The following is a 55037-nucleotide window of genomic DNA, read 5'->3' as shown; positions in this document are numbered from 1 at the left end:
GGCAACCGATCTCCACCGTCTTCCATGTCGCCGGCGAGCGCTGGGTGAATATGGATGCGACGGTCAGCACCGGGCAGCATTGGGTGGCGCTGTTTACCGATGTCACCGAGCTCAAGAGTCGTGAGAGCGAATTGCGTGAGCTGCTGTCGCGCGCCGAAGCCGCCGACCGCGCCAAATCCGAATTCCTCGCCAATATGAGCCATGAGATCCGCACGCCGATGAACGGCGTGCTCGGCATGGCGGAGCTGCTGGCCAAGACCAATCTCGATACGCGCCAGAAAACCTTCATCGATATCATCGTCAAGTCGGGCAATGCGCTGCTGACGATCATCAACGACATTCTCGATTTCTCGAAGATCGATGCCGGACAGATGACGCTGCGCAAGGCGGCTTTCGATCTCACCGAAGCGGTAGAGGATGTGGCGACGCTTCTCTCCTCGCATGCCGCCGAAAAGAACATCGAACTGCTGGTGCGGGCCGCACCCGATCTGCCCGCCGCCGTGATCGGCGATGCCGGCCGCTTCCGCCAGATCGTCACCAATCTCGTCGGCAATGCCGTCAAGTTCACCGAGCGCGGCCATGTCTTCGTCGATGTCGGCTTCGAAGCGGCAGCCGGTGGCGAGATCATGGCGAGCATCCGCATCGAGGATACCGGTATCGGCATCCCGGCCGAAAAGCTCGAAACGGTCTTCGACAAGTTCTCGCAGGTCGACGCCTCCTCGACCCGCCGGCATGAGGGAACGGGGCTCGGGCTTGCGATCACTGCCGGGCTCGTCGATCTCTTCGGCGGATATATCAATGTCGATAGCGAATGGGGCAAGGGCTCGGTCTTCACCGTCAACCTGCCCTTCGCGGTGGCGGCCGCCCGCCTGGAACCGAAGCCTCTGCCGATCAACGTGCAGGGTGCGCGTATCCTCGTCGTCGACGACAATGAGGTGAACCGGCGCATCCTCACCGAGCAGCTGTCGCTCTGGGGCTTCGACGGCGTCGCTGCCGAGGGCGGCGGCACCGGCCTTGCGATCCTGGAGGCGGCGGCCGATCTCGGCGTCACCGTCGATGCCGTCATCCTCGACTATCACATGCCCGGCATGAACGGCGCCGATGTCGCCCGCCGGCTGCGCGCCGATCCCCGCTTCGCCGAGCTGCCGATCATCTTCCTGACGTCGATGGATATTTCGGGCACGGAAAAGGAATTCGCAGCGCTGAACGGCCAGGCGCATCTGATGAAGCCGGCACGCGCCAACGTGCTGCGCAACACCGTCGTCGAGGTGGTTCGCGCCCGGCGTGTGAAGCAGGCTTCGCAGGCCGAAATCACCGGGTTGCAGGCCGAACCGGCCCCGTCGGCACCTGTGCCTGCGCCGCAGCAGCGCGTGGCTGCATTCGTCGACGTGCTCGTCGCCGAAGACAACGAGGTCAACCAGATCGTCTTCACCCAGATCCTGCAGGGAACGGGGCTTTCCTTCCTTGTCGTCAATAACGGGCAGGAGGCAGTTGCTGCCTGGGAAAGCCACGTGCCGCGCATCATCATGATGGATGTCTCGATGCCCGTCATGAACGGCCATGAGGCGACCCGGACGATCCGCGAAAGGGAAAAGGGGCAGGGGCACCGGGTACCGATCATCGGCGTCACCGCCCATGCGCTGGAAAGCGACCGGGAACTCTGCCTCGACGCCGGCATGGACGATTATATGTCGAAGCCGATCAGCCCCGAACTGCTGGAAGAGAAGATTCGGCAATGGCTCGACAAGGACGACCAGCAGCCGGGACGTACGAGCTACTGATTTAGGGGGCAGCAGAATAATTACGAACGGACGCCGTATTTGGCCGCAAGACGCGAGGCAATATCGCCGATGGGCTTGATGCGGCCTGCATCCGCGTCGGCAATCCCTTGATCGATTGCAAGATCGAGCGCCTCCAGCCGCTTCTCCTGACCCGGATCCACGTCTTGGTCGACATAGTTTCCAACTTGCTGCTCAAGGCTTACGCTGTTTGCCATAATCGTTCCTCCGTTGGAAACTGTTGCGCAAAGCATTGACCTTCGCAATACCAGTTCATGTGGCCGGTACCCTACCTGACGGGCGCCTTCACACCGCAGAGCATTTCGCGCTTACCGGCGAAGCCTTTGCGGCGTTCCACGGCAAGGCCGGCGGCGATGAGATTGCGGCGCACGAAGCCGGCCGCGGCATAGGTCGCGAAGGTGCCGCCGGCGACGGTCTTTTCGTTGACCTCACGCATCAGCTCCTCCGACCACATGTCGCCGTTGCGCGACGGGGCGAAGCCGTCGAGATACCAGGCGTCGAAGCCCGGCTTCGCCGCCATGACGCCATCGAGGGCCGGGCCGCAGACGACGCTGAGCCGCGTCTGGTCGTCAAGGTCGAGCGAAACTGTCCCATCGGCCATCTGCGGCCAGGCCGCCGTCAGCGCTTCGCGCTCAGTATCGATCTCCGGCCAGTGCGACAGCGCTCGGCAGATCTCGTCGCCGCGCATCGGATGGAGTTCGAAGGAGATGAAATGCAGATGCTGGCCGGCTGCGCGATGCTGCTTCCATTGCCGCCAGGTCTCGGCGAAGTTCAGGCCGGTGCCGAAGCCGAGTTCGCCGATCACGAATGTCTGCCCCCCGTTCCATCGCTCCGGCAGGCCGTTGCCGGCGAGGAAGACATGGCCGCATTCCAGCCGGCCATCCGTCTGGCAATAAAAATGATCGCCAAAGGCGGTGGAATAGGGCATATCGCCGTCGCGCCATTCGAGCGGCTGCGGCGCGCCCGCGCCAATCTGATCAGGGTTCACGTCTGTCATGGGAAAAGCCGATAGTCCTCAGCCGGTCTCAGGTCAATCATCCTGCGAATTGCTGATCGTCGGCGGCGGCATCATGGGCCTTTGGGCGGCCGTCCATGCCGAGCGTCGCGGCATCGGCACGGTCATTGCCGACGCCGGCAGATTGGGCGGAGGCGCGAGCGGCGGCCTGCTTGGCGCGCTGATGCCGCATATGCCGGACCGATGGTCCGAGAAGAAGCAGTTCCAGTTCGATGCGCTGGTCTCGCTTGAAGCCGAGATTGCAGCGCTGGAAGCCGAGACCGGGCTCTCGGCCGGTTACATCAGGTCGGGACGGCTGATTCCGTTGCCGAAGCCGCATCTTAACAAGATAGCACAGGGGCATTGCGAGGACGCCGAGCGCCATTGGCAGGCCGGTGCACGCCGCTTTCATTGGCATGTGCTCGACAGTCCGCCGGTCAGCGGCTGGGTCGAGGACTCTGCGGGCGGGAGCGGCTTCGTGCACGATACGCTCGCCGGCCGCGTCGCACCCCGCTTGCTGATCGCGGCGCTCGCCGCTTTCCTGCGGCGGGCAAAACATGTGCACATCCTCGAACATGCAACGGTTGCCGGCCTCGATCCCGATAGCGGCACGGCCGCGATCGGCGGCGAAAGCGTCGTTTTCGATCGCTGCATGCTGGCTGCCGGCCACCAGTCTTTCCCGTTGCTCGATGCGCTGACACCAGGGCTGAAACAGCCGCTCGGCCAACCGGTGAAGGGACAGGCGGCGCTGCTGAAAGCCGATATCGATCCGGCCTTGCCGACGATCTTCCTCGACGGGCTTTACATCGTCGCGCATGAGGGCGGATATGCGGCGATCGGCAGCACCAGCGAGAACCGTTTCGATGACCCCGCGTCGACCGACGCTCAGCTCGATGGGCTGATCGAGATGGCGCGGGGCATTGCCCCGGCGCTTCGCAATGCGCCGGTTGTCGAACGCTGGGCCGGGCTTCGGCCGAAAGCGATCGACCGCGATCCAATGATCGGTCGCCATCCCGACCATCCCAGTCTGATCGCGTTGACCGGCGGTTTCAAGGTCAGCTTCGGCCTAGCGCACCGGCTGGCGGAAGCGGCGGTTTGTATCGCAGGCGATACAGATTGCGGTTTTTTGCTGCCGGAAAGCTTTGCGATTTCAAGCCATATCGCTGTGGCTTCACGTTAAACGCGAATTGGATACAGCTGCGTTTCGTTATTCTGTCATGCAAATCACCTATCTGCTTGCGCATCGGCAGCGCCCAATTTCATCGGCGCTCACTTCCTTGATGGAGGAAATTGCATGCGCTATGCCATTTGCTTCACGCCTCCGGCGAGCGACCCGCTGTCGCTCGTAGCCGCCAATTGGCTTGGTCGAAACGTATATTCGGGCGATATGCTGGAGCCTCCGGCCGTCCGCGGCCTCGGCATTCACGAGATCGCCTTTCATACCGCGGTGCCGCGGCGTTATGGTTTCCACGGCGTTCTGAAAGCGCCGTTCCATCTGTCCGCAGATATGTCCGAATCGCAACTCCTGCGCGATCTCATGCGTTTTGCCGGGACATTCGCTCCCTTCCAGATTTCACGTCTGGAAATTGCCCGGCTCGGCAGTTTCTATAGCCTGATGCCGAGCGCTCCTTGTCAGCAGATCCAGTATCTGGCTTCGGCAATCGTCCAGGAGTTCGATCGCTACCGCGCGCCGCTGAGCGAAGCCGACATCGAGCGCAGCGATCCGGATGGATTATCGGCGGCGCAGTTCGCCAATCTGCATCGTTGGGGCAATCCTTATGTCATGGACGAGTTCCGCTTCCATATGCCGGTGACAGGCTCGATCAACGCGATCGACATGCCCCGCATCGAAGCGGCGCTGCGAACGATCTTCGAGCCCGCCCTGAAGGAGCCGGTGATGGTTTCGAACGTGGCATTGATGATCGAAGAGGGCACTGGCGGTCCCTTCCGCGTCCACTCGCTGCACCCCATGGGCAAGGTCAGTGCGCGCAGGATCGCCTGACGATGCTTCAATCTAAGTGATTGTGGAGAAAAGATAAATTCTGCCGCGCAGTTTCCGTCTCGACATTCCGGCTGCGGATGATACCGTTCCCCGTCCTTTCAGAAGGTGATTTGATGGTATCCGAGACTTATCCGCGCAATCTCGTCGGTTATGGGCGCCAGACGCCCGACCCGAAGTGGCCCGAAGAGGCATGCGTCGCCGTGCAGTTTGTCATCAATTACGAGGAGGGCGGCGAGAGCTCGATTCTCGACGGCGATCCCGCGTCCGAAAACCTGCTGTCGGAGATCGTCGGCGCGGCTGCCTGGCCGGGACAGCGTAATCTCAACATGGAATCGATCTACGAATATGGCTCGCGGGCCGGCTTCTGGCGGCTCTGGCGGATGTTTACCGATCTCAAGGTGCAGGCGACCGTCTACGGCGTGACGCTGGCGATGGCCCGCAACCCGGAAGCCGTCGCGGCGATGAAGGAGGCCGGCTGGGAGATTGCCAGCCACGGCTATCGCTGGCTGGAATACAAGGATTTCCCCGAGGATCTCGAGCGCAAGCATATTCTCGAAGCCGTGCGTCTGCACACCGAACTGACCGGCGAGCGGCCCTACGGCATGTATCAGGGCAAGCCCTCCGACAATACGCTTCGGCTGGTGCAGGAGGAGGGCGGTTTCCTCTATTCCTCTGATTCCTATGCCGACGACCTGCCGTACTGGGTTAAGGGCGTCGACGGCAAACCTTTCCTGATCGTTCCCTATACGCTTGAAACCAACGACATGCGTTTTGCCACGCCGCAGGGTTTCAACGCCGGCGATCAGTTCTTCACCTATCTGAAGGATGCCTTCGACACGCTTTACGAGGAAGGCAAGGCGGGCAGCCCGAAGATGATGTCGGTCGGCCTGCATTGCCGCCTCGTCGGACGACCCGGTCGGGCGGCGGCGCTGAAGCGCTTCATCGAATATGTGCTGAAGCACGACAAGGTCTGGATTCCGCGCCGCATCGAGATTGCCGAACATTGGCACAAGCACCATCAGCCGGACGCGCTCTGATGCTGTCGCGCGACGATTTCGTTTCCCGCTTCGGCGGCGTCTTCGAGCATTCGCCTTTCATCGCCGAGCGTGCTTATGACAACGGCAGCGTGGTAGAGCCGCTGACGGCATCAGGTGTGCATGCGGCGCTTGCCGCCGTCTTCCGCGCTGCAAGCAAGGAAGAGCGTCTCGGCGTGCTCCGAGCCCATCCGGATCTCGCCGGGCGCCTGGCGGTCGCAGGCGAACTCACCGAGGACAGCCGCAAGGAGCAGTCGGGAGCCGGTCTCGACCGGCTGAGCCCGGCCGAGCATGCCCGCTTCAGCGAACTCAATGCGGCCTATGTCGAAAAATTCGGTTTTCCCTTCATCATCGCCGTCAAAGGGCTCGGCAAGGACGACATCCTTTCGGCCTTCGAGACCCGGATCGGCAATGGCCCGGATGAAGAATTCGCGACCGCAACGGCGCAGGTCGAACGGATCGCACTGCTGCGCCTGACATCGATGTTGCCGGAGGGTGAATGAGCGAGCCGCGTGCTATCGACTATCTCAATGAAATGCAGAAGGCGGCCGCCGAAGCATTGTATTTTGTCGGCGGAATGGATGAGGCGGCCTTCGCCGAGGACAATCTCACTTTCAAGGCCGTTGCCTTCTGCCACTTCACCATCGGCGCGGCTGCATCCCGCCTGCTTGTAGCCCATCCGGAATTTGCCACCGAGCATCCCACTTTGCCGTGGACGAAAATCTGCGGCACCGGCAACCGTATCCTCGAAGACGTCTTCGCCCTCGATCCCTCCGACATCTGGGAGGCAACCTATCGCACGCTGCCGGAACTTCTTGTCGAGATCGATGCCATTCGTCACTGGCATGCCGAAGGCGAGTGAAGCCGTTGCCCGAATTTCTCGACATCCGTCCATTGACCAGATCGACCTTCGCCCCGTTCGGCGAGGTGATCGAAGCCGATCCAGCCTCGATGCGGCTCATCAATGGCGGCACGACCGAGCGTTTTCATGCGCTGGCCGCAGCCGAGGCGGCGGGCGAGGGCGCGCGCGTCATCATAAATCTGTTTCGCGGCCAGCCGCGCAGCTTTCCCTATGATGTCGATATGATGGAGCGTCATCCTTTCGGCAGCCAGAGCTTCTCGCCGCTTTCCGGCCGGCCCTTCCTCGTCGTCGTTTCAGAGGATGAAGGCGGGCGCCCCGGCCGGCCGCAGGTCTTTCGCGCGCGCGGGGACCAGGGGGTGAATTACCGCCGCAATGTCTGGCATCATCCGCTGATGGCGCTTGGCCAGCCCTCCGATTTCCTGGTCGTCGATCGCGACGGACCAGGCAACAATCTGGAAGAATTCTTCTTCGAAACCCCCTTTGTCATCAAAGAGCCAGCCCCATGACCGGACTGACCACGCATGTTCTCGACACCGCCCTCGGCAAGCCGGCAGCAGGCCTCAGGATCGACCTTTTCCAGCTCGAGGGCGAGATCCGCAGGCATTTGAAGACGGTCAAGACCAATGCCGACGGCCGGGTCGACGGCGGGCCGATGCTATCAGGCGAACATTTCCGCGTGGGGATTTATGAGCTGGTCTTCCACGCCGGCGATTATCTCAGGGCCTGCGGCACGGCCCTTCCGCATCCTGCCTTCCTCGATCTGGTGCCGATCCGTTTCGGCATTGCCGACGTCACGGCGCATTACCATGTGCCGCTGCTGATCTCGCCCTATGGTTATTCCACCTATCGAGGCAGCTAGATGAGATTTGCCGCGATCGCCGATATCCACGGCAACCATCTGGCGCTCGAGGCGGTGCTTGCGGATATTCGCGCCGAAGGCATCGAGGAGGTCGTCAATCTCGGCGATGTCTTCAGCGGGCCGCTGGAGGCCGGCCGGACGGCGGATCTGCTGATGCCGCTCGACCTGACGTCGGTGCGCGGCAACCACGACCGCTATCTCATTGAGCAGGATCCGGCTTCCATGCATGCCTCGGATGCCGCCGCCTATCGGCAGTTGTCGCCACCCCAGCTCGACTGGCTGCGCAGCCTGCCATTCGATGCCGTCTATCGCGGCGAGGCGTATCTCTGCCATGCAACGCCGAAAGACGACAACTTCTACTGGCTGGAGTCAGTCTCGCCGGACGGTATCGTTTTCCCAAAGCCGATCGAAGCGATCGAGGCGTTGGCTGAGGGCATAGACCTGCCGCTGATCCTTTGCGGGCACACGCACATTCCTCGCGCCGTCCGTCTCTCCGACGGCCGGCTGATCGTCAACCCCGGCAGCGTCGGCTGCCCTGCCTATGACGACGATCAGCCCTGCTACCACAGGGTCGAAGCCGGCCATCCGCTGGCCGGTTATGCGATTCTGGAAAAGACGCCTGCGGGATGGACCTGGCAGTTCCGCAACGTCGCCTATGACAATCTTGCGATGTCGAGACTGGCGGCTCAAAACCGCCGGCCAGACTGGGCGAGTGCGCTGGCGACCGGCTGGCTGCGGTAGCCGGCCGCCTTCGCGCGCGATAGCGGATTACTCCTTCGGAGGTGCAGCGGCGATAGCCGCCTGCGCGGGGGCGCCGGGTGCGGCCGGAACGACGTGTGGGGCCGCGGGCTTGGCGCTGTCGAGATTGCCAAGCAGGGATGAGATCGCATTATCGCCTTCGAAGCCCGCCTCCTTCAACAGCTTGTCGAGGATCGGCTTGTTGGCCTGGTAGGCGAGCAACTGACCCGCCAGGCCGTCACCCATGCCGATACCGCTGTCGCCGTTCGCGCCGCCGCGGCCGAGCATGCCGCCGGTGTCGAAGATCCTGATGTCGGAGATCTTCTCGATCGGCTTGACCGCCTCGGCCAGCGCTTCGGGAATGATGCGGATGCGCTCGCGGGTGATTTCGAACTCGATGATGGTCTGGCTGAGCTTGTTGCGGGCCTCGTTGAGCAAGGCCTCGCTTTCGGCCTGAGCCCGGCCGGTTTCGAGAATGCCCTTGGCCTTGATGATCGCCGCGTCCGCTTCTGCGGTCGCGAGCGTCTTGATGGCTTCCGCCTGGTCGATCGCGGCCTGCTTCTCGGCCTCGGCGCCGACGGTCACGGCGGTCGCTTCGGTTTCGGCTTTCTTGCGTGCGTCGATCACGGCAATCTGCTTTTCGCGCTCGGCGATCTCGATTGCCTTGGCGGTACCGACCTTTTCCTCTGCAGCGATCGCGGTGGCGCGGGCCGTTTCGGCCGCCGCCTTCGCCTCGGATTCTTCCCGGCTCTTGTTGGCAACGGCGATGGCGCTCTCCTGGGCGACGATCTGAAGGTCGCGCTTGGCTTCGGTATCGCGCTGCTGGACGGCGCGGGCCGCATCGATGTTCGCGCTTTCGCGCGCCTGCTTGGCGGCTGCCTCGCGTTCGGCGATCGCCTGTTCGGAGGCGATACGGGCTTCCTCTTCGGCGCGTTTTGCCGCCTGCTCCTGCTGGGCGGTTTCGGCGCGCGTCGCGGCGGATTTGTTGGCGATGTCGCGTTCCTGGCTGAGTTCGGCCTCGCGTTTCGTCCGTTCGATGGCGAGCGACTGCTGGCGAGCCTCGAGGTCCTTCTGGGCAATGGCGACTTCGGTGTCGCGGACGATCTCGTTGCGCTCCTTCTTGCGGCTCTCGGTGATGCGCGTCAGTGCCGCCAGACCCTGCGCGTCGAAGAAGTTGTTGGCGTTGAAATGCTTGATATCGGTCTGGTCGAGGCGGGTCAGCGACACGGATTCGAGCTCGAGACCGTTCGACTGGAGATCGGCGCCGACGGCTTCCTGCACCGCCTTGACGAAATCCATGCGCTGCTCCTGCAACGCGTCGAGGTTCATTGTCGCCGCCACCGAGCGCAGGCCGTCGACGAATTTAGCTTCGATCAGGATGCGCAGCGCCTCGGCATCGTTGGTGCGGCTGCCGAGCGTCTGCGCGGCAAGCGCGATCGAGGAGCCGTCGGGTTTCACGCGCACATAGAATTCAGCGCCGATATCGACGCGCATGCGGTCCTTGGTGATCAGCGCATCACCTTCGCCGCGGCGGACTTCGAGGCGCAGCGTCTTCAGGTTCACCCTGGCAATCGAGTGGAAGATCGGCAGGACGACGGAGCCGCCGTCGAGCACGACTTTCTGACCGCCGAGACCGGTGCGGACATAGGCCTCGTCACGGCTGGAGCGCGTGTAGAGAGAGGCGAGGACAAAGCCGATGCCGAAGATCAGAACGATGCTAATGCCGGCCGGTAGAAGAATGTCGTACATCATGGCTGCTCCCTGAAAGATTGATTGTCCGCTCCGGCCGGATCGGCGAGTGCGGGAATGGCGATAAACACATCAGCCTTGCGATCGACGAGGAGAACGTGCGTGCCGATCTTCAGCGGGTCCTGGCCCTTGGCAGCCTTGGCTCTCAGAACATGCCAGTTCCCGTGTTGGTCCTTGATCCGGATGCGACCGGGCAGTCCCTGATCGAGCGGGCCGAGCGACACTTCTCCGGTGCGGCCGATGAGCGTATCGAGATCGACGGCATAAGTCTCGTCGTGCGGGACGATCCGCGCCACCGTCCGGCTCGATGCCCTGATCATGGGGAAGGTGACCGCCAAGGCGGGAACGACGGCGACAGTAGCGGGCAACGGGGCCCAGAAAGCGCCGGCGACCGCCTGTACCGCAAAGCCGGCAATGGCGAAGAAGCCGAGCGCCATCATCAGGAGAATAAGCAGGGGAACGCCGCCGACATTAAGCCAGGAGAGGTAGCCGGCAATGCCGTCATGGCCGTGGAGATCCGGTTTTCCGAGAAGCTCCGTGATCGAAAAACCCATGACGGTCGCGAGCATCTCGATCACGGTCAGGCCGGCAAGCACGGCGGCGGCGATCGCAAAAGGAAGGCATTCAGGAGCGAGAAAAAGTCCCATCTGATTTACCGGTTATCCGCCTTGAAACGCGCAAGGCGGGCTTCGATCGCCTGCTCGCGGTGCAATCGGTCGAGTTCGTCCAGTTCGGAACTATGGGCGTTTTCGGCTGATGGAACGCCGGTCAGACGTGAGACCGCCGCGGCGGCGCGGGCGGCATCCGCGCCCGGCGTCGGTCTGTTGTGGCCGGCGAGAGCCTCTTCGGGGTGCCTGGCGATGCTGCGCTTGAAATCGGCCAGGCGAGCGTCGGCCTCGCGGCGCGTGGCGAGCACCGCCTGCAAGGCTTTCTGGCCCTCGTCCACCTGCTCGCTCGCATCGGCCAGCGCCTTGTCGAGCGCGGCGATCTGGGATTCGAGATCGATCTGACGGGCGACGCCGGCCTTTGCCAGATCGTCGCGCCCGGAGGAGACCGCGAGGCGGATCTTCTCATCGAGCGCATTCATGTCTTCGACGATTTCGTCCTTGCGGCTCTGGATGCGGTATTCCTCGGCGCGTGCCTTGCCGAGGTCGGTGCGGGCTTCCTCCGCAGCCGCATCGATCTCGCGGATCGCCTGTTCGATCACCGCGATCTTGTTGACGCCTTCCGCTTTATCGATCGCTGCGTTCGCGATACCCGCGATCAGGCGACCCATGCGTGAAAGAATGCCTTCATTCGTCATGTTTTCCTCCATCCGAGCGGAATTCGGCGTGACGCCGATGTTAATCTCGTAGCGATCATGGTTCGCTACAAGGTATGCGGGAAAAATACTCTCCCATCCCCTGGAGTAACCGGCAACATCGAAGGGCACGGCAAGGCGTCCGTGCACCGTGGCGATGGTCAGGTCCGAGGGGCCTTTGATGGCGAAGAGCTTGTCGTCGAGCGGCAGCTGCAGCGGTTCCGGGATGACGCCCCTGTTGGCGGCGAAATCACGAAGGCCGAGCGTCACCAGCCGGGCTGGCAGGCCCGTCTGCTCGCGAACGGTTTCATAGGCGAGATCATGCAGGACGACGAGATTGGCGCCCGCTTTGTCGTCGATGAGATCGGTCAGGATGTCGTTCATCCTGCGATAGGCGACAATGGTGTCGTCGAGCGCCTGCCGGGCCTGATCGTCAGGCGCCAGCATGTAGCGCAAAAGTGAGGGATGCGATGTTTTGCTCGTGGATGCCATGGACAAAAACATAAAGCACCGCTTTTGTGCTTTCAATAGGGGGCCAGAAAAATACAACCTTTATTTAAGGTGCGGTTAACAGGCGGGAGGGACCAGAAGATGTGCTTGCCAAGCAACTCGCAAGAGGGCTGCGTTCGACGCAGTTCCCGCATAGCGTTGTCAGAGGAAACAGGCGGCAGATCGGCTCCGCTTCCTATCGGGCGGCGGTGCGCGCCTCGCGAATACCGGCGCTGATACGGTTGATGATGGTCCATACGAGAAGCAGAGCCACCACCGCCCAAGGCCACATAGTCCATGCTGCAAACGTGCCACCAACGGCGACAAAGATTCCGAGCGCGCCGAAAAGCACCGCACGGTCGCTCTTGCCCAGTGGCCCGTCGTAACGCCGGCTGGCGCCGGCGGTTTGACCCAATACGCCGGCAAATTCCGTCAGCACCGAGAGGAAAATCACCGCCATGACCGGCATCGCGCCGTTCGGATCGATCAGCGCAAACGGCAAATACAGGGCAGTATCCGACACGACATCGCCGATCTCGTTGAGATAGGCGCCCAAAATGCTCTTTTGCCCATGTTCGCGCGCGAGCATGCCGTCAATAGCATTGAGGCCCATGCGCAGGAGAAACCAGACGGGCACCAGCAGGAACAGCTGCGGAAGCGGAACAACGCTCAGAAAAAAACCAAGTGCAACCGAGACGGCGGCGGCAACTGAAGTCACCTGATTAGCCGTGACGCCTCGCGCCGCCATCGCGCGCACCAGAGGACGAAGGATATTCTGGAACCGGGACTTCAATTGATAAACAGACATGCTACCTCGGTGGAGTTTCGTGGCATCAGAAAATCAATCCCGGCCCCGGCAGTGCAGAACGTCGTCCTTGTGGGGAAGCGGATACTTCATATCGGCTCGCGTATAGGGCTTACATTTGCGACTAGACTTTTGCAATGAATGCAAATCATTGTTCCGCCAGTAGTTGCAACCCATCAAGCGATCAGAATTGGAGTAGACCGTGCTGCAAGCTGCCGACAGTTGGCAACCGTCCTTGACGGCCAGGCCGATGCGTGAATCCGAATTCGTGTCGCACGATGGCACGCGACTGTTTTATCGGACGTGGCCTGCGACCGGCGCTGCGCCGAAGGGCGCAATCATTCTTCTCCATCGCGGCCACGAGCATAGCGGCCGGGTCGCGCATCTCGCCACCGAGCTCGGTCTCGATGATTTTGCCTTCTACGCCTGGGACGCACGCGGCCACGGGCGTTCACCGGGAGAACGCGGCTATTCGCCATCCTTCGCTGCGTCGGTGCGTGATCTCGATTGCTTCGTCCGCCATGTCAGCGAGACAAGCGGGACTGCCGTTACAGACATTGCCGTCATTGCGCAGAGTGTCGGCGCGGTCCTCGCCACCACCTGGGTGCACGACTATGCGCCGCTGATCCGTGCGCTCGTGCTCGCCTCACCGGCCTTCAGCGTCAAGCTCTATGTGCCTTTCGCCAGGCAAGGCATTGCGCTCTGGGAAAAGCTCAAGGGGACGTTCTTCGTCAATTCCTACGTCAAGGCCAGGTTTCTGACCCACGATCCCGAGCGCATCGCCTCCTTTGAAGCCGACCCGTTGATTACCCGGCCGATTGCCTCCAACATTCTGTTGCAGCTTTATGAAGCGGCAGCCCGCGTCGTCGACGACGCCCGCGCCATCACCGTTCCGACCCAGCTGCTGATCTCCGGCAGTGACTGGGTGGTGCGACACGCGCCGCAGCACCGGTTCTACGAAAATCTCGGCAGCCGCATCAAGGAGCGGCATGTGCTTCCTGGTTTCTACCATGACACACTCGGTGAGAAGGATCGCGCGATTGCGCTCGCCGAGGTCCGCCGTTTTATCGATGCGCGGTTTTCCGAGCCCCGGGCGCCTGCCGACCTTACTACCGCTCATATCCAGAGTTATACCAAGGATGAGGCTGACCGGCTCGCGAGCCCTCTCGACGCCACGTCCCCACGCGGCATCTACTGGGCGCTCAGCCGTCTCAACATCAGGCTCGGTGCGCTGGTGTCGGACGGCATAAAGGCGGGAGTCAAGACCGGTTTCGATTCCGGCTCGACGCTCGATTATGTCTATGAGAACCAGCCGCGGGGGCTCGGTCCCGGCGGGCGGTTGATCGACAAGGTGTTTCTCGAGGCGATCGGCTGGCGCGGCATCAGGCAGCGCAAGCTGCATTTGCAGGAGCTGATCGAGGACGGGCTGCAGCGCCTGAAAGCAGCCGGTCGCAGCACCCATATGCTCGACATAGCTGCCGGCCACGGTCGTTATGTCCTTGATGCGATCGAGGCGGCTGCCGTGCGTCCCGATAGTGTGCGATTGCAAGATTATTCCCCCATCAACGTCGACGCCGGCCGCACCAGCATTGCGGCGCGCGGCCTGGGTGATTTCGTCAGCTTTCGCCAGCAGGATGCCTTTGACGGCGAGGGGCTCGCTGCAATCACGCCGGCTCCGGATCTCGCAGTCGTCTCCGGCCTTTACGAGCTTTTCTCCGACAATGCGATGGTTGCCGCTTCGCTGGGCGGGATCGCCCGCGCGATGCAGCCCGGTGGTCTGCTCGTCTACACCAACCAGCCATGGCATCCTCAACTGGAGATGATCGCTCGCGCCCTGACCTCCCACCGTGGCGGCCAGGCCTGGGTGATGCGGCGGCGGACGCAAGAAGAAATGGACCAGCTGGTCGCCGCGGCCGGTTTCCGCAAGATCGAACAGCGGATCGACCAGTGGGGCATTTTCACCGTCTCGCTGGCGGAGAGAATTTGAGGGCAACGCCGTTGGGGCAGGCACGTTCTACTCTTTCCCAGGCAGCGCCGGTCCTGAAGCGGGCGGGGCTCTGGCTCGTCTTCCTGGCGCCGTTCTTCTATCTAACCTATGGCGGCGCCAACTGGCTGGCATCGCAACGCGCTCATGTGCCAAACATCGCCTTCGCATGGGAAAGCGCCATTCCGTTCCTGGCATGGACGATCATTCCATACTGGTCGATCAACCTGTTCTACGCACTCTGCCTGTTCATCAATAAGACGCCGCGCGATGTGGATGTGCTCGCGAGGCGCTATCTGACGATCCAGATAATAGCGGTCGCCTGTTTTATCGCCTTTCCACTCGAAGCAACCTTCGTACGTCCGGCCACGAGCGGCCTGCCCGGTTTCATGTTCGCCGTCCTCGGTGGGTTCGATAAACCGTTCAACCAGGCGCCGTCGCTGCATGTCGCGCTGCTGGTGGTGATCTGGGACCATCTGCGTGGCCGGCTGCCGCGCCGGGCGCGGCTTCTCTGGCACGTCTGGTGCTTCCTGATCGGCGCCTCCGTGCTGACGACCTGGCAGCATCACGTCATGGACATACCGACCGGCATGCTGCTCGGCCTGTTTGCCGCCTGGCTTTTTCCGCGCGATGCGGATTCCCCTCTTGCGAATTTCAGTTGGAGCGGCGATCCGAAGTCGCGCCGTCTTGGCATCTGCTATCTCTGCGGTGCCGCCGCATTTCTCGGCCTTGCAGCGCTCTGTACTCCTCTATCGCCCGCGGCACTTCTGTTGCTCTGGCCCGCCGTTGCGCTGGCGATCGTCGCCGTCGGATATTTCGGCGCCGGCCCGCAGATATTCCTGAAACGTGCCGATGGCCGGGCCGCGCTTGCCAGCCGATGGCTGCTGGCACCCTATCGGCTCGCCGCCATCATCAACGTTTGGCTCTGGACACGCAAAATGCCGGCATCGGTGGTGATTGCTGATGGCGTTCATCTCGGTCGTTTTCCGCGTCGCCACGAGGCCGACCGCTTTGCCACGGTGATCGACATTACCGGCGAACTTCAGCGCCCGAGCGGGACGCTTGCGCGCTGGTGCAGCTTTCCCGCCCTCGATCTCACAGCTCTCGACAAGATCCAGGCGCGAGCCGCGGCTGATGTCATCGAGACTGCGCGGCACCAGGGACCGGTCCTCGTCTGCTGCGCGCTGGGTTTTCAGCGGAGCGCCTGCGTCATCGTAGGTTGGCTGGTTACCAGCCGCCGTTGCGAAAACCCAGCCGAAGCATTGCAACTGATCGAACGCGCCGGGCGGCGTATTTATCTGCCGGTGGAAAGTATCCATGCTGCGAAGGAGGGCGTGCAATGACGCCGTGGAAAATCGCGGCCTCCGCGGCGGCGCGAGATCTCCGCCGCAATTCACTGTTCTGCGGGCTGACAGCACTGTTGCCGCTGATCGCCGGCCCGATCACCGGGGGATATGGAGGTTTCGCCCCAACGCTCAGCTGGCTCCTGATGCTGGTTTGCTGCGGGATTGTGCTTGCGCTGGCGATCCATCTCCTCTTCGATGCGCTGTTGTTTCGCCTCGCGGCGAGCCACGAGACAGAGGCCGCCGGTCTTGCCGCCGTCGACGACCTGCTGTTCCGGATGCAGCTTCGCAAGCCTGACCCGACGCCGCCTGGCCTGGAGAAGCGGATTGCCGGATCGCGCCGCATCGTCTGGCAGCAGCGTTTGGCGCTCGCCCTCTATCTCGTGATTTTCGCGATCCTTCAGGTCAATGCGAGCCATGCTCCGCCGCCAGCCTGAATTGCATATTGGGTGTGTGGCGGGTTTTCGCCGATACCTCTGCTTCAGCCTTGCCTCGATATGATCGACGTGTTCACGTCGTTGATGTCGCGTTTGCCGCAGAGCGCCATGGTGATGTCCATCTCCTTGCGGATGATGCCGAGCGCCAGCGTGACGCCCTCCTTGCCCATGGCGCCGAGGCCGTAGAGGAAGGAGCGGCCGATATAGGTGCCCTTGGCGCCGAGTGCTACGGCCTTCAGCGCATCCTGGCCGGAGCGGATGCCGCCGTCGAGATGGATTTCGATACGGTCGCCGACGGCATCGACGATTGAAGGCAGCATGCTGATCGAGGAGGGGGCGCCGTCGAGCTGGCGGCCGCCATGATTGGAGACAACGATCGCATCGGCGCCGGTGTCTGCGGCTGCCCGGGCGTCCTCCGGGTCGAGCACGCCCTTGATGATCAGCGGCCCGCCCCATTGTTCCTTGATCCAGGCGACGTCGGCCCAGGAGAGCCGCGGATCGAACTGCTCGTGCGTCCAAGCGGCGAGCGAGGTGATGTTGGAGACGTTCTTGGCATGGCCGATGATATTGCCGAAGGTGCGGCGCTTGGTCTTCAGCATATCCAGGCACCAGAAGGGCCGGGTCGCCATCTGCCAGAGATGTTTCGGGGTGAATCTCGGCGGCGCCGACAGGCCGTTGCGCAGGTCCTTGTGGCGCTGGCCGAGGATCTGCAGATCGGCCGTCAGCACCAGCGCTGAGCATTTGGCGGCCTTGGCGCGGTTGATCAGGCCGAGGACGAAATCCTTGTCCCTCATCACGTAGAGTTGGAACCAGAAGGGGCGCGTCGTCACCGATGCGACGTCCTCGATCGAGCAGATGCTCATGGTCGACAGTGTGAAGGGAACGCCGAACTCTTCGGCTGCCCGCGCCGCCAGCATCTCGCCATCGGCATGCTGCATGCCGGTCAGGCCGGTCGGCGCCAAGGCCACCGGCATCGACACTTTCTGGCCGATCATCGTCGTTTCAAGCGTGCGGTCAGTCATGTCGACCATCACCCGCTGCCGTAGCTTGATCCGGCTGAAATCGCTCTCATTCGCCGCATAGGTCGACTCCGTCCAGGCGCCCGAATCCGCGTAATCGAAGAACATTTTCGGCACGCGGCGCCGTGCGAGTTCTTTCAGATCGGCGATCGTGAGCGGAGTGGCCATGAATTGAACCTTCACATCTGAATTCGGCGATCCGGCGTAACATGGAAATCGCGGGAGCGTTACGGGAAATTCGAAGATCGATGCCGGCTCCGATGGCGGATAGTGGGATCATTCCTCCCATGCGATATCGCGAAGGTCGCTCGCTCCGTCGATGATGCGTATGATACGAACGTCGTCGCGGTCGCAGGAGTAGAGCACGAGCCATCTTTCGACCACCAGCACCCGGGCATCCCTGGCGATTTCCGGTCGTTTCGGACCAATTTGTGGATGTCGTCCCAGAGAGGAAACGCGCTGTTCGATGCGGTCGATGATGGTATCGGCCATGGTCTGGCCGCTGCTGCTGGCGATCCACAGCCAAATGTCCAGCATGTCCGAGCGGGCTCGGCTCGAATAAAAAACTGCGGCCATCGATCAGGCTTTGGATGCGGCAAACCGCCGGCGCCCTTCGGCCTTCACGGCATCAATGTCCAGAGGGGCGAAATCTCCGCTTTCCATTCCAACGTGCCACGCAATCCGCAGGCGTTCGGCCTCGCGGGTGTTTGCACTATCGCGCTCCTCAAGCAGCCGCAGGGCTTCGCTCACGACGTCGCTCGAAGAGCTGTAACCGCCGGATTCGATCTTTCTCTTGATGTAGCTCGCCAGTTCATCCGGCAATGAAACAGTCAGGTCCATGAGGTTTCTCCTCATGAAATTATGGGAAGATCGGCGGATTTTTGCAAGTTCGCCTGGAGGGTCTTTTTTGACGCGACGCCGGCCACATAGGTTTCGGCGACCGCCCGGTCGTCGCCCATCGTCTGCAGGAGGAAAAGTTCCTCGGGCAGGGTTTTCACCGCTTCCAGCTTCAGCGCCATGGCCGGGGTCGCGGCCGCATTGAGGACGACGAGATCGGCGTCGGTGCCGGGGTCCAGCGTGCCGACCCGGTCGGCCAGCGACAGCGCCTCGGCATTGCCGCGGGTCATCAGGTAATAGCTTTCCAGCGGGTTCAGCCGTTCTCCGAGCAATTGCTGGATCTTATAGGCCTCGTCCATGGTTTTCAGCATCGAATAGCTGGAGCCGCCGCCGATATCGGTCGCCACACCGATGCGCACCGGCTTGTCGCGCCGCGCCAGCGCCTTCAGCGGGAACAGGCCGGAGCCGAGGAAGAGGTTCGAAGTCGGGCAATGGACGGCGACCGAAGCCGTCTCACTCATGACATCGGCTTCGCGTTCGGAGAGGTGAATGGCGTGGCCGAAGAGGCTTTTCGGGCCGAGCAGGCTGTAGCGGGCATAGATGTCGGTATAGTCGATCGCCTGGGGATAGAGCTCGCAGGTGAATTTGATTTCGTCGTGATTTTCCGAAAGATGCGTCTGGATGTGCAGGTCGGGAAATTCGCGGGCAAGGGCTGATGTCGCCTCCATCTGCGCCGGCGTGGAGGTGATCGCGAAGCGCGGGGTGATGGCGACGTGGTTGCGGCCTTTGCCGTGCCAGTCCGAAATCACCTGGCGGGTCTCGTCATAGCCCATCTCGGGCGTGTCGAGCAGGCCCTGCGGGGCGTTGCGGTCCATCATCACCTTGCCGCCGACCATGCGCATATTGCGTTTCATCGCCTCGGCGAAGAAGGCGTCAGCGGAGGTCTTGTGCACGGAGCAATAGGCGACCGCCGTCGTCGTGCCGTGGCGGATCAGTTCGTCGTAGAAATGCGTGGCGATCCGCTCGGCATGTGCGCTTTCGACGAAACGGCATTCCTCGGGAAAGGTATAGGTGTTCAGCCATTCGAGCAGGTTGGCGGCATAGGAGGCGATCACCTGCATCTGCGGAAAATGCAGGTGCATGTCGATGAAGCCGGGCAGGATGAGGTGCGGGCGGTGGTCGATCTCCACCACGTCAGCGGCTGCCTTCGCCTTCACGTCGGCATAAGTGCCGACCGACGCGATCAGCCCGTCTTCGATCAGCAGGCCGCCATCTTCCTGGTAGAGATAGCTCTGGCTGTCGGCCAGGCTCAGCGGCGCCCGATGAAAGGACAGCAGGCGGCCGCGCAGGAGTGTCGTCGTCATTGTTTCTTGCCTTCGACTGCGCTTTCGAACCAGGCGACGAGCAGCTTGCGTTCGTCCGGCGTGATATCGGTGATGTTGCCGGGCGGCATGGCATGGCTGCGGCCGGCCTGTATATAGATTTCACGGGCATGGGCGGCGATATCAGCGTCGTTTTCGAGCTCGACGCCGTTCGGTGCTCGCACGATGCCCTCATAGACGGGCTCGGCGGCGTGGCACATGGAGCAGCGTGTCGCGACCAGTTGCTTGACGGCGGGAAAATGCGGATCGCTTGCGAATTGCTGGAAGGCGGGCGCCACCGCCGCCGTATCCCTTTCGCCGGTCAGCAGCTTCGGCACCGTCGAAAGCCACATGATCAGGATGAAAAGGATGACGGTGACGATCCAGGTCCAGGTCGGCCGGCCTTTCCTGGCATGGGTGGTGTTGAACCAGTGGCGGATGGTGACGCCCATCAGGAAGACCAGCGCGGCGATCACCCAGTTGAACTGTGTTCCGAAGGAGAGCGGATAGTGGTTCGACAGCATGAAGAAGATGACGGGCAGGGTCAGGTAGTTGTTGTGCAGCGATCGCTGCTTGGCGACCTGGCCGTATTTCGGGTCGGGCGTGCGGCCGGCGATCAGGTCGGCGACGACGATCTTCTGGTTCGGGATGATGATCATGAAGACATTGGCCGACATGATCGTCGCGGTGAAGGCGCCGAGATGCAGGAAGGCGGCGCGGCCGGTGAAAAGCTGCGTATAGCCCCAGGCCATGAAGACGAGCACGACATAGAGCACCGCCATCAGCCCCCAGGTGTTGCGCCCGAGCGGGGATTTGCAGAGGAGGTCATAAACGAGCCAGCCGAACGCCAGCGATGCCAGCGAGATCGCGATGGCGACCGGCGGGCTGATGTCGAGCACATGCCGGTCGATGAGGAAGAGGTCGGCGCCGCCGTAATAGACGATGCAGAGCATCAGAAAGCCGGAGATCCAGGTGAAATAGCTTTCGTATTTGAACCAGGTCAGGTGCTCGGGCATTTGCGCCGGCGCCACCAGATATTTCTGGATATGATAGAAGCCGCCACCATGGACCTGCCATTCCTCGCCATAAGCGCCGGGCGGCAGATGCGGCCGTTTCACCAGTCCGAGATCAAGCGCGATGAAATAGAAAGACGATCCGATCCAGGCGATCGCGGTGATGACATGGAACCAGCGTGCCGCGAAGGCCAGCCATTCCCATGCTATGGCATATTCATACATCGAATTCCCCTAACTTCCTCCGACTCGCGACTTTGCGGAAATTTTGACGGGGAGGGAAGAGGAGATTGAAGAGCCGCACAGGACGCCAATTCGGCAACGGTGGGGAACGCGGGCAATAATGATATGATCACCGCGCTCTACAGCGATCAACTCATCGGCGGTTTTGTCGAAGCTGCCGATCGTGTCCGCATCGTCGATATGCTCCTGTGCCTAAAAGATGCCGAGAAGGCTGTGCATTATCTCCGGCTTATACTCGGTCTGCTCATGCAGCAGGTCTTGAAACCATGACAATTCGGTTACAGTTATGTTTAAGGCCGCCGGAATGAAATAAGAACAGTGGATCAGCGGCGGCGCATTCATCGACGGAGAAGATGCCATGCGCAGCATTTTGACGTGTGTGATGATTGCATATGCGTCGCTGGCGACGGCTCACGACGCACCCTCGGGGTGGAGTTATGACCCCTATTGTTGCAACGGCGACAGTCATAATGGCGACTGCCAGATGATCCCTTCGAAAAGCGTGGCGGTGACGCCGGGCGGATATCGCGTAACGTTGCTGCCGGGCGACCACCGGCTGGTCACGCACGCGCATGTCTTCCTGCTGCCGATGACGAAGGCGATGCAATCCGGCGACAACGACTATCATCTCTGTCTGTTTCCGAACGAGGATACGCCGCGCTGTTTTTATGCGCCGGAGATGGGATTTTGAGATGAGTATCACTACAGTGGACCCGGCTGGTGAACCGGGTCCAAACCGTGATGATCTAATGGCCGGCCGCCTTCATCTCTTCGAGAATCCAGTTGCGGAAGGCCTTGATCTTCGGCAGGTTGCGGCGGTTTTCGGGATAGGCAAGCCAGTAAGCCTTGCCGTCGCTGCGGGTTAGCTCGAAGGGCTGATAGAGCCGGCCAAGCGCGATCTCGGCCGCATAGAAGGCCGGGTTGAGGATGGCGACGCCATGTCCTGACATCGCCGCATCGGCTTCCACCGCCTGGGAGCCGAGTTGATTGCGCGGGCGGCGATCGAGATCCGTCTCGGTAACGCCGGCTGCCTCGAACCATTGTTTCCACCAGATGTCGCCGGCGTCGAAGAGATCGAACTTCAGGAGATCACGCGGCTCCCTGATGCCGCCGGCCGATTCCGCCAGCTTCGGACTGAGCATCGGGGTGAACTCCAGCCCCATCAGCCGGTGCAGGGTCAGACCCGGCCAGTTGCCGTCGCCCCAGCGAATGGCGACATCGATCTGCTCGCGGGAAAAGTCGATGATATCAGAGCTCGCCTGAAAGCGCACGGCGATCGCCGGATGCTTCAAATGGAAAGAGCCGAGGCGCGGCGCCAGCCATTTTGACGCGAACGTATGGGTAGAGCTGATGGCGAGCGTGCCTTCGACATTGTCGCGCGCCGTCGCCATCGCGTCGTGCAGCATGGCGAAGGCTTCGGTCACCTTCGGCGCCAGCCGTTCGCCGGTCTCCGTCAATGCGATCTGTCGGGGCCGGCGCAGGAAGAGCGGCTCGCCGACATTCTCCTCCAAGAGCTTGATCTGGTAGCTGACGGCCGTCTGCGTCATGCCGAGCTCGTCGCCGGCCTTGGTGAAACTACCGAGCCGGGCGGCGGCCTCGAAGACGCGCAGCGCATTCAGCGGAAACTGTTTCGAAAGCTTCATGGATAAGTTCTCTTGATGCACGCAGACGGTAGTTCGATTTGGAATTGCAGCATTTTTGGCGGCAAACTGCAACCCATACCATCAAACTGACGAGGTGATGTCATGGATTGCTTTGCTATCGACGAAAAGCGCTCGCAGCCAAGCGTGGGTGTGTTCAAGCGTGTTGCCGGACTGCTGGTCGGCCGTTTCGGCCAGCTGCCCCGCCTCGACCTCGATGCTGCGCCTGATCGCATCAAGCGTGATCTTGGTTTCCTCGACGGCCGCGATCCGTTCTACGAGGACGCCTGCAAGCGATAGGCCGCCAGCGCCGTCAGGATTTCGGCGGCGGTCATTGCGGCGATCACCTCGGGGCGTTTGTCCCTGACCGCCGAGCCGCCGATCGGCAGCGTCAATCGCTCCATCCAGGCGCGTTCGCCGCCTTCGCGGGAAAGCCAGCTTGCCAAGGTGGCGCGTTTGGTCGCTGAACCGATCATGCCGGTATAGGCGAGATCCTCCCTCGCCAGCGCTTCACGGGCGATGAGAAAGTCCAGCGCATGGTCGTGCGTCAGGATGACGACCGCGCCGCCGGCCGGTATATCCTTCACCAGCGCCTCCGGCATCGGCACCAGGCGGGTCTTCGTCGCAGCCGGCAGATTGGCGAGCTCTTCCTGCCTGGTTTCGACCACCGTTACCGACAGCGGCAGCGGCGCAAGAGCTGCGGCCAGCGCGCGGCCGACATGGCCGGCGCCGAAGAGAAGCACCTCGGGCAGGCGCTCGATCTCGCCGGCACGTGTGGCGTCGAGCTCGTCTTTCAACGTCGGCGTCAGCCGGCGGAACCGCAATTGTGTACGCCCACCGCAGCACTGGCCGATTTCGGGGCCGAGCGGGATATCCATGCTGGTCGCGCCGCCGGTTCCCGCCAGCATCTCCCGTGCATTGTGGATCGCCATGAATTCGAACTGTCCGCCGCCGATCGTGCCCCACAGCGCGGTTGGCGAGACGAGCATGAAGGCCCCGGCCTCGCGTGGGGTGGAGCCTTGCGTGCTGGTGATGTCGATGAGGATTGCGTCGGGGTGGGCGGCGAGGAAGACGGGGAGGTCGGTCATGGGATCGCTCCGTGACCTATGGAGTATGCCGCGAAGACCCCCTCATCCGACCCTTCGGGCCACCTTCTCCCCGCTGGGGAGAAGAGGGAGAATGCCGCGCTTTTGTCGATCCCATCTACGCTTTTACATGTAGTTTCTGCAGGTTCAGCGGTTTGCTTGAGCGATGCGCAAAAGCCTTGTTCCCTCTTCTCCCCAGCGGGGAGAAGGTGGCCCGAAGGGTCGGATGAGGGGGCTTGGTTCAAGCGCATTACGTTCTCAATTTCCCGGTACGAATGATCGCAGGATAGAAGCGGAGGATATCATCGCGCTGGACTATTCGCCTTTCAAGTGCGGCAAGGATCGTGTCGAGGACTGCTCTTCGCTCCTGGGTTATTTCATGATTCCAAAATCGGAGGATTGAATATCCAGCCTGGTTTAGCCACAAGGTCCGAGTAATGTCGGACATATTGTCGGCGTGTTGAAATCCATCGATTTCGATAATCAGTCGCGCTTCGCGGCATAGAAAGTCGGCGATGTAGGCCCCAAGTGGGGCTTGTCGCATAAACTTATAGCCATTCAACTGTGGATTTCGCAGATCGCCCCAAAGCCGATATTCCTCTTCAGTTTCGGTTTGACGTAATTTGCGAGCTTGCAGAGTTTTGCCGGGACGTCTTTTCCTAATGTCTTCGGGATCGGACATATTTCGCCGCCATCCTACACCCGCTTCATCCGCTCCACCGCCATCAGCACCCGTTCCGGCGTCGCCGGGGCGTCGAGCCTGGGGCAGACCTTGTAATCCGCCAGGCTGGCGACCGCCATCGACAGCGCCTCCAGCACCGAGATCGCCAGCATGAAGGGCGGTTCGCCGACGGCCTTGGAGCGGCCGATGGTGGCCTCCGCGTTCTCCGACCATTCGGCGAGGCGCACGTTGAAGATCTTCGGGCGGTCGGAGGCGAGCGGGATCTTGTAGGTGGACGGCGCATGGGTGCGCAGCCGTCCCTTGTCATCCCACCAGAGTTCTTCCGTCGTCAGCCAGCCCAGGCCCTGCACGAAGGCGCCCTCGACCTGGCCGAGGTCGATTGCTGGGTTCAGCGAGCGGCCGACATCGTGAAGGATGTCGGTGCGGTCAATCAGATATTCGCCGGTCAGCGTGTCGATCGAGACTTCGGTGCAGGCGGCGCCATAGGCGAAATAAAAGAAAGGCGTGCCGCGGCCGGCCTTGCGGTCCCAGTGGATCTTCGGCGTCTTGTAGAAGCCGGCGGCAGACAGCTGGACGCGGGCGAAATAGGCCTGCTTGATGAAATCGGGGAAGGGGATCTCGATTTCACCGACCCGCACCCGGTTGGGCAGGAAGACAATGTCGGAAGGCGCCACTTCCCATTTCTCGGCGGCAAAGGCGACCAGACGTTCCTTGATCTGACGGGCGGCATCATAGGCCGCCATGCCATTCAGATCCGAGCCGGAGGAGGCGGCGGTGGCCGAGGTGTTCGGCACCTTGGCGGTTGTCGTCGCGGTGATCTTCACCCGGTCGATATCGACCTGGAAGCTGTCGGCCAGCACCTGCGCGACCTTGGTATAGAGGCCCTGGCCCATTTCGGTGCCGCCATGGTTCAGGTGGATCGAGCCGTCCTGATAGATGTGGACGAGCGCACCGGCCTGGTTGAAGGCGGTCATGGTGAAGGAAATGCCGAATTTCACCGGCGTCAGGGCAATGCCCTTCTTGATATAGCGGCTGTCGCGGTTGAAGCCGATGATGGCGTTGCGTCGCGCCCGGTAGTCTGACGTGTTCTCCAACTCTTCGACGACGGGGGCAATGATATTGTCCTCGACCTCTTGATGGTAGGGCGTCAGCGTGCGTCCGGAGCCCGGCTGGCCGTAGAAATTCAGCTTGCGGATATCCAACGGATCCTTGCCGAGGGCATAAGCGATCTCCTCGATGAGGCGCTCGGCGCCGAGCATGCCCTGCGGGCCGCCGAAGCCGCGGAAGGCGGTGTTGGAGACCGTGTGCGTTTTCAGCGGCTTCGACTGGAGATGCACATGCGGATAGAAATAGCTGGAATCGGCATGGAAGAGGGCGCGGTCGGTTACCGGTCCCGACAGATCCGAGGAGAAGCCGCAGCGGGCCGCGTAAGTGGCGTCGACGGCGTGGATGCGGCCTTCGGCATCGAAGCCCACGTCGTAATCGACCAGAAAATCGTGACGCTTGCCGGTGGCGCTCATATCCTCGTCGCGGTCCGGGCGGAATTTAATCGCACGGCCGAGCTTCTTGGCGGCGATCGCGGCAAGGGCTGCGAACTGATTACCCTGCGTTTCCTTGCCGCCGAAGCCGCCGCCCATACGGCGCACGTTGACGGTGACCGCGTTCGACGGGATATCGAGCACGTGGCCGACAATGTGCTGGATCTCGCTCGGATGCTGCGTCGAGGACCAGACGGTGACCTCGTCGTCCTCGCCGGGAATCGCCACGGCGATATGGCCTTCGAGATAGAAATGCTCCTGTCCGCCGATGCGCATCTGGCCCTTCAGCCGCATGGCGGCATTCAACATTTCCGTTTCCGGCTCGCCGCGGAGGAGCGTCATCGGGGTGATCACTAAGGGGCCGCCATTGGCAAGGGCGCCGTCGATATCGTGCCAGTGCGGGAGGTCGCGATAGTCGATCTTCGCCAGCCGCGCGGCGCGGCGCGCCGCGTCGCGCGTCTCGGCTATGACGGCAAAGATCGGCTGACCGTGGAACTGCACTAAGGTTTCAGCGAGCAGCGGCTCGTCATGGCTACCGTTGGAGCTGGTGTCGTTGACGCCGGGAACGTCCTTGCCGGTGAAAACCCAGACGACGCCGGGATAGGCGGCGACAGCGGAAAGATCGATGCCTATGATTTCGGCATGCGCCCGGTCGGAGAGGCCGAGCGCGCCGTGCAGCAAGCCGGCGGGTTCGGGAATATCGTCGATATAATCGGCGCTTCCGGTGACATGTTTATGCGCTGAATCATGGCGCAGCGAGCCGTGCATGGGGCCGGAGATGACGACTTTGGGGTCTTCGAAGGTGGACTTGTCCATTAGCGGCGTCCTTGGTTGCCGGCACCGTTTTGACGGTGGCCCCTCATACGGCTGCCGCCACCTTCTCCCCGCTTGCGGGGAGAAGGGACATGCCGCGCCGTCTCCGTTTCTCGCCACTTCTCGCAGGGCACGTCCCCTCTCCCCGCAGGCGGGGAGAGGGTTAGGGTGAGGGGCAAAGTGGTGACTGCCGGAGGCTGGCTAGCGAAACAATCCATCACGCCACCTCCTCGAACCGCTTCAGCTCCGCCGGCGCGCCCACGGTTTCCAGATAGAACCGCGTCAGCAGGTTCTTCGCCGTCAGTTGCCGGTATTCGGCCGTAGCGCGCCAGTCGGTCAGCGGCTGGTAGTCGCTGTCGAAGGCGGGGCGGGCGGCGTCGATCGTCGCTTCCGTCCATGGCTTGCCGATCAGTTCAGCCTCGACTGTTCGGGCGCGTTTCGGCGTTGCCGCCATGCCGCCGAAGGCGATGCGGATGTCGGTGACCACGTCGGCCTCATCGAGCGTCAGCAGGAAGGCGCCGAGCACGGCGGTGATGTCTTCGTCGCGCCGCTTGGTGATCTTGTAGGCGGCAAAGTGGCTGGTGGGCTTGGGATAGGGCACGAATACGCTCTCGACGAATTCGCCGGGCCTGCGGTCCTGCTTGCCATAGGCGATGAAGAAATCTTCGAGCGGCATCTTGCGCCGGCCTTCCAGCGAGCGCAGCGTCAGCGTCGCGCCGAGTGCGATCAAGGGCGGCGGGCTGTCGCCGATTGGCGAACCGTTGGCGATATTGCCGCCGATCGTGCCCATGTTGCGGACCTGCTCGCCGCCGATACGGTCGATCAGCCGTCCGAGCGCCGGAATTTTCCGGGCAATCGCTTCGAAGGCCTTGGTATAGCTGACACCGGCGCCGATGGTGACGCCGTCTTCGCTTTCCGTGACCGACTGCAGCTCGCTCAGATGATTGATGAAAACGACCGGGCTCAGCCGGCGCATCTGCTTCGTCACCCAGAGGCCGACATCGGTCGCGCCGGCAACGACGGCCGCCTCGGGTTCCTCAGAGAGGACTTCCGCCAGAGCCTGAACAGACGCCGGAACGATCAACCGGCCTTCGCCACTGGCAATCCGGATGGTGCCGCTCGCCTGCAGAGCCCAGAGCCGCGCGATGATTTCCGATCGTGTCCGCTGCAGCGGATCGAAGAGCGCGCTCGGCCGCGTCAGGCTCACCTGCTCGGCGGCCTTGACGATCGGCTCATAACCCGTGCAACGACAGAGATTGCCTTGCAGCGCCTTTTCGATCTCGCGGCGGCCGGGATTTTCCTTCGTCAGCCACAGTCCATAGAGCGACATGACAAAGCCCGGGGTGCAGAAGCCGCATTGCGAGCCATGACAGTCGACGAGCGCCTGCTGCACCGGATGCAGCGCGCCGTCCCGGCCGGCGAGATGTTCGACCGTCACCACATGGGTGGCGTGTAGCGAGCCCATGAATCGGATGCAGGCGTTGACGGCTTCATAGGCGAGCTTGCCGTCGGCGAGCCGCCCGACGAGCACGGTGCAGGCGCCGCAATCGCCCTCGGCGCATCCTTCCTTGGTGCCGGTCAGGCGCCGCTTCAACCGCAGAAAATCGAGAAGCGTCTCGGTCGGCCCGACATCGGTGAGCGCGATATCCTCGCCGTTCAGGATGAAGCGGATGCTGTCGTTCATGATATTCCCGGTTGTTTTTCCAAATGGTTATGCCGCCGTCCAGCCACCGTCAATCGAGATGTGCGTTCCGGTCACCTGCCGGGCGGCATCGCTGGCGAGGTAGAGCGACAATGCGCCGATCTCTTCGGCCTTGACGAATTCGCGCGTCGGCTGCGCCTTGAGGATGACCTCGCTCTTCACCTGCTCCTCGGTCATGCCGCGGGCCCGGGCGGTATCGGGTATCTGCTTTTCGACCAGCGGCGTCAGCACGTAGCCGGGGCAGATGGCGTTGACCGTCACTCCGAATTCGGCAAGCTCCAGCGCCGCCGTCTTCGTCAGGCCTAATATACCATGTTTTGCCGCGACATAGGCGGATTTGAAGGGGGAGGCGACCAGCCCGTGCGCCGAGGCGATGTTGATGATGCGGCCATGCTTCCTGGCCTTCATCAGCGGGATCGCGGCGCGCATGGTGTGGAAGGAGCTCGAAAGGTTGATGGCGATGATCTGGTCCCATTTTTCGATCGGGAAATCCTCGATCTTCTCGACATGCTGGATTCCGGCATTGTTGACCAGGATATCGACGGTGCCGAAGCTCTTCGCCGCCGTTTCGATCAGGTCGGCGATCTCAGCGGGCTTGGTCATGTCGGCCGGATGGTAGATCGCCCGTCCCTTGGATACTGATTCAAGCCGTTCGACGATCGCCTTGATTTCATCGGCATTTCCGAAGCCATTGATGACGATGTTGTCACCCGCTTCGGCGAAGGCGGTGGCGATCGCGAGACCGATGCCGCTGGTGGAGCCGGTGACGACGACTGATCTGCTCATGTTTTTCTCCCTGGGGCGGATGCTGCGTTGCAGCGTCGCCGGCGAGGTTATGCCCAAAGTCGGCAGGCTGGCAATTCCGCTTTATTGGCTTTTCTCATCCGTATCCGTGTCCTATTGATTTGCAACGATAATGATATGTTTGAGGAGGGGTTTGATGAGTGGATATGTTCTGGCGATCGATCAGGGAACGACATCGACGCGGGCGATCGTCTTCGATGGCGACATGCATGTTGCCGGCAAGAGCCAGAAGGAATTCACCCAACTCTATCCGCGCTCCGGCTGGGTGGAGCACGATCCCGAGGAGATATGGGATTCGGTCGTCTCCACCGTCAACATGGCATTGCGCGACGCAGGGATTACGGCGAGGGATGTTGCAGCGCTCGGCATCACCAACCAGCGCGAAACGGTGGTCGTCTGGGAGCGCCAGACCGGCCGGCCGATCCACAACGCGATCGTCTGGCAGGACCGCCGCACGGCGAGCTATTGCGACAATCTGAAACGGCAGGATCTGGAGCGGCTGTTCACGAAAAAGACCGGTCTTATTCTCGATCCCTATTTTTCCGGCACGAAGCTGTCGTGGATGCTCGCCAACGTCAAGGGCGCCAGGGCGCGCGCCGCCAGAGGCGATCTCTGCTTCGGCACGATCGACGCCTTCCTGATCTGGCGCCTGACCGGCGGCAAGAGCTTCGTCACCGACGCGACCAACGCCTCGCGCACGCTGATGTTCAATATTGCCGAAAATAGCTGGGACGAGGATCTGCTCGATATTCTCAGGGTGCCGGCCGCCATGCTGCCTGAAGTCAAGGATTGCGCCGCCGATTTCGGAACGGCCGACGCCGATATCTTCGGCGCCGCGATCCCGATTCTCGGGGTTGCCGGCGATCAGCAGGCCGCGACCATCGGTCAGGCCTGTTTTGCACCGGGCATGCTGAAATCGACCTATGGCACCGGCTGTTTCGCGCTGCTCAATACCGGCGCCGATATGGTCCGCTCGAAAAACCGGCTGCTGACCACCATCGCCTATCGGCTGAACGGTGAGACGACCTACGCGCTCGAGGGATCGATCTTCATCGCCGGTGCAGCGGTGCAATGGCTGCGGGACGGGCTCGGGATCATCGGCAGCGCCGCCGAGACCAATGCGCTTGCCGAGAAGGCTGATCCGACGCAAGAAGTCTATCTCGTGCCTGCCTTTACCGGGCTGGGCGCGCCGCATTGGGACGCCAAGGCGCGCGGTGCCATCTTCGGGCTGACGCGCAACAGCGGCCCGGCGGAGCTTTCGCGGGCCGCGCTCGAAGCCGTCTGCTACCAGACCCGCGATCTGCTCGAGGCCATGCAGAAGGATTGGAAGAACAGCGGCGACGATACCGTACTGCGCGTCGATGGCGGCATGGTTGCCTCGGACTGGACGATGCAGCGCCTCGCCGACCTGCTCGATGCCCCCGTCGACCGCCCGGTTATTCTCGAGACGACGGCCCTCGGTGCCGCCTGGCTCGCCGGCAGCCGGGCAGGGGTCTGGCCGGACAGGGACGGCTTTTCTGCGACGTGGAAACGCGACCGGCGGTTCGAGCCCGATATGGATGAGAAGGTGCGGGCGGCCAAGCTCAAGGGTTGGAAGAATGCGGTCCGGCGGACCCTGAGCGACGGGTGAGGCAATCGGAACCGCGCGATAGCGCTGCCTTGTGTGCGCGGGTCGGGCCTGGCTCTCAGCGCTTCTTTCTTGATAATTTTTTGATGCGACCTGTCGGCTAAGCGGTTACTCCTTCGTCATTCGGAAAGAGGAGTGACCCGATGCTTTATGCAATCCTTTGTTACGCTCACGAGGAAACCGTCTTCGCCTGGACCGAGGAGGAAGAGGCTGCCGTCATGGAGAGACTTTACGCCGTGCAGGAGCCGCTGGCAAAAGCCGGTAAGCTCGGCCCCGTCGGGCGGCTGATGCCGACGACGGCGGCGACTACCGTGCGCAAAGGCAAGGACGAGCCCTTGGTCATCGACGGGCCTTTTGCGGAAACGAAGGAGGCGCTTCTCGGCTTCTATGTGGTTGACTTCGAAAGCCTCGACGAGGCCGTCGCCTTCTCGAAGCAGCTTTCATCCGTCAATCCCGGTTCCACCTCTTACGAAATTCGGCCGTTCTACGTCTTCAGGCCGGGAGATGCTGCGTCATGACCGATATTGCCTGGATCGACCTTGCGCTTGCCTCGGCGCGCCCGAAGGCGCTTGGCGCGCTGCTGCGCTATTTCCGCGATCTCGATACCGCGGAAGAGGCGTTCCAGGAGGCATGCCTGAGGGCGATCCGGACATGGCCGGAGAAAGGACCGCCACGCGATCCGACAGCCTGGCTCATCTTCGTCGGCCGCAACAGCGGTATCGATGCGGTGCGCAAGCGGACGAAGCTCCAGGCGCTGCCGGACGAGGATGTCATTTCCGATACCGAGGATGCCGAAAGCGATATCGCCGAGCGGCTGGACGATTCCAATTATCGCGACGATATTCTGCGGCTTCTTTTTATCTGCTGCCATCCGGATCTGCCGGCCACCCAGCAGATCGCGCTGGCGCTGCGCATCGTGTCCGGCCTTTCCGTGCAGCAGATCGCGCGCGCTTTCCTGGTTTCGGAAAGCGCGATGGAGCAGCGCATCACCCGGGCCAAGGCGCGCGTCGCCAAGGCAGGGGTGCCGTTCGAAACGCCGAGCCCCGAGGAGAGGGCCGAACGTCTCTCGATCGTCAGCACGATGATCTATCTCATCTTCAACGAGGGTTACAGCCAGGCCGACCCGAAGCAGGAGGCCGCAACCTTAAGTGACGAGGCGATCCGGCTGGCGCGCTTGATGCTGCACATTTTCCCGGCGGAACCGGAACTGATGGGGCTGCTTGCGCTCATGCTCCTGCAGATCTCGCGCCGGCCAGCGCGCTTCAGCGCCGAGGGCGAAATCGTGCTGCTTGAAGATCAGGACCGCTCACTTTGGAACCAGCCTTTCATCAACGAGGCCCTGGCGCTGCTCGACAAGGCGCTGCGGCACCGCCGGCCCGGCCCGTATCAGCTGCAGGCGGCCATTGCCGCCATGCATTCCCGCGCGAAACGTGCCGAGGATACTGACTGGGTCGAGATCGATCTGCTCTACCGCGCGCTGGAGCGGGTGCAGCCTTCGCCTGTCGTGACGCTTAACCGCGCGGTCGTTGTTTCCAAGCTGCACGGGCCGCAGCAGGCGCTCGATCTCATCGATCCGCTTGGCGAGAAGCTCGGCGGCTATTTCTACTATCACGGTCTGCGGGGTGGCCTGCTGAAGCAGCTTGGCTTGTCCCGCCAGGCGCGCGAGGCCTTCGACCATGCCATCGCGCTTGCCCATTCGGCGGCCGAGGCGGCTCATATCCGCCGGCAGATCGACAAGATGCAGGAAGAGCCCACGCAGCCGATCGCAAATTAAATCAGGAAAAATTGCGCGCTGTCGGAACGGCGAAGTTCGACACGTCCTTGTAACAACCTGACAGGAAACAGGTTTCACTCAAATGGAGAGATGTCGAAATGACCGCAAGCACGCAACATGAACTCACCCTGGTTCGCGAATTCGACGCCCCGCGCGAGAAGATTTACAAGGCGTGGACCGATCCCGATCTGCTGAAACAATGGTTCGTCCCGAGCCCCTGGGGTGTTGCAGAAGCGACGCTCGACGTGCGCCCCGGCGGCTCCAGTGTCGTCATCATGCAAGATCCCGAGGGCAATCAGTATCCGAACCACGGCGTTTATCTCGAGATCGTCGAGAACGAGAAGATCGTCTTCACCGACGCCTATACCAGCGCCTGGGTGCCCGCTGAAAAACCTTTCTTCACCGGCGTCATCCTGCTCGAAGATCTCGGCAATGGCCGCACGAAGTATACGGCCAAGGCGCTGCACTGGCGCGCCGAGGACAAGGAAGAGCACGAGAAGATGGGATTCCACGAGGGATGGGGCAAGGCTGCCGATCAGCTGGCGGAACTGCTGGCGAGGATGTGAAGCGGCGAGGTCGGCGTGGTGGAGGCCGCGCCGCCCTCATGCTTCGCGTGCGATGTGAAGCAGCTTGGAAGATGATTCCGTTGAGGCTTGGAAGTTGTTGAATTTCAGATTGGAATAGGGATTCGGGTGGGCACGTGTTGCTGTCGACGCGGGATGTTACCTGTGCCAGTCTACCGGCATGAAGGGTTACGTCTACATCCTCGCATCTGCCCGCAATGGCACGCTCTATACCGGCGTGACGCGTGACCTTGCAGGTCGGCTATACGAGCATCAGAACGAACTGACGGCAGGCTTTACGTCGAAGTATGGCGTAAAGACATTGGTGTGGTTCGAGGAGCATGATTTGTTGACGACCGCGATCACGCGAGCGAAGACGATCAAGAAATGGCCGCGGCAGTGGAAGCTCAATTTGATCGAGCGGGAGAATCCTGAATGGGAGGAGATTTCGTTTCACCTGCTGGGTCTGTGAAGATTCTCTCGTCGCGCGGACGCGCGACTGCTGGATTCCTGTGACAGGCACAGGAATGAGGGAGTTCTTGGTGTCCGCAGTGCTCCAAAACGACCCTCTTCGCCCTGATCTGGCTCTGCATATTACGCTTTGAATGATAGAGGATATGGAGCGCAGGTTGATCCCCTTGCTCCCTCATTCCTGTGCCTGTCACAGGAATCCAGCAGCGCCGTGTCCACGGCGCAAAGACTCTTTCCTACGCGGCTATCGGACGCCGCACTATCGAAACTCTCGAACATTCCGTTCCAGACTTTGTATTTGCGTTGCCGCTCGCCGATCCTTATTTCCAGGCAGAACACAACGGGATGCGACCATGGAACTTGGCCTTTACACCTTCGCGGACGTCAATCCCAATCCCTCCCGCAGCAAGGGAGCGGAGGGGGCCGAGCGGCTAAAACATCTTATCGAGGAGATCGAGCTCGCCGATCAGGTCGGGCTCGATGTCTTTGGGCTGGGCGAGCATCACCGGCCCGATTATGCGGCGTCAGCCCCTGCGGTGGCGTTGGCGGCTGCGGCCGTCAAGACCAAAAACATCCGGTTGACCAGCGCCGTCACCGTGCTTTCCTCGGATGATCCGGTGCGCGTCTTCCAGCAGTTTTCGACGCTCGATCTTATTTCGGACGGCCGGGCCGAGATCATGGCGGGGCGTGGCTCCTTCATCGAGTCGTTCCCGCTGTTCGGCTATAACCTTGAGGATTACGACCAGCTTTTTGAAGAGAAGCTCGATTTGCTCCTGGCGCTCCGCGACGGCGAGACGGTGGAGTGGGAGGGCGAGCTTCGCGCGCCGATCCGCGGGCGCGGCGTCTATCCGAGGCCGCTGCAGGACCCGCTGCCGTTGTGGGTCGCGGTCGGCGGCACGCCGCAGTCGGTGGCGCGTGCCGGCGCGCTCGGACTGCCGGTGGCGCTCGCCATCATCGGCGGCGAGCCACGCCGTTTTGCGCCGCTCTTCGATCTCTACCGCGAGGCGGCGCGCCGGGCAGGCCAGGATCAGGCGAAGCTGAAGACCAGCATCAATGTTCACGGCTTCATCGCCGATACGACCGCGGCCGCCGCCGACCAGTTCTACGGGCCGCAGGCGGAAGTGATGAACCGCATCGGCCGCGAGCGCGGCTGGGGACCGACCAGCCGGGCGCAGTTCGATTTGTCGCGCGGACCGAACGGCGCGCTTTTTGTCGGCGACCCCGAGGTGGTCGCGGCAAAGATCATTGCCCATCACACGCTTTTCAGAAACGACCGCTTCCTGCTGCAGATGGCAATCGGCCTGATGCCGCATGCTGAGATCATGCGCGGCATCGAGCTCTACGGGACGAAAGTCGCGCCGATCGTCAGAAAGGCATTGACTGAAAGAAACGAAGGGGCGAAAGCCACGGCTTGAGGCGGCCGCGCCGCTCCCGCGCAAGGCCGGAAGAGACGAATGGTTATCGCAAACGACGATGAACTGACAAAGCTCAAGGAGATCGGCCGGATCTGCGCCAACGCCATCCAGGTGATGGCGGCAGCGATGGAGCCGGGCATGACGACGCTGGAGCTCGATCGGATCGGCCGCAAGGTGCTTGAGGATTCCGGCGCGCGCTCGGCGCCGGAGTTCTGCTACCAGTTTCCCGGCGCGACCTGCATCAGCATCAACGAAGAAATCGCCCACGGTATTCCCGGGCCACGCGTCATCCAGGCCGGCGACCTGATCAATATCGACGTCTCGGCTGAGAAGGATGGCTTCTTCGCCGATACCGGCGCTTCCTTTGCAATGCCGCCGGTCAAGCCGAAGATCGAGCGGCTGTGCCGCGACGGCAGGCGGGCGCTCTGGGTCGGGCTCAACCAGGTGAAATCGGGTGAGCCGCTGGCAAAGATCGGCACCGCCGTCGGCGCTTTCGCACAAAAGAACCGCTATACGCTGGTTGCCAATCTGGCGAGCCACGGTGTCGGCCGTTCGCTGCACGAGGAGCCGGCCGAGCTCTCCACCTGGCCGGATCCTTCGGAAAAGCGCGTCATGACGGACGGTCTCGTTTTTACGGTCGAGCCGTTCCTTTCGCTCGGCGCGACATGGGCCGAGGGCGGCGACGATGCATGGACGCTCTATGCCGATCCGAAGGCACCGACCGTGCAATATGAGCACACGGTGGTAGCGACGCGGAACGGACCGGTGATTTTGACCTTGCCGGACGGGCGGGCGTAGGAAACCACACTGCCGTCACGGATGGAGTTGGTTGGAGCGACTTCAAATACTCGGTGAGGTCGCCTTTTCGAAGAGAACTCGGGGAGAACTCCCTCCACGCTGCCGACGTATTCGGCCTGCGCACCTAGAATTACGTCAATGACAACAACGCTCAACGGTATATTTCGCATGCTAAAATAGCGATGGAGTCTTTGGCTCCCGCCGGGTCTGAGGCTTCGCCCGGAACATTCGGTTCATCCGCCCATTTACCGCGGATAGGGCTAGGAGAAAATCCGCCATGAATGCGAGCGACGAACGGACCGTGTCTCTCTGGTCAGGCATCGAGGTTGCGCCCGACGCAGCACCTCTCGCCAGCAACGAAGACTTCGACGTCGTGGTGGTGGGCTCTGGAATTGCAGGCATGTCGATCGCGTACGAGCTGGCTGCCGCGGGGCAAAAGGTTGCGGTCCTCGACCGGGGTCGGATCGGCGGCGGCATGACGGCCCGCACGACTGCACACCTTGCGTCGGTATGCGACGACTACTTTTCGGAACTCATCGGCTTGCGCGGCGAGGAGCTGGCGCGGCTCTATTTTCAGAGCCACTCGGCGGCGATCGCCCGCATCGAGGCTATCCAGGCCGCGGAACACATAGCCTGCGACTTCCGTCGGCTCGACGGCTTTCTCTTTCCCGCCTCTGGAGGGGCGGAAGCCGATCTCCGGCGTGAGCTCGAGGCGGGCCTGAAGATAGGCATCGCCGTCGAGGAGGTCGCGGGGTTGCCGCTTTCCGGCCATGCGGACACGCCCGCCCTGCGTTATCCGGATCAGGCGACATTCCATCCGCTCAAATATCTTCGCGGTCTGGCGGCTGGAATTCGGGCGCGCGGCGGCACCCTCTATTGCGAGACGATCGTCGATAAGGTCGAGGAAACCGACAGCGGGGTGCGCGTGGGAACGAACTCCGGCCTCACCGTGACCGCCAGGTGGGCCATCGTGGCGACCAACTCGCCAATCAACGACAGGGTCGCACTCCATACGAAGCAGGCACCCTATCGAACCTACGCAATGGCGTTCGAGATTGCGCGCGGCATCGTACCGGATGGTCTCTACTGGGACACCGAGGACCCCTACCACTATGTCCGCCTTCATCCCGGCGATGACGAGAGCGATTTCCTTATCGTCGGCGGCGAGGACCACAAGACGGGCACCGCCGACAACGCTGACGATCGCTTCGCCGCTTTGACATCCTGGATCAGAGGACTGGTGCCCGATCTCGGGGCCGAAACCCACCGATGGTCCGGGCAGGTTATGGAGACAATCGACTATGCCGCCTTCATCGGCCGCAATCCCGGTAACGAACGGCTCTTTGTGGTCACCGGAGATTCCGGCGAGGGCATGACCCACGGCGTGGTGGCCTCACTCCTGATCTCCGAGGCCATTCTCGGCGGCGACAGTCCCTGGCGGGAACTTTACGAGCCGTCCCGGAAGACGGTGAGCGCGGTCGGCAATTACCTTGCCGAGAACGCGACAATGATCAAGAATTTCGCCGAGTATGTCGCGCCCGGCGAAGTCGAGTCCGTCGATCGGCTGCGACCGGGAGAAGGTGCTATCGTCCGCAAAGGAATGACCAAGATCGCAGCGTTCCGCAGCGACGATGGCACGCTGCACAGGCGATCTGCCGCATGCACGCATGTCGGCTGCCACGTGCACTGGAACTCCCTGGAACGGTGCTGGGACTGTCCATGCCACGGATCGCACTTCGCGGTGGATGGAACGGTCCTGAATGCACCAGCAGTTTCGCCCCTGGCCGAGATCGAGTGAGTGCGGTGAGCTAGGGAAGCGGTCGATTTATTTAGCTTTCCGGAAATTGATCGATCGATCAGAAATAGTCGTTTGCGGTGCAGCGACTGCGGCGCGATAAGCGCTGCATGCTCTCCCGCCCGCCTCGCTCCCAGCCGAACCTCGTTGCCACCGCCGTTGCCGGCGCTGTTGCCATGGCGGCGGCCATGGGCTTCGGGCGCTTCTCCTACACGCCGATCTTGCCCGGGATGATGAGCGGCGTGCCGCTTTCGGCAGCGGATGCAGGCTTCATCGCTTCGGCGAATTTCGTCGGTTATCTCGTCGGCGCCGTGCTTGCGGCCTATGGTTGGGCGGCGGGGCGCGAGCGGCTGGTGGCGCTCTCGGCGCTGCTTGCCACCGCAATCCTGCTTGCCGCCATGGCCACCACCGATTCCGTCGCGGTCTTCGCCGTCATCCGCTTTCTCGCTGGCCTCGCCAGCGCCTTTGCCATGGTTTTCACCTCGTCGATCGTGCTCAGTCACGGGGCGGCGGCCGGTAACGACCATGTGCAGGCGGCACATTTCGGCGGGCCGGGGGCGGGGATCGCGCTGTCCTCGGTGATGGTGCTTTTGGTCGGCCTCGGCTTTCACGACGGGCCGGGCGGCTGGCGCGCCGACTGGATCGGCGGGGCAATCTATTGTGCAATCAGCCTGGTCGTCGTTTTCCTGCTGTTGCCCGCGGCACCGGCGCAATCGGCGCGCGCAGGCAGGGAGCCGGCGCTCAACTGGAGCCGGCCTATGGTACTGGTGACCCTGTCCTACGGCCTGTTCGGATTCGGCTATGTCATCACGGCGACCTTCCTCGTCACCATCGCCCGACTCTCGGCAACGGGAGCCTTCGTTGAATTCCTCTGCTGGTTCATCGCCGGCTTGACGGCGGCGGTGGCGCTGTTTGCCTGGAAGCCGCTGGTGAGGCCACTCGGGCTTGGCGGCGTCTATATCGCGGCGCTTGTGATTGAAGCGGCCGGTGTACTTGCGACCGTGGCGCTGCCGCCTTCGGTCGCACCACTGATCGGCGGCGCGCTGTTCGGCGCGACCTTCCTGGCGATCACCGCTTACGGGCTGCAGATCGGCCGCAAGCTTTCACCGGAAAGCCCGCGGCGAATTCTGGCGATGATGACCGCCGCCTTCGGGCTCGGCCAGATCGTCGGGCCTGTTGTTGCCGGCTGGATCGCCGAACGCTCAGGCAGTTTCACCGTCCCGACGGTGATCGCCGCCGCTGCACTTCTGGTCTGTGCGGCGCTGGTGATGCCGGTCATCAGGAAAATCGCTTAACCCATTACATCTGCGTAACAATGGGTCGAAGCCATTGCTGCTTCCTTCGAACTGCCTTAGTTTCCGGCACAATCAGTGTTCCACGACACTCCCGAGACTCACAGTTCAGGAAAGCAAAGCTCCCCGTGTTTCATTCGTTTTTTCCCCAGCCGAAACCTTTCTTCATTTCGCTTGTCGTGTGGACGCTGATTTCAATCTTCGGCTGGTATTTTTTCGCTGCCGGCCTCGGCGCGTCGCTGGGCTTTGTGGCGGTTGCGGAAGAGCAGCAGCCGATTGACCTTTCCTTCTTCCTTCTGCCCGAGAATGTCTGGTTCTACAGCTATTTCTTCCTCTCGGCGGTGATCTTCTGTGGCGCATGGCATCTGATAGCGCGGAACCATCCTTGGAAGCTGTGGTCGATCTGGGGGTCGGCGCTCATCATTTTCGTTACCTATTTCGGCGTCCAGATCACGGTCGTGATCAACAACTGGCGCCGGCCCTTCGGCGATCTTCTCCAGAACGCGTTGTCGAAGCAGCCGGGCATTTCTGTCGATAATTTTTACAGCCTGATGTGGGTCTTCTGTCAGATCGCATTCCTCAGCATGTTCGTGTCGATCATGACCGACTTCTTTACGAGCCACTACATCTTCCGCTGGCGCGCGGCGATGAACGACTTCTACATGTCGAAGTGGGAAAAGCTGCGTCACATTGAAGGCGCCTCGCAGCGCGTTCAGGAAGATACGATGCGCTTTTCGAGCACGCTCGAAGGTCTCGGCATCAGCCTCATCAACTCAGTGATGACGCTCGTTGTCTTTCTTCCGATTCTTCTGGCCCTCTCGCACTACGTGACCGAACTGCCGGTCATCGGCCCTCTAGCAAATTCGCTCTTCTGGCTGGCGCTCTTCTGGTCGGCATTCGGCACGCTGCTCCTGGCGGTTGCCGGTATCAAGCTGCCGGGCCTGAACTTCCGGAATCAACGCGTCGAAGCCGCCTATCGTAAGGAACTCGTCTACGGCGAGGATCATGCGGAGAGGGCGCAACCGCTGACAGTCAGGGAGCTCTTCAACAATGTTCGGCGAAACTATTTCCGCATGTATTTCCACTACATGTATTTCAACGTCGCCCGCTATTTCTACATTCAGGCTGACGCGCTTTTCGTGGTCTTCATGCTGGTGCCGACGATCGTTGCTGGCACGATCACCTACGGCATTTTCCAGCAGATCTCGACCGCCTTCGGCCAGGTCAGCAACTCGTTCCAGTATCTGGTGAACTCCTGGACGACGATCATCGAACTACTCTCCATCCACAAGCGCCTCAAGGCCTTCGAGGCTGCTATCGACGACGAACCTCTGCCGGCGATCGACCAGCATTATCTGGAGCGGGAAACTGGCGTTGTTCATGTTGATGGCTGACGGGTGAGGCTGGACGGGTGGGGTCGGGGCTTTTAATGCCTGGTGTGCCCTGCGGCCCCCTCATCCGCCCTAACGGGCACCTTCTTCCCGCTGGTGAGAAGGGGAAACCGCGACCTCGCCACGCCTTTCTCTTCTCCCGAGCGGGGAGAAGGTGGCCCGAAGGGCCGGATGAGGCGACGGCAGGGAACGCCGTCCCGGTAATATAAACGCGTCGGTCACAAACCCGACGTCTGCTGCAGTTTCCCTCGCGCCTCGATCATCGGGATCGCTTCGGAATAGCTGACGCAGGCAACGTCCGCGCGGTGGCAGACGTCGCTGACCAGACGGTCCAGCGCGCGCCAGTAGGCGCCGCCGTTCATTTCAACGAAGTGGAAGCCGAGCTGAAGGGGGATGCGGTTGCCGTTGTACTGGCGGTCGAAGGCCTGGGAGAAGGCTGAATAGGCGCGATCCTCGAATTCCTTCGAATCCGCGCTGTCTTCCTCGCCCTTCGAGTGCCGCACGAAGAGATTGTAGTCCATGCCGATGATCGGCTTTTCGTTCGGGCCTTCGGGGATCAGCGGCAGGCCGAAGCGGATGATGCCGTCTTCTTCGACAGGCATCGCCGGGCCTTTGGTGACGAGGCTTGCATCGTAAGTAAAGCCCGCCTTCTTTTCGGCGGCGATCATATCGGCGCCCGCGGTTGCCGACAGATAGGGGGCGCGAAAACCCTTGATGCCATGATTGACAAGGTCCTGCCAGCCGGCCGGCTCGTCGAGACCGACGCTCTTCCAGGCGTTTTTCAGAGTTGCATGAAAGGTCGCATATTCGGCCGACCAGTCGGCCTCGCTCCAGAGGCGGCCGTCGAAATGACCGCAGGCATGGCTGGATATGTCGTGACCCTCGAGATGGGCGTGCCAGATATTGCCGAGGCGCTCGCGGATCTCGTCGTCGCTCTGGGCGAAGCCGACATTGGATTTGCCGCGTTTCTGGTGGGGCGCCTGGTAGGCCTTCTTCGCCGCCTCGTTCATCAGGAAGGTGCAGGAGAGGAAATAGGTGAAATGGGCGCCATTTTTCGCCGCCATCTCGCGGCTTTTCAGCCAGAGCGCATTGTCGTGGGCGCCATCGAAGGAAATGATGACGAGCTGTTTCGGCCGGTCAGCCGCCTCGGCGATAACAGGGAGGAGGAACGAAGCCGTCAGGCAGGTGGAGAGGAGAAGACGGGACATGGACACCGCGACAATTTGATCGCGGTTTCCCTCGGATAGAATTGCGGCGAAGCTGCGGTCTCAACTGGTATTTTTTCCCGTCAGCCGCTAAGCCATGACAAACTGCACGGAAGGGACCCGCAATGACATTGCTTATCATCGGCATCATACTTTTCCTCGGCGTGCATCTGGTGAGGGTGGTGGCTCCCGGCTTTCGCCAGTCGATGATCGCCAGCTTCGGCGAAAGGGGCTGGCGGGCCGGCTACTCGATCGCAAGCATCCTCACACTGATCCTCTTGATCTACGGATTCGGGCAGGCCCGTCAGGTGACGGGCATGCTCTATAATCCGCCGGTTTGGACGGCTCATATCGCGATCACGCTGATGCTGATCGCGATGATCTGTCTCGTCGCCTCGCTGCTGCCGGCGGGGCATATTGCCACCAAAACGAAACATCCGATGGTTCTGTCGGTCAAGATCTGGGCGCTGGCGCATCTGCTCGCCAATGGCGAGACATCGTCCGTCCTGCTGTTTGCCGCTTTTCTCGCCTGGGGCGTCATCCTGCGCATCTCCCTGAAGCGGCGCGAGCGCGCAGGCGAGATCACGCTGCGCCCCTTCGTCTCGGCCAAATACGATCTCTATGGTGTTTTCATCGGCGTCGTTGCCTGGGCGCTGATCATCTGGAAGCTGCACGAATGGTTGATCGGCGTTTCGCCGCTTGTGATGTAACGAATCTTTCATATCCCCCTTACAACCGCGGCAAAATGGGGTAGAAGGCCCGGCATGTGCGTAGCGCACAGCCTATGGGTATTGCCGCGGCCGGAGATAAGAATGGCATTCAACGACGACAGCTTCATCCGTGAAGTCAATGAGGAATTGCGGTCCGACCAGATGAAGGGCGTCTGGCGCCGGTTCGGCCGCTATATCATCGTCGCTGCCGTCCTGATCGTCGTCGGCACCGCCGGCAAGGTTCTCTTTGAATATTGGGACGATACCCGCTCCTCCGGCGCCGGCGATCAGTTCCTGGCGGCGATGAAGCTTGCCGACGAGAACAAGAACGATGAGGCGCTGGCCGCGCTCGGCAAGCTGGAGAAGGAAGGCCATGGCGCCTATCCGGTGCTGGCGCGCATGCGGGCCGCAACCGTCCAGGCGCAGAAGGGCGACGCCGGCGCGGCGATCACCGCCTTCAACGAGATCGGCAAGGACAATAGTGTGCCGGCCGCCGTGCGCGACGCCGCCAGGATGCGTGCCGGCTGGCTGCTGATCGAGAACGGCTCCTATGAGCAGGTTTCGGCCGCGGTTGAGGAAATGGCGGTGCCGGGCAATGCCTTCCGCCATTCGGCGCGTGAAGCGCTTGGTCTGGCCTCCTATAAGGCCGGCAACATGGCGCAGGCGCGGCAATGGTTCCAGTCGATTGTCGACGACGCCGAAAGCCCGCGTCCTGTTGCCAATCGCGCCCAGATGATGCTTGATCTCATTACCGCATCCGGCAAGGCGCCCGCCGCGCAGGGCTGAGTTTTAAGGAAAAAGAATGAGTTTCACGGTCGCCATCGTCGGTCGTCCGAATGTCGGCAAGTCGACGCTTTTCAACCGCCTGGTGGGCAAGAAGCTTGCGCTCGTCGATGATACGCCCGGCGTGACCCGTGACCGCCGGCCGGGCGAAGCGCGGCTGATGGGCCTGAACTTCACCATCATCGATACGGCCGGCCTCGAAGAGGCCGACGAGGAAAGTCTGCAGGGCCGGATGCGCGCCCAGACGGAGGCGGCGATCGATGAGGCCGATCTTTCACTTTTCGTCGTCGATGCCAAGAACGGGCTGACGCCTGTTGATACCGCTCTTGCCGAAATGTTGCGCCGGCGCGGCAAGCCGGTGGTGCTCGTCGCCAATAAATCCGAAGCGCGCGGCTCCGACAGCGGCTTCTACGACGCCTATACACTGGGGCTTGGCGAGCCGACGCCGATTTCGGCCGAGCACGGAGAGGGCATGCTCGACCTGCGCGACGCGATCGTCGAGGCGATCGGCAAGGACCGCGCCTATGCCAAGGAGGATGTCGCGGTTACCGATGTCGATATTCCGCCGGGTGAAAACGAGACCGACGGCGAGGACGAAGAGCCGATCTATGACGACACCAAGCCGCTCAGGGTGGCGATCGTCGGCCGGCCGAATGCGGGCAAGTCGACGCTGATCAACCGTTTCCTCGGCGAGGACCGGCTGTTGACCGGGCCGGAGGCCGGCATCACCCGTGACTCCATCTCGGTCGAATGGGATTGGCGCGGCCGCACCATCAAGATGTTCGACACCGCAGGCATGCGCCGTAAGGCCCGGGTAACCGAGAAGCTGGAGAAGCTTTCAGTCGCCGATGCTCTGCGCGCCATCCGTTTTGCCGAGACGGTGGTTATCGTCTTCGACGCGACGATCCCTTTCGAGAAACAGGACCTGCAGATCGTCGATCTCGTGCTGCGCGAGGGGCGCGCCGCCGTTCTCGCCTTCAACAAGTGGGACATGATCGAGGACCGGCAGGCGGTGCTTGCCGACCTGCGCGAAAAGACCGACCGTCTGCTGCCGCAGGCGCGCGGCATTCGCGCCGTGCCGATCTCCGGCCAGACCGGCTGGGGACTGGACAAGCTGATGCAGTCGATCATCGACACGGACAAGGTTTGGAACAAGCGCATCTCGACGGCACGGCTCAACCGCTGGCTGGAAACGCAGCAGATCCAGCATCCGCCACCGGCCGTGTCCGGCCGGCGCATCAAGCTGAAATACATGACCCAGGTCAAGGCCCGCCCGCCGGCCTTCATGATCTCCTGCACCCGTTCCGACGCGCTGCCGGAATCCTATACGCGCTATCTGATCAATGGGCTGCGCGCCGATTTCGACATGCCGAGCGTGCCGATCCGCATCCATTTCCGTTCGGCTGAAAATCCGTACGAATCGAAGAAGAAGCGGACGTAGAGGCTGGGCGCCAGTTGGTGCTTGCGGGAACATCCGGTCGCGTTGTGGCGCGGGATACCCCCTCTGCCCTGCCGGGCATCTCCCCCACAGGTGGGGGAGATCGGATGGGCGGACCCGCTCGTTCCAGCATCAATTGTCTGGTGGATTCCATCCGCGAGTCGATCTCCCTCCTTGTGGGGGAGATGCCCGGCAGGGCAGAGGGGGGTGCCTCAGGCGCGACCTATCTCGGTTGTGGTGAATCTAAGCTATGCTCTTAGTCAGCGCTTCACGCAGCGCCACGATCTCGGCCTGGAGCCGAGTAAGATCCCCAGCGTCACGGCCGCTCGCTTCCGCGATGCAGCCGGGAATGCCGATCGCCCTTTCCTTCAGGCGAATGCCTGCTTCGCTTAAGCGGATGACGACGACGCGTTCGTCCGCGCTGCTGCGCTCGCGGCTGATATAGCCGGCGCTTTCCAGGCGTTTTAGTAGCGGCGTCAGCGTGCTCGATTCCAGGAATAGCTTTTCACCGAGGCCGCCGACCGTTTGGCCGTCCTGTTCCCACAGCGCGACCATGGCCAAATATTGCGGATAGGTGAGGCCGAGCGTGTCAAGAAGCGGCTTGTAGACGCGGTTCAGCGCGTGGCTCGCTGTATAGACGGCAAAGCAGACGAAAACGTCGAGCTTCAGCGGATCCTGCATGGGGCATCTCCAAAACCGCTGATATTATATCGTGCGGTAAATAATCGCAAGCAATCTTTATGCATGGCAGGCATGCCAAAAGTTAGATTGCGCAAAAAATGATCGTGCACGATATAAAAGCTGTGTTCAGGACGAACATTCAAAAACTGAGAGGACAAGACAATGTCGAGTATCAAGACCGCAGTTTCCGCAGCAGCACTCCTGGCAGCTTCCGCCGTCGGCGCGCTGGCCGACCCGGTGCTCGAGCCGACAACGCAGAAGTTCATCGATAGCCTGGCCGGCGGCCAGCCGATCTACACGCGGTCACCGGCCGATGCCCGCAATGTACTGGCGGGTGCACAGAAGGGCGATGTCAAGAAGCTGGCGGCCAAGGAAGAAGACAAGGTGATCAAATCAGGCCCGACCGGCAGCATCAAGCTGCGCATTGTCCGCCCGGAACATGCCAAGGGTACGCTGCCGGTTATTCTCTACTTCCATGGCGGCGGCTGGGTGCTGGGTGATGCCGGCACGCATGACCGGCTGGTGCGCGAGATTGCCAATGGCGCCGATGCCGCGGTCGTCTTCGTTGATTACGATCGCTCGCCGGAGGCCCGCTATCCCGTGGCGATCGAACAGGCCTATGCCGCGACCAAATATGTCGCCGAACATGCCAAGGAATTCAATGTAGACGCCGGCAGGCTTGCGGTCGCAGGCGACAGCGTCGGCGGCAATATGGCGGCCGTGGTGACGCTGCTTGCCAAGGAGCGCGGCGGCCCCGTTATCGACCAGCAGGTGCTTTTCTATCCCGTCACCGACGCCAATTTCGACAATGGTTCCTATAATGAGTTCGCCAATGGCCCGTGGCTGACCAAGGAAGCGATGAAGTGGTTCTGGAACGCCTATCTGCCTGATGAAGCCAAGCGCAAGGAACCGACGGCTTCACCGCTGCAGGCATCGCTCGAGCAGCTCAATGGCCTGCCGCCGGCCCTTATCATCACCGATGAAAACGATGTGTTGCGCGACGAAGGCGAGGCCTATGGCCGCAAGCTTAGCCAGGCCGGCGTCAAGGTCACCTCGATCCGCTACAACGGTACGATCCACGATTTTGTACTGCTGAATGCGATCACCGACACGCCAGCGGTCCGCAGTGCAATCAAGGTCGCGAACGACACGCTGCATAACGCCTTGCACAAGTAAATCGATCAGCGTTCTTTCCACGCGATTTCAGCAAACCGCTTCAAATTTGCTGGAATTGCTTCAATCTGCGGACGGCAAAGGCCCGGCGGTTTCGCCGGGCTTTCTGCTTCTCGGAAGCGACTTGGCAAATTGCCAGGCCTTCTTCCATTTCGGCGTGATGACGCCATTGGCGGCGCGGATATTGTTGATGAACTGCGTCGTCGCCGCTTCCCAGGAATATTGCATGGCAAGCGCGCGCGCCTTTTCACGCGAGGCGGAGAGGGCGGCCAGACAGGCAGTGCGCAAGTCCGCATCCAGCGCGCCAACCTCGCTGTCTTCGCCGATGATGTCGAGCGGACCGGTGACGGGGTAAGCGGCGACCGGTACGCCCGATGCCAGCGCCTCGAGGATGGTGTTGCCGAAGGTGTCGGTGAGCGAGGGAAAGACGAAGACATCGGCCTGGGCATAGATTTTGGCCAGGTCCTCGCCGAATTTTACGCCGGTAAAATGCACATTCGGATAGCGCTGCTCCAGTTCGGCGCGTGCCGGGCCATCGCCGACGACAACCTTCGAGCCGGGCAGGTCGAGATCGAGAAAGGCCGGCAGGTTCTTTTCCAGCGCGACACGGCCAACCGTCATGAAGATCGGGCGAGGGAGGCCGAATGGCTCCTGTTCGAGCGGCATAGGATGGAATTGCGTGGCGTCGATGCCGCGGGTCCAGGGCATCAGGTTCTTGATGCCGCGGGCCGACAGATCGCGGGCAAGGCTCGGTGTCGCGACCATGCAGCCGGCGCCGCCATTGTGGAACCAGCGCACGAAGGCATAGAGCCAGCTCTGCGGGATCGGCAGGCGGGCGGAAACATATTCCGGAAAGCGGGTGTGATAGCTGGTGGAGAAGGGCATGCCCTTGCGCAGGCACCAGCGGCGGGCGGTCAGCCCCAGCGGACCTTCGGTGGCGATGTGCACATAGGTGGGATGATGCTTTTCGATCTCGCGCGCGACGCGGCGGTAACTGGCGATCGTCAGGCGGATCTCGGGATAGGTCGGGCAGGGGATGCTGTTGAAGCGCTCCGGCGTGACCATCGAGACCTCGACGCCCATCTTCGCCAGTTCGCGATTGGTGTTCTCGATCGAGCGAACGACGCCGTTGACCTGCGGGTGCCAGGCGTCGGTGACGATCACCAGCCGTTCCGGCAGATTTCCGGCGGCCGCGGCATTGGCCCAGCTCTCGCCGCTATAAGTGTTTGCCGGATGTTGCAGCATGTCGTGATTTCCATCCGCGTCGCAGTGATATGACAACGCTCAGCCCCATAGCGGGGTTCCGGAACGGCGATTCCCGCCTGCCTATTTTGAGGCATGACCATGATGGAAATATTACAGCCGCATCCCAGCATTTGCAGGCGTTTAGCGGCGCGTTCGCCGCGAATATGTCAGCGGCCGATCGTGTTTCTCAGGCAGAAAGAATGACGGCGCCGGTCCGGGACCGGCGCCGCTTGGGAGGTTAAGCTGCAGCGGAAGCCGAGCCGGAGAGAGGAACTTCCGAGATCGTCTTCAGAACCTGGGAAGCGATCTGGTAGGGGCAGCCCTGCGAGTTCGGGCGGCGATCTTCCAGATAGCCCTTGTAGTCGTTCTTGATGAAGGAGTGCGGGACGCGGATGGAAGCGCCGCGGTCGGCAACGCCGTAGGAGAACTTGTTCCACGGCGCCGTTTCGTGCTTGCCGGTCAGGCGCTTGTCATTGTCCGGGCCGTAGACGTTGATGTGGTCCATCAGGTTCTTTTCGAACTGCGCCATCAGCGCTTCGAAATAGGCCTTGCCGCCGACTTCGCGCATGTACTTGGTCGAGAAATTGCAATGCATACCCGAACCGTTCCAGTCGGTGTCGCCGAGCGGCTTGCAATGATACTCAATGTCAATGCCGTATTTTTCGGTCAGGCGCTGCAGGAGGTAGCGCGCCATCCAGATCTGGTCGGCGGCCTTCTTGGAGCCCTTGCCGAAAATCTGGAATTCCCACTGGCCCTTTGCCACTTCGGCATTGATGCCTTCGTGATTGATGCCGGCAGCCAGGCAAAGGTCGAGATGTTCTTCGACGATTTCGCGGGCGACGTCGCCGACGTTCGAATAGCCGACGCCGGTGTAGTAGGGGCCCTGCGGAGCCGGGTAGCCCTGCTCGGGGAAGCCGAGCGGACGGCCGTTCTGGTAGAAGAAATATTCCTGCTCAAAGCCGAACCACGCATCTTCATCGTCAAGGATGGTGGCGCGGGCGTTGCTCGGGTGCGGTGTGACGCCATCGGGCATCATGACTTCGCACATGACCAGAACGCCGTTGGTGCGGGCGGGGTCGGGATAGATGGCGACGGGCTTCAGCACACAATCGGAGCTGCGGCCTTCGGCCTGCATGGTCGACGAACCGTCGAAGCCCCAGAGCGGAAGCTGTTCCAGCGTCGGGAATGCGTCGAATTCCTTGATCTGCGTCTTGCCACGCAGGTTCGGTACCGGAGTGTACCCATCGAGCCAAATATACTCGAGCTTATATTTTGTCATCGTGACTCTCTCAAATGCTACGAAGGTGAGCAAATCCGGAGACGATCTCGGCGCATGAGCGCATCCAACCGCCAGGGGATGCACCTTTAAAAGCACGTAGCGTGCCAGTTCGGCTGTCTTGACAAGAAAATATGCACATCAGCCGCCCGACGCGCATTCTCTGTGACCGAAATGCCCGCTTTCGGCGCGAAAACGGATTTTCGGCTTTGGAACCGGATGAAAATTCCGGCGTTAGCCCGAGGTGATGAAGTGTTGAACAAATAGGCGGACGCTCGCCGCGGGGACAGCATATCGATCAATCACAATATATACGTGCATATATTTTGTGCAATTTGCGTAAACTATGTGCATCGTGCTAAGGTCGCGACGTCGAATGTTGATGCGCCGAACGGAATGGAGGCGATCTTATGCCCACCGGTTTCCATCGTGAATCCGCAACGATCTACCAGTTCCCCGTCAAGCCGGCGCGGACCCCCAGCCGGTTCGAACGCGCCCGGCTAATGGAGCGCGAGGCAGCCGATGTCTGCGACGCGGCGCTCGACAGCTGCTGGTATCATGACGAGGCGGTTCGCGAGTCCGATCGGCCGACGAAGTCCTGATTGCTTGATACCTGCGGCGGTGACGCCGATACCGCGGGGAGCGCCCGCGCATGGCGTTCCTATGGTGGTCGTCATGCGCGGGCTTAGCGCCCGCTCAATCCGAGCTTTTCCTTGGCGACCAAGGCGCCATGCTCACTGACGACGCGGGCCGCCACTTTCGCGGCGAAGCTGGCGGCGGCCGGCGCGTCCCGGGTTTCCAGATAGCGGGCGAGAAAGGCGCCGTTGAAACTGTCGCCGGCGCTGGTGGTATCGACCACTGTCTCCACTTTCTCGGCCGGAACGAAGGTCTCGTCGCCGGCGAAATTCAAGCGAACGCCGTCCGCGCCGTTCTTGACGACGACATTGGCAGCGCCTAGGGCGCGATAGCGTTGAATCGTCGCCTCGATGGAATCGTCGCCGAAATGCGCGGCTTCGTCGTCGAAACTCGGCATGACCAGCACGGAAGAGCGGGCGCCTTCGCTGATCGTCGCATGCATCACGTCGTAACTCGACCAAAGGCGAGGACGGATGTTCGGGTCGAATACCACAAGCTTGCCGGCAGCCTTGGCGCGGCGGATTTCGGCGAGCAGTGTCGTGGCATCCTCTTGCGGCAGAATGGCTAGGGTGATGCCGGAGAAATAGACGAGGTCGGCGCCTTCCACCGCTTCGCGCAGGCGGTCGGGATCGGCGGCAAGGCTGCGGGCGGCCGAGCTGTCGCGCCAGTAGCTGAAGGAGCGCTCGCCGTTCTTCAGACTGATCATATAGAGGCCGGGCGTCCTGCCCCTGATGCGCCGGATCAGGCTCGTGCCGATGCCTGATTTGTCGATGAAAGCGACCATCTCGTCCGACATGGTGTCGTCGCCGAGGGCGGTGAAATAATCGACCGACCAGTCGGGGCCAAGGCAGGCGCGGGCATACCAGGCGGTGTTGAAAGTATCGCCGGCAAAGCCCTTGCGCAACAGTCCGTCACCGGCCTGCGAGAGCTCCACCATGCATTCACCGATCGATAGAAACCGTCTTCCGCTCACCTTGTCCTCCCGGCATGAGCGCCACTGATCCGACAGGCCGCTCTATCGCTTTGAATTGACGCTTCATCCGCTGATACGCGGAGCCGGGCGGAGTGACAAGCATTGATGTTGTGGGCGCCGGTATCGCCGGAAATGAAAAGCCCGCCTTCGCCGACAAGGCGAAGGCGGGTGCCGACGAAGATTGATTATTCGTGGATCGTGTAGCTGCCGAGCGCGCAAAGGTCCTGCGTATCTTCGGTCGTGTCGAGGTCCGAGTTTTCGTCGAACTCGAAGCGCATGTCGTATTTGCAGACGGTGCGGCCGTCGGCGATGGTGATGTTGACGGTCTCGCCCGGATTGAGGACATTCTCGCCGAAGACATCTTCTTCCCAGCTATTGACGCCGGTCGGCGAGCTGTAGAAGCGCGTCAGGACGGAACTGGTCCCGTTGGTGAGCTGGAATTTCAGATCTTCGGCGCGCGACGGCACGGCTGAGGCGGCGATGATCGCGGCGGCAAGCGCGATCAATCCAGAGACTTTCGATTTCATGTATGCGTTCCCCCGCCCATGATTGGGCGAAGAAGGGATAGCATATCCGCATCTAAATCTTTGTTATCGGAGACTATAGATTCCGAAATAAGTCCGTTTTCGGAACAGTTCACTCCCAAAAAGGATGACGTATTAGGGGCGAGATCTGTCATCGAAGCGAAGACCGCTTCATGCGGTCATCGCTTCATTATGGCCTGTCCATATGGTAGCAGGCGGCCTTCTGGCCGGGGCGAACCTCCTCGATCGCAGGCATTTCAGTGCGGCAGATGTCGGTCGCCTTCCAGCAGCGCGGCGAGAAGACGCAGCCTTTCGGCGGGTTGAGCGGCGAGGGCGGATCGCCCTGCAGGCGGATGCGGGTGCGCAGGCGCGCAAGCTTCGGATCCGGGATCGGCGCCGCCGAAAAGAGTGCCTGCGTATAGGGATGGGCCGGATGGTCGAAGACGGTGGCGCAGTCGCCCGCCTCCACCACACGGCCGAGGTAGAGCACCAGCACATCGTCGGAGATCAGCCGCACGACTGACAGGTCGTGGCTGATGAAGATCAGCGTCAAGCCGAACTCCTTGCGCAGCTTGCGCAGAAGCGTGATCACCTGGCCCTGGATCGAGACGTCGAGGGCCGAAACCGGCTCATCGCAGACGATCAGCTTCGGCTTGGTGACAACGGCGCGGGCAATGCCGATGCGCTGCGCCTGGCCGCCGGAAAATTCATGCGGATAGCGATTGATCATCTCCGGCACCAGGCCGACGGCGCTCATGATCTGGCGGACCCGTTCGGTGCGCTCGGCCTTCGAAAGCTTCGGCTCGAAGACGGTGAGCGGCTCGGCGATGATGTCGCCGACGGTCATGCGCGGATCGAGCGAGGCGATCGGATCCTGGAAGATGATCTGCATGTCGCGGCGTGCGGCGCGCATCTCCTCTTCACTGAGGTCGAGAAGATTGCGGCCCTGCCAGAGGATGCGGCCCTTTTGCGATTTCAACAACCGCAGGATGGAGCGGCCGAGTGTCGACTTGCCGCAGCCGGATTCGCCGACGATGCCGAGCGTGCGACCTTCGGCGAGATCGAAGCTGACATTGTTGACGGCCGTGAGGAAGACCGGCGGCTTGAACAGGCCTTTTGCCGGCAGTTCGAATTGGGTCGTCAGGTTCTCGACCCTCAGCAGCGATCGCTCAGCCATGGTTCAGCAACTCCTCACGACGCGGGAACGGGTGGTAACAGGCGGCGCAGTGGCGCGGTGCCAGCGTCTCGAGCGGCGGTGGACGGTCGATGCAATCGTTCTGGACCTGCGAACAGCGCGGCGAGAAATTGCAGCCCTTCGGCAGGTGCTGCAGGTTCGGCGGGCGGCCGGGAATGACGACGAGCTCGTCGACATCCTGATCCGGTCGCGGGATGGAGGCATGCAGCGCCGCCGTATAGGGATGGGCCGGGTTGTCGAAGAGCTCGTCGACCGGCGCCTCCTCGACGATGCGGCCGGCATACATGACGGCGACGCGGTCGGCGAGGCCGGCGACGACGCCGAGATCGTGGGTGATCATGATCAGCGCCGTGTTCATTTCTGCGGTCAGATCGTTGAAGAGATCGAGGATCTGCGCCTGGATGGTGACGTCGAGCGCCGTCGTCGGCTCATCGGCGATGAGCAGCTTCGGTTTGGTGAGCAGTGCCATGGCAATGACGATGCGCTGGCGCATGCCGCCTGACAGTTCGTGCGGATAGAGGTGGAAGCGCCGGGTCGGGTCGGGAATGCCGACGCGTTTCAGCATGTCCAGCGCTGCGTCCGATGCGGCGCGTGCCGTCAGGCCGCGGTGAACCTCCAGCTGTTCCGTCAGCTGTCTCGAAATCTTCAGCGCCGGATTGAGCGCGGTCATCGGATCCTGGAAGACCATGGCCATGTCTTTGCCGCGGATCTGGTCGAGTTCGCGCGGTTTTAGCGACAGGACATCCTTGCCTTCGAGCAGTGCCTGTCCCGTCGTGGCGCCGTTCTTGGCCAGCAGACCCATGATGCCGAGGAAGGTCTGGCTCTTGCCGGAGCCGGACTCGCCGACAATCGCGACGCGCTCGCCGCGCCGGACGGTGAGGTTCATATTCGAAACCGCCTTCACCTCGCCGTCAGGCGTCGCGAAGGTGATCGAATAGTCGTTGAGTTCGAGCAGGATGTCTTTTTGTGTTTCGTGGGGCATTCTTAGCGATCCTTCGGGTCGAACGCGTCGCGCAGGCCGTCGCCGATGAAGAGCAGGCTGAGCAGCAGGGCCACGAGGAAGCTAGCGGGGAAAATCAGCAGCCAGGGCATGCTTTCCATGGCGTCGGTTCCCTCGGCGATCAGCGTGCCGAGCGAGGTCAGCGGCTCCTGCACGCCGAAGCCGAGATAGGAAAGGAAGCTTTCGGTGGCGATGATTTCAGGCACGGTCAGCGCCGCGAAAATGACCACCGGGCCGACCAGGTTCGGAATGATGTGCTTGACGATGATCTTGAACGGCCGCTGTCCCGAGGCACGGGCCGCCTCGATGAACTCTCGATGCTTGATCGACAGCGTCTGGCCGCGCACGATGCGGGCCATTGTCAGCCACTCCAGCGCACCGATTGCGGCAAAAAGCAGATAGACGTTGCGGCCGAAGATCACCATCAGCAGGATGACGAAGAGGATATAGGGAAGCGCATACATGATATCGACGAAGCGCATCATGATCGCATCCAGCCTTCCCCCGATATAGCCGGAAATCGCCCCGTAAAGCACGCCGATGACGACCGAGACGACGGTTGCCGTCAGTGCGACCGCAAGGGAGACACGGGTGCCGTAAAGGACGCGGGCCAGAAGGTCGCGGCCGTTCGGGTCGGTGCCGAAATAATGGCCGGTCTCGATTGAGGGCGGGATGCGAAAGGCGGCCCAGTCGGGATCCTCGTAATTGAAGGGTATGAACCAGGGGCCGAGGAAGGCCGCGAGGATCAAGAGCGCCAGCACGGCGATCGACAGAACGGCCGCCTTGTTGCGTCCGAGGCGGCGCAGCGCATCCCTGGTGAGAGAGCGGCCTTCGGGCGCCAGCCCTTCTGCTTCGAGAAGCTCCTGGGCGAGCAGCTCGCGTTTTGCGGGGTTGAGGATCATCGGTTTCTCACTTTCGGATCGAGCCAGGCATAGGCGATGTCGACGAGAAGGTTCAGGAACACGATCAGCACCATGTAGAAGATGACCGTCCCGAGAACCATGCCGTAATCGCGGTTCAGGGCTGCGTTCACGAAATAGCGGCCGATGCCGGGCAATCCGAAGATGCTTTCGACAACCAGCGAGCCGGTGAGAAGGTAGCTTGCCGCCGGGCCCAGATAGGAAACGACGGGCATCATGGCGGGTTTCAGCGCGTGGCGCATGACGGTCAGCCGCGGGCCGATGCCCTTGGCCTTGGCGGTGCGGATGAAGTTCTGGTTCATCACCTCGATCATCGAGCCGCGGGTGATGCGCGAGATGCGGCCGGCATGCGGCAAAGCCAGGACGACGATCGGCAGGATCAGGTATTTGATCGAGCCGTCACCCCAGCCGCCGACCGGGAACCAGGCAAGGTGAATGCCGAATATCAATTGCAGGATCGGCGCGATCAGGAAGTTCGGCAGCACGACGCCAACCAGGATCAGCGCGCCGAGAATGTAATCCGGCGCCTTGTTCTGGTAGAGCGCGCCAAGACAGCCGACGGCCACGCCGACGATGATGGCGATCAGAAAGGCGGCGGTGCCGATGGTGAAGGTGTAGGGCAGGCCGATCATGATCTGCTGGGCGACGGTGAAATCCTCGCTGGCGAAGGAGGGACCGAGATCGCCTCGCAGCAGGTCGCCGACATAGATCAGGTACTGCTGGATCAGTGGCTTGTCGAGATTGTAGTGAACGGCAAGGTTCTTGAGGATCACCGGCGGCAATGGCCTTTCGCCATCGAAGGGGCCGCCGGGGGCAAGGCGCAAAACAAAAAAGCAGGCTGTGACGGCGATCCACAGGACGGGGATCGTCGATAGCAGGCGACGGAGGGCGTATTTGATCATGGTCGTGGGCCGGTCCTTCCCGCGCGGGGCGGGAAGGACCGTTTTCCCTTACTCTTTCATCGACAGCCAGCGGGTGCGGTGGATGTCCTGGATGTTGTCGACGAAGCCTTCGACCTTC

Annotated in this window: 57 protein-coding genes and 1 pseudogene (2 of these 58 only partly in view); 30 read left to right on the top strand and 28 right to left on the bottom strand. The window is 61.8% G+C overall.

Going from position 1 to position 55037, the window contains the following annotated elements; all coding sequences use genetic code 11:
- A protein-coding gene (locus C4N04_RS04685) for a response regulator (protein ID WP_106795517.1) crosses the window boundary here: on the top strand, positions 1-1781 show its 3' portion. The gene continues 1630 nt to the left of window position 1, outside the view; the window shows 1781 of its 3411 coding nt (coding positions 1631-3411); the start codon falls outside the window, past its left edge; its stop codon occupies positions 1779-1781.
- Between the two features lie 20 nt (positions 1782-1801).
- On the opposite strand, the gene C4N04_RS04680 is transcribed toward C4N04_RS04685, so the two are convergent.
- Positions 1802-1996: a type II toxin-antitoxin system ParD family antitoxin gene (locus C4N04_RS04680; RefSeq protein WP_106795516.1), complete on the bottom strand. Its 195-nt coding sequence runs from the start codon at positions 1994-1996 to the stop codon at positions 1802-1804.
- Between the two features lie 71 nt (positions 1997-2067).
- Complete coding sequence (gene mnmD / locus C4N04_RS04675; RefSeq protein WP_106795515.1) at positions 2068-2796, bottom strand: tRNA (5-methylaminomethyl-2-thiouridine)(34)-methyltransferase MnmD; 729 nt, start codon at positions 2794-2796, stop codon at positions 2068-2070.
- On the opposite strand from mnmD, the gene C4N04_RS04670 reads away from it, so the two are divergent.
- The 8 genes from C4N04_RS04670 to C4N04_RS04635 all read left to right on the top strand — a co-directional run bounded on the left by C4N04_RS04670 (position 2795) and on the right by C4N04_RS04635 (position 8291).
- Positions 2795-3973 (top strand): FAD-binding oxidoreductase, encoded by a 1179-nt coding sequence (locus tag C4N04_RS04670; protein WP_106795514.1) that lies wholly within the window; start codon positions 2795-2797, stop codon positions 3971-3973. The two genes, mnmD and C4N04_RS04670, sit on opposite strands and share 2 nt — an antisense overlap.
- 114 nt (positions 3974-4087) lie before the next feature.
- Positions 4088-4795, top strand: a complete 708-nt coding sequence (locus C4N04_RS04665) for a DUF1045 domain-containing protein (protein WP_106795513.1) — start codon at positions 4088-4090, stop codon at positions 4793-4795.
- A 113-nt stretch (positions 4796-4908) separates the two neighbouring features.
- Positions 4909-5832, top strand: coding sequence for an allantoinase PuuE (gene puuE / locus C4N04_RS04660; RefSeq protein ID WP_038690600.1), 924 nt, complete (start codon positions 4909-4911; stop codon positions 5830-5832).
- Positions 5832-6332, top strand: coding sequence for a 2-oxo-4-hydroxy-4-carboxy-5-ureidoimidazoline decarboxylase (uraD, locus tag C4N04_RS04655; RefSeq protein WP_106795512.1), 501 nt, complete (start codon positions 5832-5834; stop codon positions 6330-6332). The genes puuE and uraD overlap by 1 nt, the downstream gene beginning before the upstream one ends.
- A complete protein-coding gene (locus C4N04_RS04650) occupies positions 6329-6691 on the top strand; it encodes a HepT-like ribonuclease domain-containing protein (RefSeq protein ID WP_009988784.1) in 363 nt (120 codons plus the stop codon). Before uraD ends, C4N04_RS04650 begins: the two co-directional genes overlap by 4 nt.
- A 5-nt stretch (positions 6692-6696) precedes the next feature.
- On the top strand, positions 6697-7197 hold the full coding sequence (locus tag C4N04_RS04645) for an ureidoglycolate lyase (protein WP_096769064.1): 501 nt from the start codon (positions 6697-6699) through the stop codon (positions 7195-7197).
- Positions 7194-7550, top strand: coding sequence for a hydroxyisourate hydrolase (gene uraH / locus C4N04_RS04640; protein ID WP_096768950.1), 357 nt, complete (start codon positions 7194-7196; stop codon positions 7548-7550). The genes C4N04_RS04645 and uraH overlap by 4 nt, the downstream gene beginning before the upstream one ends.
- The gene (locus C4N04_RS04635) at positions 7551-8291 is read left to right on the top strand and encodes a metallophosphoesterase family protein (protein ID WP_096768951.1); all 741 of its coding nucleotides are present in this window, start codon (positions 7551-7553) and stop codon (positions 8289-8291) included.
- Positions 8292-8318: 27 nt separating this feature from the next.
- Here the strand turns inward: C4N04_RS04635 and C4N04_RS04630 are convergent, their stop codons facing one another.
- The 4 genes from C4N04_RS04630 to C4N04_RS04615 all read right to left on the bottom strand — a co-directional run bounded on the left by C4N04_RS04630 (position 8319) and on the right by C4N04_RS04615 (position 12634).
- On the bottom strand, positions 8319-10040 hold the full coding sequence (locus C4N04_RS04630) for a flotillin domain-containing protein (protein WP_106795511.1): 1722 nt from the start codon (positions 10038-10040) through the stop codon (positions 8319-8321).
- Positions 10037-10684, bottom strand: coding sequence for an OB-fold-containig protein (locus C4N04_RS04625; protein ID WP_106795510.1), 648 nt, complete (start codon positions 10682-10684; stop codon positions 10037-10039). Before C4N04_RS04625 ends, C4N04_RS04630 begins: the two co-directional genes overlap by 4 nt.
- A gap of 5 nt (positions 10685-10689) precedes the next feature.
- Positions 10690-11829 (bottom strand): PspA/IM30 family protein, encoded by a 1140-nt coding sequence (locus C4N04_RS04620; protein WP_199852443.1) that lies wholly within the window; start codon positions 11827-11829, stop codon positions 10690-10692.
- A 193-nt stretch (positions 11830-12022) separates the two neighbouring features.
- On the bottom strand, positions 12023-12634 hold the full coding sequence (locus tag C4N04_RS04615; protein WP_106795508.1) for a CDP-alcohol phosphatidyltransferase family protein: 612 nt from the start codon (positions 12632-12634) through the stop codon (positions 12023-12025).
- A 199-nt stretch (positions 12635-12833) separates the two neighbouring features.
- Here C4N04_RS04615 and C4N04_RS04610 point away from each other — a divergent pair, with 199 nt between their 5' ends.
- From C4N04_RS04610 to C4N04_RS04600, 3 genes are read left to right on the top strand one after another with little or no spacing between them, the layout of a single operon-like run.
- Positions 12834-14618 carry a bifunctional alpha/beta hydrolase/class I SAM-dependent methyltransferase gene (locus C4N04_RS04610; protein WP_096762293.1) on the top strand — a complete coding sequence of 595 codons (1785 nt, stop codon included), beginning with the start codon at positions 12834-12836 and terminating at the stop codon, positions 14616-14618.
- A gap of 11 nt (positions 14619-14629) precedes the next feature.
- Positions 14630-15958, top strand: coding sequence for a phosphatase PAP2/dual specificity phosphatase family protein (locus C4N04_RS04605; RefSeq protein ID WP_106795507.1), 1329 nt, complete (start codon positions 14630-14632; stop codon positions 15956-15958).
- Complete coding sequence (locus tag C4N04_RS04600) at positions 15955-16395, top strand: hypothetical protein (RefSeq protein ID WP_009995788.1); 441 nt, start codon at positions 15955-15957, stop codon at positions 16393-16395. The genes C4N04_RS04605 and C4N04_RS04600 overlap by 4 nt, the downstream gene beginning before the upstream one ends.
- 44 nt (positions 16396-16439) lie before the next feature.
- Here C4N04_RS04600 and C4N04_RS04595 read toward each other — a convergent pair whose 3' ends face one another.
- The 5 genes from C4N04_RS04595 to puuD all read right to left on the bottom strand — a co-directional run bounded on the left by C4N04_RS04595 (position 16440) and on the right by puuD (position 20850).
- On the bottom strand, positions 16440-17582 hold the full coding sequence (locus tag C4N04_RS04595; protein WP_096762295.1) for an alpha-hydroxy acid oxidase: 1143 nt from the start codon (positions 17580-17582) through the stop codon (positions 16440-16442).
- Positions 17583-17690: 108 nt separating this feature from the next.
- Positions 17691-17990 (bottom strand): type II toxin-antitoxin system RelE/ParE family toxin, encoded by a 300-nt coding sequence (locus C4N04_RS04590; protein WP_077989966.1) that lies wholly within the window; start codon positions 17988-17990, stop codon positions 17691-17693.
- 3 nt (positions 17991-17993) lie between these two features.
- Positions 17994-18254 (bottom strand): type II toxin-antitoxin system ParD family antitoxin, encoded by a 261-nt coding sequence (locus C4N04_RS04585; RefSeq protein ID WP_009984773.1) that lies wholly within the window; start codon positions 18252-18254, stop codon positions 17994-17996.
- An 11-nt stretch (positions 18255-18265) separates the two neighbouring features.
- Complete coding sequence (guaD, locus tag C4N04_RS04580; RefSeq protein WP_077989967.1) at positions 18266-19615, bottom strand: guanine deaminase; 1350 nt, start codon at positions 19613-19615, stop codon at positions 18266-18268.
- On the bottom strand, positions 19612-20850 hold the full coding sequence (gene puuD / locus C4N04_RS04575; RefSeq protein ID WP_077989968.1) for a urate hydroxylase PuuD: 1239 nt from the start codon (positions 20848-20850) through the stop codon (positions 19612-19614). The genes guaD and puuD overlap by 4 nt, the downstream gene beginning before the upstream one ends.
- A 123-nt stretch (positions 20851-20973) precedes the next feature.
- Between puuD and C4N04_RS31520 the strand changes: the two genes are divergently transcribed.
- The gene (locus tag C4N04_RS31520) at positions 20974-21138 is read left to right on the top strand and encodes a hypothetical protein (RefSeq protein WP_009995631.1); all 165 of its coding nucleotides are present in this window, start codon (positions 20974-20976) and stop codon (positions 21136-21138) included.
- An 88-nt stretch (positions 21139-21226) separates the two neighbouring features.
- Entirely contained in the window at positions 21227-21559 is a 333-nt protein-coding gene (locus tag C4N04_RS04570; protein WP_038690579.1) for a hypothetical protein, read from the top strand.
- 55 nt (positions 21560-21614) lie between these two features.
- On the opposite strand, the gene gcvA is transcribed toward C4N04_RS04570, so the two are convergent.
- Positions 21615-22511, bottom strand: coding sequence for a transcriptional regulator GcvA (gene gcvA / locus C4N04_RS04565; protein WP_106795506.1), 897 nt, complete (start codon positions 22509-22511; stop codon positions 21615-21617).
- Between the two features lie 102 nt (positions 22512-22613).
- On the opposite strand from gcvA, the gene C4N04_RS04560 reads away from it, so the two are divergent.
- Entirely contained in the window at positions 22614-22808 is a 195-nt protein-coding gene (locus C4N04_RS04560; protein WP_009995628.1) for a hypothetical protein, read from the top strand.
- Here C4N04_RS04560 and xdhC read toward each other — a convergent pair.
- The 5 genes and pseudogenes from xdhC to C4N04_RS04530 all read right to left on the bottom strand — a co-directional run bounded on the left by xdhC (position 22784) and on the right by C4N04_RS04530 (position 29114).
- On the bottom strand, positions 22784-23596 hold the full coding sequence (gene xdhC / locus C4N04_RS04555) for a xanthine dehydrogenase accessory protein XdhC (RefSeq protein WP_096762298.1): 813 nt from the start codon (positions 23594-23596) through the stop codon (positions 22784-22786). The two genes, C4N04_RS04560 and xdhC, sit on opposite strands and share 25 nt — an antisense overlap.
- Positions 23597-23843: 247 nt before the next feature.
- Positions 23844-24263, bottom strand: a pseudogene (locus tag C4N04_RS04545) (DUF559 domain-containing protein); the annotation flags it as partial.
- 26 nt (positions 24264-24289) lie between these two features.
- Positions 24290-26629: a xanthine dehydrogenase molybdopterin binding subunit gene (gene xdhB / locus C4N04_RS04540; protein ID WP_106795505.1), complete on the bottom strand. Its 2340-nt coding sequence runs from the start codon at positions 26627-26629 to the stop codon at positions 24290-24292.
- A gap of 214 nt (positions 26630-26843) precedes the next feature.
- Positions 26844-28310, bottom strand: coding sequence for a xanthine dehydrogenase small subunit (xdhA, locus tag C4N04_RS04535; protein WP_077989974.1), 1467 nt, complete (start codon positions 28308-28310; stop codon positions 26844-26846).
- A gap of 27 nt (positions 28311-28337) precedes the next feature.
- Entirely contained in the window at positions 28338-29114 is a 777-nt protein-coding gene (locus tag C4N04_RS04530) for a 3-hydroxybutyrate dehydrogenase (RefSeq protein ID WP_077989975.1), read from the bottom strand.
- 154 nt (positions 29115-29268) lie between these two features.
- Between C4N04_RS04530 and glpK the strand changes: the two genes are divergently transcribed.
- The 10 genes from glpK to sbmA all read left to right on the top strand — a co-directional run bounded on the left by glpK (position 29269) and on the right by sbmA (position 40261).
- Entirely contained in the window at positions 29269-30762 is a 1494-nt protein-coding gene (gene glpK / locus C4N04_RS04525) for a glycerol kinase GlpK (RefSeq protein ID WP_106795504.1), read from the top strand.
- Positions 30763-30902: 140 nt separating this feature from the next.
- A complete protein-coding gene (locus C4N04_RS04520) occupies positions 30903-31277 on the top strand; it encodes a YciI family protein (protein WP_077989977.1) in 375 nt (124 codons plus the stop codon).
- Positions 31274-32533 carry an RNA polymerase sigma factor gene (locus C4N04_RS04515; protein ID WP_106795503.1) on the top strand — a complete coding sequence of 420 codons (1260 nt, stop codon included), beginning with the start codon at positions 31274-31276 and terminating at the stop codon, positions 32531-32533. The genes C4N04_RS04520 and C4N04_RS04515 overlap by 4 nt, the downstream gene beginning before the upstream one ends.
- Positions 32534-32631: 98 nt before the next feature.
- On the top strand, positions 32632-33099 hold the full coding sequence (locus C4N04_RS04510) for an SRPBCC family protein (protein ID WP_106795502.1): 468 nt from the start codon (positions 32632-32634) through the stop codon (positions 33097-33099).
- A 178-nt stretch (positions 33100-33277) separates the two neighbouring features.
- On the top strand, positions 33278-33568 hold the full coding sequence (locus tag C4N04_RS04505) for a GIY-YIG nuclease family protein (RefSeq protein WP_106795501.1): 291 nt from the start codon (positions 33278-33280) through the stop codon (positions 33566-33568).
- Between the two features lie 352 nt (positions 33569-33920).
- Positions 33921-34982, top strand: a complete 1062-nt coding sequence (locus tag C4N04_RS04500) for an LLM class flavin-dependent oxidoreductase (RefSeq protein WP_106795500.1) — start codon at positions 33921-33923, stop codon at positions 34980-34982.
- Positions 34983-35021: 39 nt separating this feature from the next.
- Positions 35022-35780: a type I methionyl aminopeptidase gene (map, locus tag C4N04_RS04495; RefSeq protein ID WP_106795499.1), complete on the top strand. Its 759-nt coding sequence runs from the start codon at positions 35022-35024 to the stop codon at positions 35778-35780.
- Positions 35781-36057: 277 nt separating this feature from the next.
- Complete coding sequence (locus tag C4N04_RS04490; RefSeq protein ID WP_106795498.1) at positions 36058-37578, top strand: FAD-dependent oxidoreductase; 1521 nt, start codon at positions 36058-36060, stop codon at positions 37576-37578.
- 107 nt (positions 37579-37685) lie between these two features.
- Positions 37686-38870: a YbfB/YjiJ family MFS transporter gene (locus C4N04_RS04485; RefSeq protein WP_038690553.1), complete on the top strand. Its 1185-nt coding sequence runs from the start codon at positions 37686-37688 to the stop codon at positions 38868-38870.
- A gap of 125 nt (positions 38871-38995) precedes the next feature.
- Positions 38996-40261 carry a peptide antibiotic transporter SbmA gene (gene sbmA / locus C4N04_RS04480; protein WP_106795497.1) on the top strand — a complete coding sequence of 422 codons (1266 nt, stop codon included), beginning with the start codon at positions 38996-38998 and terminating at the stop codon, positions 40259-40261.
- A 215-nt stretch (positions 40262-40476) separates the two neighbouring features.
- On the opposite strand, the gene C4N04_RS04475 is transcribed toward sbmA, so the two are convergent.
- Positions 40477-41466 (bottom strand): polysaccharide deacetylase, encoded by a 990-nt coding sequence (locus C4N04_RS04475; protein ID WP_106795496.1) that lies wholly within the window; start codon positions 41464-41466, stop codon positions 40477-40479.
- 122 nt (positions 41467-41588) lie between these two features.
- Here C4N04_RS04475 and C4N04_RS04470 point away from each other — a divergent pair, with 122 nt between their 5' ends.
- The 3 genes from C4N04_RS04470 (at position 41589) to der (ending at position 44397) form a co-directional block, all read left to right on the top strand.
- Positions 41589-42173: an NnrU family protein gene (locus C4N04_RS04470; protein ID WP_096768974.1), complete on the top strand. Its 585-nt coding sequence runs from the start codon at positions 41589-41591 to the stop codon at positions 42171-42173.
- A 102-nt stretch (positions 42174-42275) separates the two neighbouring features.
- The gene (locus tag C4N04_RS04465; protein WP_077989982.1) at positions 42276-42959 is read left to right on the top strand and encodes a tetratricopeptide repeat protein; all 684 of its coding nucleotides are present in this window, start codon (positions 42276-42278) and stop codon (positions 42957-42959) included.
- Positions 42960-42975: 16 nt separating this feature from the next.
- Positions 42976-44397 (top strand): ribosome biogenesis GTPase Der, encoded by a 1422-nt coding sequence (gene der / locus C4N04_RS04460; RefSeq protein WP_038690497.1) that lies wholly within the window; start codon positions 42976-42978, stop codon positions 44395-44397.
- 240 nt (positions 44398-44637) lie between these two features.
- On the opposite strand, the gene C4N04_RS04450 is transcribed toward der, so the two are convergent.
- Positions 44638-45075, bottom strand: coding sequence for a MarR family transcriptional regulator (locus C4N04_RS04450; protein WP_039621348.1), 438 nt, complete (start codon positions 45073-45075; stop codon positions 44638-44640).
- 162 nt (positions 45076-45237) lie between these two features.
- Between C4N04_RS04450 and C4N04_RS04440 the strand changes: the two genes are divergently transcribed.
- Positions 45238-46251: an alpha/beta hydrolase gene (locus tag C4N04_RS04440; protein WP_106795494.1), complete on the top strand. Its 1014-nt coding sequence runs from the start codon at positions 45238-45240 to the stop codon at positions 46249-46251.
- Positions 46252-46311: 60 nt separating this feature from the next.
- Here the strand turns inward: C4N04_RS04440 and C4N04_RS04435 are convergent, their stop codons facing one another.
- Together C4N04_RS04435 and C4N04_RS04430 are read right to left on the bottom strand one after the other, a co-directional pair.
- The gene (locus tag C4N04_RS04435; protein WP_106795493.1) at positions 46312-47493 is read right to left on the bottom strand and encodes a glycosyltransferase family 1 protein; all 1182 of its coding nucleotides are present in this window, start codon (positions 47491-47493) and stop codon (positions 46312-46314) included.
- 238 nt (positions 47494-47731) lie between these two features.
- Entirely contained in the window at positions 47732-48772 is a 1041-nt protein-coding gene (locus tag C4N04_RS04430; protein WP_038690487.1) for a glutamine synthetase beta-grasp domain-containing protein, read from the bottom strand.
- A gap of 407 nt (positions 48773-49179) precedes the next feature.
- Here C4N04_RS04430 and gstI point away from each other — a divergent pair, with 407 nt between their 5' ends.
- Positions 49180-49371 carry a glutamine synthetase translation inhibitor GstI gene (gstI, locus tag C4N04_RS04425; protein ID WP_010057423.1) on the top strand — a complete coding sequence of 64 codons (192 nt, stop codon included), beginning with the start codon at positions 49180-49182 and terminating at the stop codon, positions 49369-49371.
- A gap of 83 nt (positions 49372-49454) precedes the next feature.
- Here gstI and C4N04_RS04420 read toward each other — a convergent pair whose 3' ends face one another.
- From C4N04_RS04420 to C4N04_RS04390, 7 genes are all read right to left on the bottom strand, one after another.
- Entirely contained in the window at positions 49455-50378 is a 924-nt protein-coding gene (locus C4N04_RS04420) for a sugar kinase (protein WP_080710985.1), read from the bottom strand.
- 185 nt (positions 50379-50563) lie between these two features.
- Positions 50564-50905 carry a hypothetical protein gene (locus tag C4N04_RS04415; RefSeq protein WP_038690483.1) on the bottom strand — a complete coding sequence of 114 codons (342 nt, stop codon included), beginning with the start codon at positions 50903-50905 and terminating at the stop codon, positions 50564-50566.
- A 187-nt stretch (positions 50906-51092) separates the two neighbouring features.
- A complete protein-coding gene (locus tag C4N04_RS04410; protein WP_039621337.1) occupies positions 51093-52079 on the bottom strand; it encodes an oligopeptide/dipeptide ABC transporter ATP-binding protein in 987 nt (328 codons plus the stop codon).
- Complete coding sequence (locus tag C4N04_RS04405; RefSeq protein WP_106795492.1) at positions 52072-53079, bottom strand: ABC transporter ATP-binding protein; 1008 nt, start codon at positions 53077-53079, stop codon at positions 52072-52074. Before C4N04_RS04405 ends, C4N04_RS04410 begins: the two co-directional genes overlap by 8 nt.
- A gap of 2 nt (positions 53080-53081) precedes the next feature.
- On the bottom strand, positions 53082-53999 hold the full coding sequence (locus tag C4N04_RS04400; protein ID WP_038690479.1) for an ABC transporter permease subunit: 918 nt from the start codon (positions 53997-53999) through the stop codon (positions 53082-53084).
- Positions 53996-54919, bottom strand: a complete 924-nt coding sequence (locus tag C4N04_RS04395; protein WP_038690477.1) for an ABC transporter permease subunit — start codon at positions 54917-54919, stop codon at positions 53996-53998. The genes C4N04_RS04400 and C4N04_RS04395 overlap by 4 nt, the downstream gene beginning before the upstream one ends.
- A 48-nt stretch (positions 54920-54967) precedes the next feature.
- Positions 54968-55037 carry the 3' end of a peptide ABC transporter substrate-binding protein gene (locus tag C4N04_RS04390; protein ID WP_038690475.1) on the bottom strand. 1511 nt of this gene lie beyond the right edge of the window, so only the last 70 of its 1581 coding nucleotides appear in the window; its start codon lies off the right edge, out of view; the stop codon is at positions 54968-54970.

Origin of the sequence: Rhizobium sp. H4 (genome assembly GCF_003013335.1) — a bacterium.
Classification (GTDB): Bacteria; Pseudomonadota; Alphaproteobacteria; order Rhizobiales; family Rhizobiaceae; genus Rhizobium; species Rhizobium sophoriradicis.
The sequence above is the reverse complement of the archived record's forward strand: the minus strand, read 5'-3'. Positions and strand labels throughout refer to the sequence as shown.

Excerpts from the sequence above, each read along its gene's own strand:
- C4N04_RS04680 (WP_106795516.1), bottom strand. The coding sequence starts at position 1,996 with ATGGCAAACAGCGTAAGCCTTGAGCAGCAAGTTGGAAACTATGTCGAC.
- C4N04_RS04670 (WP_106795514.1), top strand. The coding sequence starts at position 2,795 with ATGGGAAAAGCCGATAGTCCTCAGCCGGTCTCAGGTCAATCATCCTGC.
- mnmD (WP_106795515.1), bottom strand. The coding sequence starts at position 2,796 with ATGACAGACGTGAACCCTGATCAGATTGGCGCGGGCGCGCCGCAGCCG.
- C4N04_RS04665 (WP_106795513.1), top strand. The coding sequence starts at position 4,088 with ATGCGCTATGCCATTTGCTTCACGCCTCCGGCGAGCGACCCGCTGTCG.
- puuE (WP_038690600.1), top strand. The coding sequence starts at position 4,909 with ATGGTATCCGAGACTTATCCGCGCAATCTCGTCGGTTATGGGCGCCAG.
- uraD (WP_106795512.1), top strand. The coding sequence starts at position 5,832 with ATGCTGTCGCGCGACGATTTCGTTTCCCGCTTCGGCGGCGTCTTCGAG.
- C4N04_RS04650 (WP_009988784.1), top strand. The coding sequence starts at position 6,329 with ATGAGCGAGCCGCGTGCTATCGACTATCTCAATGAAATGCAGAAGGCG.
- uraH (WP_096768950.1), top strand. The coding sequence starts at position 7,194 with ATGACCGGACTGACCACGCATGTTCTCGACACCGCCCTCGGCAAGCCG.
- C4N04_RS04635 (WP_096768951.1), top strand. The coding sequence starts at position 7,551 with ATGAGATTTGCCGCGATCGCCGATATCCACGGCAACCATCTGGCGCTC.
- C4N04_RS04630 (WP_106795511.1), bottom strand. The coding sequence starts at position 10,040 with ATGATGTACGACATTCTTCTACCGGCCGGCATTAGCATCGTTCTGATC.
- C4N04_RS04625 (WP_106795510.1), bottom strand. The coding sequence starts at position 10,684 with ATGGGACTTTTTCTCGCTCCTGAATGCCTTCCTTTTGCGATCGCCGCC.
- C4N04_RS04620 (WP_199852443.1), bottom strand. The coding sequence starts at position 11,829 with ATGGCATCCACGAGCAAAACATCGCATCCCTCACTTTTGCGCTACATG.
- C4N04_RS04615 (WP_106795508.1), bottom strand. The coding sequence starts at position 12,634 with ATGTCTGTTTATCAATTGAAGTCCCGGTTCCAGAATATCCTTCGTCCT.
- C4N04_RS04600 (WP_009995788.1), top strand. The coding sequence starts at position 15,955 with ATGACGCCGTGGAAAATCGCGGCCTCCGCGGCGGCGCGAGATCTCCGC.
- C4N04_RS04595 (WP_096762295.1), bottom strand. The coding sequence starts at position 17,582 with ATGGCCACTCCGCTCACGATCGCCGATCTGAAAGAACTCGCACGGCGC.
- C4N04_RS04590 (WP_077989966.1), bottom strand. The coding sequence starts at position 17,990 with ATGGCCGCAGTTTTTTATTCGAGCCGAGCCCGCTCGGACATGCTGGAC.
- C4N04_RS04585 (WP_009984773.1), bottom strand. The coding sequence starts at position 18,254 with ATGGACCTGACTGTTTCATTGCCGGATGAACTGGCGAGCTACATCAAG.
- guaD (WP_077989967.1), bottom strand. The coding sequence starts at position 19,615 with ATGACGACGACACTCCTGCGCGGCCGCCTGCTGTCCTTTCATCGGGCG.
- puuD (WP_077989968.1), bottom strand. The coding sequence starts at position 20,850 with ATGTATGAATATGCCATAGCATGGGAATGGCTGGCCTTCGCGGCACGC.
- C4N04_RS31520 (WP_009995631.1), top strand. The coding sequence starts at position 20,974 with ATGATCACCGCGCTCTACAGCGATCAACTCATCGGCGGTTTTGTCGAA.
- C4N04_RS04570 (WP_038690579.1), top strand. The coding sequence starts at position 21,227 with ATGCGCAGCATTTTGACGTGTGTGATGATTGCATATGCGTCGCTGGCG.
- gcvA (WP_106795506.1), bottom strand. The coding sequence starts at position 22,511 with ATGAAGCTTTCGAAACAGTTTCCGCTGAATGCGCTGCGCGTCTTCGAG.
- C4N04_RS04560 (WP_009995628.1), top strand. The coding sequence starts at position 22,614 with ATGGATTGCTTTGCTATCGACGAAAAGCGCTCGCAGCCAAGCGTGGGT.
- xdhC (WP_096762298.1), bottom strand. The coding sequence starts at position 23,596 with ATGACCGACCTCCCCGTCTTCCTCGCCGCCCACCCCGACGCAATCCTC.
- xdhB (WP_106795505.1), bottom strand. The coding sequence starts at position 26,629 with ATGGACAAGTCCACCTTCGAAGACCCCAAAGTCGTCATCTCCGGCCCC.
- xdhA (WP_077989974.1), bottom strand. The coding sequence starts at position 28,310 with ATGAACGACAGCATCCGCTTCATCCTGAACGGCGAGGATATCGCGCTC.
- C4N04_RS04530 (WP_077989975.1), bottom strand. The coding sequence starts at position 29,114 with ATGAGCAGATCAGTCGTCGTCACCGGCTCCACCAGCGGCATCGGTCTC.
- glpK (WP_106795504.1), top strand. The coding sequence starts at position 29,269 with ATGAGTGGATATGTTCTGGCGATCGATCAGGGAACGACATCGACGCGG.
- C4N04_RS04520 (WP_077989977.1), top strand. The coding sequence starts at position 30,903 with ATGCTTTATGCAATCCTTTGTTACGCTCACGAGGAAACCGTCTTCGCC.
- C4N04_RS04515 (WP_106795503.1), top strand. The coding sequence starts at position 31,274 with ATGACCGATATTGCCTGGATCGACCTTGCGCTTGCCTCGGCGCGCCCG.
- C4N04_RS04510 (WP_106795502.1), top strand. The coding sequence starts at position 32,632 with ATGACCGCAAGCACGCAACATGAACTCACCCTGGTTCGCGAATTCGAC.
- C4N04_RS04505 (WP_106795501.1), top strand. The coding sequence starts at position 33,278 with ATGAAGGGTTACGTCTACATCCTCGCATCTGCCCGCAATGGCACGCTC.
- C4N04_RS04500 (WP_106795500.1), top strand. The coding sequence starts at position 33,921 with ATGGAACTTGGCCTTTACACCTTCGCGGACGTCAATCCCAATCCCTCC.
- map (WP_106795499.1), top strand. The coding sequence starts at position 35,022 with ATGGTTATCGCAAACGACGATGAACTGACAAAGCTCAAGGAGATCGGC.
- C4N04_RS04490 (WP_106795498.1), top strand. The coding sequence starts at position 36,058 with ATGAATGCGAGCGACGAACGGACCGTGTCTCTCTGGTCAGGCATCGAG.
- C4N04_RS04485 (WP_038690553.1), top strand. The coding sequence starts at position 37,686 with ATGCTCTCCCGCCCGCCTCGCTCCCAGCCGAACCTCGTTGCCACCGCC.
- C4N04_RS04475 (WP_106795496.1), bottom strand. The coding sequence starts at position 41,466 with ATGTCCCGTCTTCTCCTCTCCACCTGCCTGACGGCTTCGTTCCTCCTC.
- C4N04_RS04470 (WP_096768974.1), top strand. The coding sequence starts at position 41,589 with ATGACATTGCTTATCATCGGCATCATACTTTTCCTCGGCGTGCATCTG.
- C4N04_RS04465 (WP_077989982.1), top strand. The coding sequence starts at position 42,276 with ATGGCATTCAACGACGACAGCTTCATCCGTGAAGTCAATGAGGAATTG.
- der (WP_038690497.1), top strand. The coding sequence starts at position 42,976 with ATGAGTTTCACGGTCGCCATCGTCGGTCGTCCGAATGTCGGCAAGTCG.
- C4N04_RS04450 (WP_039621348.1), bottom strand. The coding sequence starts at position 45,075 with ATGCAGGATCCGCTGAAGCTCGACGTTTTCGTCTGCTTTGCCGTCTAT.
- C4N04_RS04440 (WP_106795494.1), top strand. The coding sequence starts at position 45,238 with ATGTCGAGTATCAAGACCGCAGTTTCCGCAGCAGCACTCCTGGCAGCT.
- C4N04_RS04435 (WP_106795493.1), bottom strand. The coding sequence starts at position 47,493 with ATGCTGCAACATCCGGCAAACACTTATAGCGGCGAGAGCTGGGCCAAT.
- C4N04_RS04430 (WP_038690487.1), bottom strand. The coding sequence starts at position 48,772 with ATGACAAAATATAAGCTCGAGTATATTTGGCTCGATGGGTACACTCCG.
- gstI (WP_010057423.1), top strand. The coding sequence starts at position 49,180 with ATGCCCACCGGTTTCCATCGTGAATCCGCAACGATCTACCAGTTCCCC.
- C4N04_RS04415 (WP_038690483.1), bottom strand. The coding sequence starts at position 50,905 with ATGAAATCGAAAGTCTCTGGATTGATCGCGCTTGCCGCCGCGATCATC.
- C4N04_RS04410 (WP_039621337.1), bottom strand. The coding sequence starts at position 52,079 with ATGGCTGAGCGATCGCTGCTGAGGGTCGAGAACCTGACGACCCAATTC.
- C4N04_RS04405 (WP_106795492.1), bottom strand. The coding sequence starts at position 53,079 with ATGCCCCACGAAACACAAAAAGACATCCTGCTCGAACTCAACGACTAT.
- C4N04_RS04400 (WP_038690479.1), bottom strand. The coding sequence starts at position 53,999 with ATGATCCTCAACCCCGCAAAACGCGAGCTGCTCGCCCAGGAGCTTCTC.
- C4N04_RS04395 (WP_038690477.1), bottom strand. The coding sequence starts at position 54,919 with ATGATCAAATACGCCCTCCGTCGCCTGCTATCGACGATCCCCGTCCTG.